The following is a 55,929-nucleotide window of genomic DNA, read 5'->3' as shown; positions in this document are numbered from 1 at the left end:
CGCCAATGGCGGCATCGAGCCGCACACGCCGGAAGCGCTCGGCGCCGAGGTCGCGGATGCCAGCGTCGCCATCCTCGATCCGGCGAGCGGGCAGATACGGGCGGTCGGCGCGCTCGACGGAGACCTCCTCTCGCTGTCGCTGCGCCACCTCGCCCGCTCGGATGACGGGCTGGTGGTGGTGGCGGCGCAGGACCTGCTCAACGATTCCATCGCCCGGCCGCTGGTCTATGCCGTGGAGGCGGACGGGCGGCTGCGCGCCTTCGACGCGCCGGACGAGGCGTGGCGCGGCTTCCGCACCTATATCGGCTCGGTGGCGGTCGACCGCTCCGGCCGCTATGTCGCCGCCGCCAGCCCGCGCGGCAACCGCGTCGCGGTGTGGACGCGCGAGGGACGCTTCCTCGGCGGTGTGCCGCTGGTCGATGGCTGTGGCCTCGCCCCCACCCAGGAAGGAGGGCGCTTTCTCGCCACCTCCGGCCTCGGCGACGTCGTGCTGATCGGCGTCGACGACGAGGGGGTGGGGGTGATCGCCCGCCGCTCCGGCGGGCCGCGCTTCGACAATCACGCGGTGCTGGTGGGGGCGTGAGGCCGACGCCTTCGGGGCCTTGTTGCGGGCCTGCCACCAAAGCGGGCCTTCCCTTTTGCCGGCGGCGGACCGATAAGACAGAGGCGCGATGTCAGATCGCGTTATTTTACGCGGATGCGCTGTAAATGAATTCGATCTTCGCCGGGCTTCCCACCACCGTCTTCGAGACCATGTCGCAGCTGGCGCGTCAGCACGACGCTGTCAATCTCGGCCAGGGTTTCCCCGACGATCCCGGCCCGCGCGACGTGCGCGAGAAGGCGGCGCAGGCGGTGCTCGACGGCTGGAACCAGTACCCGCCGATGATGGGGGTGCCGGAGCTGCGGCAGGCGGCAGCGGCGCATTACCGCCACTGGCAGGGGCTGGACCTCGATCCCGGCGAGATCATGGTGACCTCCGGTGCCACCGAGGCGATCGCCGGGGCGTTGCTGGCGCTGATCGAGCCGGGCGACGAGGTGGTGCTGTTCCAGCCGCTCTACGACGCCTATCTGCCGCTGGTCGAGCGTGCCGGCGGCGTGCCGCGCCTCGCCCGGCTGACCCCGCCGCACTGGCGGCTGACCGAGGAGGTGCTGGCAAGCGCCTTCACGCCGAAGACCCGCGTCGTACTGTTCAACAACCCGCACAACCCGACCGGCCGCGTCTTCGAGCGCGAGGAACTGGACCTGCTGGCCGAGTTCTGCCGGCGCTCCGACGCGGTGCTGGTCGCCGACGAGGTGTGGGAGCATGTGGTGTTCGACGGTCGCCGCCACGTCTCGGTGCTGTCGCTGCCCGGCCTGCGCGAGCGTAGCGTGAAGATCGCTTCGGCCGGCAAGATCTTCGGCATGACCGGCTGGAAGGTCGGCATGGTCTGCGCGGCGCCGGAACTGATGAAGAGCCTGTCCAAGGCGCACCAGTTCCTCACCTTCACCACCCCGCCGTCGCTGCAGCACGCCGTCGCCTATGGGCTCGGCAAGGACCCGGCCTGGTTCGAGGACACGCGCGCCGGGCTGCAGCGCTCGCGCGACCGGCTGGCGGACGGGCTCGCCGCGCTCGGCCTGACGCCGCTGCCGAGCGCCGGCACCTATTTCCTCAATGTCGACCTCACCGCCCTCGACCCGCGGCTCGACGACGAGGCGTTCTGCCGCGACATGGTGGAGCGCCATGGCGTCGCCGCCATCCCGGTCTCGGCCTTCTATGCGCGCGACGCGGTGCGGAGCGTCGTGCGCTTCTGCTTCGCCAAGACCGACGCCACGCTGGATGCGGCGCTCGGCCGGCTGGAGCGGCTCCGCCAGGCGGCGTGAGTGTGTGGCGCGAGTTCGTGACGCGTATGTGTGACGCGTGCTTGCCGGGCGTTTGGGCGCGGCGGGCAATGCTGCATACAGGCCGCTTAGTGGAACGGCATTTGCTCAATTTTTGATCTATTTGCCGGCCAACAGATTGGTCTGCGGCATTCGACGTATTGCGTTTCCCGAAAGTTGGTTTGGCACGGGCGTTGCAACCATCCCTTCCGGCACGCGGACGGGGGTCCTGCGTGCGAACTCCAGAAGGGAACGAATATGTCTAATCTGTTCTCCCATGCGCGCCGCGTGGCTGGCCGCGCCGTGGCCGGCGCTGCCGCCCTGGCGATTGCCGGCGTCGCCGTGCCCGCAGCTGCCCAGGAAACGATCAAGGTTGGCGTCCTCCACTCTCTGTCCGGCACCATGGCCATCTCGGAGACGACGCTGAAGGATACCGTGCTGTTCATGGTCGACCAGCAGAACGCCGCCGGCGGCGTTCTCGGCAAGAAGCTGGTCCCGGTCGTGGTCGACCCGGCCTCCAACTGGCCGCTCTTCGCCGAGAAGGCGCGTGAGCTGCTCGCCAAGGAGAAGGTCGCCGTGGTGTTCGGCTGCTGGACCTCGGTGTCGCGCAAGTCGGTGCTGCCGGTGTTCAAGGAGCTCAACGGCATCCTGTTCTACCCCGTCCAGTACGAGGGCGAGGAGAGCGAGCGCAATGTGTTCTACACCGGCGCCGCCCCGAACCAGCAGGCGATCCCCGCCGTCGACTACCTGATGGAAAACGAGGGTGTGAAGCGCTGGGTGCTCGCCGGCACCGACTACGTCTATCCGCGCACCACCAACAAGATCCTCGAGGCCTATCTGAAGTCCAAGGGCGTCGCCGCCGAGGACATCATGATCAACTACACGCCGTTCGGTCACTCCGACTGGCAGACCATCGTCGCCGACATCAAGAAGTTCGGCTCGGCGGGCAAGAAGACCGCCGTGGTTTCGACCATCAACGGCGACGCCAACGTGCCGTTCTACAAGGAACTCGGCAACCAGGGCATCAAGGCGACCGACATCCCGGTCGTGGCCTTCTCGGTGGGTGAGGAAGAGCTCGCCGGCATCGACACCAAGCCGCTGGTCGGCCATCTCGCCGCCTGGAACTACTTCCAGTCGGTCGACGTGCCGGAGAACGCCGACTTCATCAAGAAGTGGCGCGGCTACATCAAGAACGACAAGCGCGTGACCAACGACCCGATGGAAGCCACCGTCATCGGCTTCAACATGTGGGTCAAGGCGGTCGAGAAGGCCGGCACCACCGATCCGGACAAGGTCATCCCGGCGTTGATCGGCGTCTCCGTGCCGAACCTGACCGGCGGCTTCTCCACCATGATGCCGAACCACCACATCACCAAGCCGGTGCTGATCGGCGAAATCAAGGATGATGGCCAGTTCGACGTCGTCGAGAAGACCCCTGGCCTGATCGTCGCCGAAGAATGGTCGCCGTATCTCGAAGGTTCCAAGGACCTGATCGCCGATTGGCGCTCGCCGATGAACTGCGGCAACTTCAACGTCAAGACCGGCAAGTGCGGCGCGCAGTGAAGTGCGGCGCGCAGTGATGCGCGGCCGATGAGGGACGGTCCGGCCGGTCTGCGTCCGACGCGGACGGCCTGACCCACCTTTCCCGATCGACCCGGCGGCGGGCACGACCCGCCGCCGGGCGACCCGCCGCCGGACCGCTTCCGGCTCCATCCGCACTCGCACCGACGGATGACGATGATTTCCCGTGGCCTTCCCAGCCGTCTCGGCTGCGTGCTGCTCCTTGCCCTCGGCCTCCTCGCCGGCGCTTTCCTGTCGCCGGGGGCCGTCATGGCCCAAGGAGCGGCGCCCGACATCAGCGCCCCGCTGGCCCAGCTCACCACCGACAAATATGACGACACCGAATCTGCGCTCGGGGCGCTCGCCGTGAGCGGCAGCCCGGCGGCCGCCGGCATCGTCGCGGCGCTGGCCGATGGGCGGCTGAGTTACAGCCCGGCCACCAAGCAGGTGCTGATCAAGACCCCGCAGGGCGGCCTCGTTGATGCCGCCACCGGGCAGCCGGTCGCCGAGGCGCCGCCGGGCGTGAAGGCGGTGCGGGTGAACAACCGCATCCGCCGCGCCATCGAGGCGGCGAGCGGCACGCTGGCTCTCGTCAATCCCGACCCGGCCAAGCGACTGGAGGCCGCGAGCGCGGTGATGCGCGCCCGCGACGAGGCGGCGCTGCCGGCGCTCGACGCCGCGCTCGCCAAGGAGACCGACGCCAAGGTCAAGACCGCGCTCACCCTTGCCCGCGCCTCGATCGTGATCGGCAAGGCGGGCGTTCCCGAGGCCGAGCGCATCGCCGCCATCGAGACCGTCGGCGCCCAGGGTAACCAGGACGCGCTCGCCGTGCTGCGCAGCGTGCCGGCCGATGCCTCGCCGGCGGTGAAGGCGGCGGCGCAGGGCGCCATCGCCGGCATCGAGCGCAGCCTCGCCATCTGGTCGGTGGGCCAGAACATCTGGTACGGCGTCTCGCTCGGCTCGGTGCTGCTGCTCGCCGCCATCGGCCTCGCCATCACCTTCGGCGTGATGGGCGTCATCAACATGGCGCATGGCGAGATGGTGATGCTCGGCGCCTATGTGACCTTCGTGGTGCAGGAACTGATCCGCACCTACAATCCGGCGCTGTTCGACCTGTCGCTGCTGATCGCCATTCCCGTCGCCTTCCTGTTCACCGGGTTGATCGGCGTCCTGATCGAGCGCACGGTGATCCGCTTCCTCTATGGCCGCGCGCTGGAAACCCTGCTCGCCACCTGGGGCATCTCGCTGATCCTGCAGCAGGCGATCCGCACCGCCTTCGGCCCGACCAACCGCGAGGTCGGCGCGCCCAGCTGGATGTCCGGTGCCTTCGAGCTCGGCCAGCTTTCCATCACCTATGGCCGGCTGTGGATCATCGTCTTCGCCATGCTGGTCTTCGTGGCGCTGCTCGCCACGCTGCGGCTGACCCGCATCGGGCTGGAGATGCGGGCGGTGACGCAGAACCGCCGCATGGCCGCCTCCATGGGCATCCGCACTAACTGGGTCGACGCCATGACCTTCGGCCTCGGCTCCGGCATCGCCGGCATCGCCGGGGTGGCGCTCTCGCAGATCGACAACGTGTCGCCCAATCTCGGCCAGAGCTACATCATCGACTCATTCCTCGTCGTGGTGTTCGGCGGGGTGGGCAATCTGTGGGGCACGCTGGTCGGTGCCATGTCGCTCGGCATCGCCAACAAGATGCTGGAGCCCTATGCCGGCGCGGTGCTCGGCAAGATCGCGCTCTTGGTCATCGTCATCCTGTTCATCCAGAAGCGGCCGCGCGGCCTCTTCGCTCTCAAGGGGCGGGCGATCGAATCATGAGCAACGCCCTGACGCCGCAACCCGTGCTGCTCGGCAGGAGCGGCCTCGTCTTCCTAGCCGTGGTGCTGGGAGCCGCCGTGCTGGTGCCGGCGCTCAACCTCCTGACCTCGCCGGACTCCGCCCTGCACGTGCCGACCTATGTGGTCTCGCTGCTCGGCAAGTACCTGACCTATGCGCTGCTCGCGCTGTCGGTCGACCTGATCTGGGGCTATGTCGGCATCCTCTCGCTCGGCCATGGCGCCTTCTTCGCGCTCGGCGGCTATGCGATGGGCATGTACCTCATGCGCCAGATCGGCCCGCGCGGCGTCTATGGCGACCCGGTGCTGCCGGACTTCATGGTGTTCCTGAACTGGAAGGAACTGCCGTGGTTCTGGCACGGCTTCGACCTCTTCCCCTTCGCCGCGCTGATGGTGCTGCTGGCGCCGGGCATCCTCGCTCTGGTGTTCGGCTGGTTCGCCTTCCGCTCGCGCGTGACCGGCGTGTATCTGTCGATCATCACCCAGGCGATGACCTTCGCGCTGCTCCTGGCCTTCTTCCGCAACGACATGGGCTTCGGCGGCAATAACGGCCTCACCGACTTCAAGGACATTCTCGGCTTCAACATCCAGGCCGACGGCACCCGGCTCGTGCTGTTCGTGCTCTCCGCGCTGGCGCTGGCGCTGGGCTATGTGCTGTGCCGCTTCCTGGTGCGCTCGCATTTCGGCAAGGTGCTGATCGCCATCCGCGACGCCGAGACGCGGGTGCGTTTCACCGGCTACCGGGCGGAGAACTACAAGGTGGTGGCCTTCGTGGTCTCGGCCATGCTGGCCGGCATCGCCGGGGCGCTCTACGTGCCGCAGGTCGGCATCATCAATCCCGGCGAGTTCTCGCCCGCCAACTCCATCGAGATCATCGTCTGGGTGGCGGTGGGCGGACGCGGCACGCTGGTGGGCGCGGCGCTCGGCGCGGTGCTGGTGAACTACGCCAAGACCTATTTCACCTCCGGCCTGCTGGCGCCCTACTGGCTGTTCATGCTGGGCGGCCTGTTCGTCGCGGTGACGCTGTTCCTGCCCAAGGGCATCGTCGGCACCTTCTACGACTGGCGCCGCGCCCGCGCGCCGGCGCCGGAGGATCTGGCGCCGGACGATCTGGCGCCGCCCGACAAGTTGCCCGAACCCAAGCCGGCCGAGTGAGGGGACCGACATGAGCGCAGCCGACACGCTTGAACCCGACGTCCCCGTCGAGGCCATCGCCAAGAAGGACCTGACCGAGGCGCTGCTCTATCTCGACGGCGTCACCGTCACCTTCGACGGTTTCCGGGCGCTGAACTCGCTGTCCTTCACCGTCGATCCCGGCGAGATGCGCGCCGTGATCGGCCCGAACGGCGCCGGCAAGACGACGATGATGGACGTGATCACCGGAAAGACCCGCCCCGACAAGGGCGACGTCTTCTTCGCCGGCGGCACCACCGACCTCACCAAGCTCGACGAGACGCAGATCGCCACGCTCGGCATCGGCCGCAAGTTCCAGAAGCCGACCGTGTTCGAGATGCACACGGTGATCGACAATCTGCGCCTCGCGCTGAAGGGGCAGCGCGGCGCGCTCGCCAACATCTTCCGCCGCGAGACCGCCGCCGAGCGCGAGAAGATCGACGAGATCTTCGAGACCATCAAGCTGAGCGGGCATCGCGACCGCCTCGGCGGCGCGCTGTCGCACGGGCAGAAGCAGTGGCTGGAGATTGGCATGCTGCTGGCGCAGGATCCGAAGCTCCTGCTGGTCGACGAGCCGGTGGCCGGCATGACCGACGCCGAGACGGCGCAGACCGCCGAATTGCTGCGCGAGATCAACGCCAACGGCCATTCCGTGGTGGTGGTCGAGCACGACATGACCTTCGTGCGCGATCTCGGCGTGCGGGTGATGTGCCTGCACGAAGGATCGGTGCTTGCCGAGGGCACGCTCGACCAGGTCAGCGCCAATGAGCGCGTCATCGAAGTCTATCTGGGGCGTTGAGGCATGCTGGAAGTCCAGGACATCGACCTGTTCTACGGCGCCGCGCAGGCCTTGCGCGGGGTTTCGCTGAAGGCGGAGCCCGGCAAGGTGACTTGCGTGCTCGGCCGCAACGGCGTGGGCAAGACCAGCCTGATGCGCGCCATCGTCGGCCAGCAGCCGGTCGCGAGGGGAGGCATCCGCTTCGACGGCGACGACATCACCACGATGAAGCCGGCCGAGCGGGCGCGGCGCGGCATCGCCTTCGTGCCGCAGGGGCGGGAGATCTTCCCGCTGCTGACGGTGTCGGAAAATCTGCAGACCGGGTTCGCGCCCTTGAAGCGCGCGGACCGCTTCATTCCCGACGACGTGTTCTCGTTGTTCCCGGTGCTGGATTCGATGCTGCGCCGGCGCGGCGGCGACCTCTCCGGCGGCCAGCAGCAGCAGCTCGCCATCGGCCGCGCGCTGGTCATGCGGCCGAAGGTACTGGTGCTCGACGAGCCGACCGAGGGCATCCAGCCCTCGATCATCAAGGACATCGGTAATGCCATCCGCTACTTGCGGAGCAAGGGCGATATGGCCATCGTGCTGGTCGAACAGTATTTCGACTTCGCCAAGGAGCTCGCGGACCATTTCATTGTGATGGAGCGCGGGGCGGTGGTGATGTCGGGCGATGGCGCCGCCCTCGAGGATCCGGATGTACGCAACCGCATTGCCGTGTGAGCCAACCGCCGGGGAGGTCGTCCCCGGCGTGCTGCGCTCGCGCGGTCGCCTGCTGCTTCACGCGCGCTTCGCCGACGGGCGCACGATTCCCGACCACCTCGAAGAGGAAGGCCCGAGCCGCATCCGCTTCCCGGCGGCGGCACGGCGCGGTCGCTCGCTGGAAGGCATCATCCTCAACACCGGCGGCGGTGTCGCCGGCGGCGACCATTTCGCTGCGCGGATGGAGGCGGGCGAGGAAGCACGGCTCGTGCTCACCTCGCAGGCGGCGGAGAAGTGCTACCGCTCGGATGGCGGGCTGTCGCGGCTGTCGGTGGACCTCGCCGTGGCGCCCGGCGCCTCGCTCGACTGGCTGCCGCAGGCGACCATCCTGTTCGACGGGGCACGCGTTACCCGCACCATTCGCGCCGACGTCGCCGAGGGGGCGCGGCTGCTGCTGGTGGAATCGGTGGTGCTGGGGCGTACTGCGCGCGGTGAGCGCTTCACCTATGGCCAGCTGACCGATTCGTGGCGGGTGCGCCGCGGCGGCCGGCTGGTCTATGCCGACGGGCTCAGCCTTGAGGGCGCGGTGGGCGGCGTGCTCGACCGATCCGCCTGCGCGCAGGGCTGGGCGGCCTTCGCCACCGCGCTGCTGGTGGCGCCCGACGCGCTGGAGCGGCTCGACGCGCTGCGCGAGGCTTCCGAGGCGTTGCAGGAGGCGCGCGACGACGTCGAGATCGGCGTCAGCGCCTGGGACGGCATGGCCTCGGTGCGGCTGCTGGCGCGCGAGGGGCTGGGGCTGGACGCCGCCATTCGCCGCCTGCTCGCCCCCCTGGGTGTTTGCGACCCGCCGCGCATCTGGCATTTCTGATGCATTCCATTTTCGCCCAAAACTTTTTCGCCCGAACTTTCCCGGAGTAGACCGATGAACCTGAGCCCGCGCGAAAAGGACAAGCTGCTCGTCTCCATGGCGGCGATGGTGGCCCGCCGGCGTCTGGAGCGCGGCGTGAAGCTCAACCATCCCGAGGCGGTGGCGCTGATCACCGACGTGGTGGTGGAGGGCGCGCGCGACGGCAAGACGGTGGCCGAGCTGATGACGCTCGGCGCCACCGTGCTGACCGCCGAGCAGGTGATGCCGGGCGTCGCCGACATGATCCACGACGTGCAGGTCGAGGCGACCTTCCCGGACGGCACCAAGCTCGTCACCGTGCACGAGCCGATCCGCCGCCTGTTCGCCGGCCCGGTGCCGGGCGAGATCCTGTACGAGGAAGGGGAGATCGAGCTGCTCGCCGGCCGCGAGACGGTGACGCTGACGGTGGCCAATACCGGCGACCGGCCGATCCAGGTCGGCAGCCACTACCATTTCTTCGAGACCAACCCGGCGCTCGCCTTCGACCGCGAGCTGGCGCGCGGCAAGCGGCTCGCCATCCCCAGCGGCACCGCGGTGCGCTTCGAGCCCGGCCAGTCGCGCGAGGTCACGTTGGTCGAGCTTGCCGGCAAGAAGGAGGTCTACGGCTTCCGTCAGCAGGTGATGGGCCGTCTCTGATCGCGCCCCGCCTGTCTCGCCCGTCCCACGCTTCGATCGGATTCAGTCCATGGCCATCAAGATTTCCCGCGCCTTCTATTCCGAGCTGTTCGGCCCGACCACCGGCGACCGCATCCGCCTCGCCGATACCGCGCTGGTCATCGAGGTGGAGAAGGACTTCACCGTCTATGGCGAGGAGGTGAAGTTCGGCGGCGGCAAGACCATCCGCGACGGCATGGGCCAGGCGCAGACGACGCGCGCGCAGGGCTCGGTCGACACCGTCATCACCAATGCGGTGATCCTCGACCATTGGGGGATCGTGAAGGCGGATATCGGCCTGCGCGACGGCCGGATCCACGCCATCGGCAAGGCCGGCAATCCGGACATCCAGCCCGGCGTCGACATCGTCATCGGGCCGGGTACCGAGGTGATCGCCGGCGAGGGCAAGATCATCACCGCCGGCGGCTTCGACAGCCATATCCACTTCATCTGCCCGCAGCAGATCGAACACGCGCTGATGAGCGGCGTGACCACCATGCTGGGCGGCGGCACCGGCCCGGCGGCGGGCACCAACGCTACCACCTGCACCCCCGGCGCCTGGCACATCGAGATGATGCTGCGCGCCTTCGATTCATTCCCGGTCAATCTCGCTCTGTCGAGCAAGGGCAATGCCTCGCTGCCGGGCGCGCTGGTCGAGATGATCGAGGCCGGCGCCTGCGCCATGAAGCTGCACGAGGACTGGGGCACCACCCCGGCCGCGATCGACAACTGCCTCTCCGTCGCCGACGAGTACGACGTGCAGGTGATGATCCACACCGACACGCTGAACGAGAGCGGCTTCGTCGAGGATACCGTCGCCGCCTTCAAGGGCCGCACCATCCATGCCTTCCACACCGAAGGCGCCGGTGGCGGCCACGCGCCGGACATCATGACGGTGGTGGGGCTGCCCAATGTGCTGCCGTCCTCCACCAACCCGACGCGGCCGTTCACGATCAACACGCTCGACGAGCATCTCGACATGCTGATGGTGTGCCACCATCTCGATCCCGAGATCGCCGAGGACCTCGCCTTCGCCGAGAGCCGCATCCGCAAGGAGACCATCGCGGCCGAGGACATCCTGCACGATCTCGGCGCCATCTCGATGATGAGCTCGGACAGCCAGGCGATGGGTCGGCTCGGCGAGGTGATCACCCGCACCTGGCAGACCGCGCACAAGATGAAGCTGCAGCGCGGCCTGCTGCCCGGCGACTCGGAGCGCAACGACAATGCCCGCGCCAAGCGCTATGTGGCGAAGTACACCATCAACCCTTCCATCGCCCATGGCGTCTCCCGCCATATCGGCTCGGTGGAGCCGGGCAAGCTGGCCGATCTCGTCATCTGGTCGCCGGCCTTCTTCGGCACCAAGCCGGACATGGTGATCAAGGGCGGCGCCATCGTCGCGGCGCAGATGGGCGATCCCAACGCCTCGATCCCGACGCCGCAGCCGGTGCACTACCGCCAGATGTGGGGCGCCTATGGCAAGGCGCGCACCGCCACCTCGCTCACCTTCGTCTCCAAGGCGGCGGTGGAGCTGGGCATCGGCGCCCGGCTCGGGCTGGAGAAGAAGGTGGTTGGCATCGAGAACGTGCGCGGCGGCATCTCCAAGGCGTCGATGATCCATAACGACGCCACGCCGCATCTGGAGATCGACCCGGAGACCTATGAGGTGCGGGCGGACGGCGAATTGCTGACCTGCGCCCCCGCCACCGAACTGCCGATGGCGCAGCGCTACTTCCTGTTCTAAACCTCACGGGCTGGGCAGTCCTGAAGGAGACCACCATGATCCGCGCTCGCACGCTTGTTCCCGCCGGCAGCTGGGATGTGTCCACCGCCGCCGACAAGGTGGTGCTGCCGCATGACGGACGGCACCGCCGCCGCATCGCCATGCGCGGGGAGGGCGACGTGGTGTTCCTGCTCGACCTGCCGGAAGCCGTGCGGCTGAAGGACGGCGACGGCATCGCGCTGGAGGATGGCCGCCTGGTGGCGGTGGTCGCCGCCGAGGAGCCGGTGGCGGAGATCGTCGCCCGCGACCCGCACCATCTGGCGCGCCTCGCCTGGCATCTCGGCAACCGCCACGTGCCGGCGCAACTGCTCGCCGACCGCATCCGCATCGCCCGCGACGGCGTGCTTGAGGAGATGGCGCGCGGGCTCGGCGCCACCGTCGACATCGTCGAGGCTTCCTTCGAGCCGGAGGGCGGCGCCTACGAGGCCGCCGAGGCGCACGGGCACGGCCATGCCGGCCACGATCACGGGGATCATGATCACAGGGATCATGATCACGGGCACCACGACCATGATCACGCGCATCACGGGCACGAGCACCATGAGCATGGCGAGGCCTGCGGCTGCGGCCATGATCATGGCGACCATCATCACCAGCACGACGTGATCCATATCGGCAGCGCGCCGGCGGAGGCGCCGGTGCATCGCGGCCATGGCCACGAGCACCATGACCACCAGCACAAGCATGCTGATGGCGAGGCCTGCGGCTGCGGTCACGACCACCACGATCACGATCACGAGCATCACGGGCACGACCATCACCACGATCACTCCCACAAGGGCCATGGCCACGGACACGGCTGACGCGATCGCCGCGCCGGTCGAGGCCGCCGCCGCGCCCGACCTCATCGCGCTGTTCGTCTGGCTCTCGCCGGCCTATCCGGTCGGCGCCTTTGCCTATTCGCACGGTCTCGAATGGGCGGTGGAGGCCGGTGACATCCGCGACATGGTCGGGCTCCAGCGCTGGGTCGACGATCTCCTGCGCCATGGCGGGCCCTTCACCGACGCCGTGCTGCTCGCCCATGCCTGGCGGGCGGCAAGGGCGGGAGACAGCGCCGGTTTCGTCGAGGTAGCGGAACTCGCCTGCGCCTTCGCGCCGTCGCGCGAGCGGCAGATGGAGACGTTGAACCAGGGCGACGCCTTCCTCACCGCGACCCGCGCCGCCTGGCCGGCGCCCGGCCTTGACCTCCTGTCGACGGCGTGGAGGGGGCGGCTCGCCTATCCCGTCGCCGTCGGCGGCGCGGCGGCGGCGCACGGGCTGCCGCTTGCCGCCACGCTGACCGGGTTCCTGACGGCGGTGGCGGCCAATCTGGTTTCCGCCGCTGTGCGACTGGTGCCGCTCGGCCAGACCGACGGCAACCGCGCGCTGGCCGGCTGTGCGTCAACGATCCGCGCCATCGCCGCCGAGGCGCCGCATGTCGACCTCGACGCGCTCGGCGGGGCGGCGCTGCGCTCCGACATCGCCTCGATGCGCCACGAGACCCAATATACCCGCCTGTTCCGCAGCTAGGGCCGGCAGGCTCCGGCGGCGCGAGCCGGCTTCAGATCATCGACAGGGAGTGCAGTCATGAGCGAGGGGAGCGGCCCGTTGCGGGTCGGCATCGGCGGACCGGTCGGATCGGGCAAGACGGCGCTGATGGAGGCGCTGTGCCGCCTCTTCCGCGACCGCTACGATTTGTGCGCCATCACCAACGACATCTACACCAAGGAAGATGCCGAGATCCTCACCCGCGCCGGCGCGCTGCCGGCCGAGCGGATCATGGGGGTGGAGACCGGCGGCTGCCCGCACACCGCCATCCGCGAGGACGCCTCCGCCAATCTCGCCGCCATCGCCGAGATGCGCGGGAATTTCCCGCGGCTCGACCTGATTCTGATCGAGTCCGGCGGCGACAACCTCGCCGCCACCTTCTCGCCCGAGCTCGCCGACCTCACCATCTATGTGATCGACGTGTCCGCCGGCGAGAAGATCCCGCGCAAGGGCGGGCCGGGCATCACCCGCTCCGACCTCCTGGTGATCAACAAGATCGACCTCGCGCCGCATGTCGGCGCCTCGCTGGAGGTGATGGACCGCGATTCCAAGAAGATGCGCGGCCGCCGGCCCTATGTGTTCGCCAATGTGCGCGCCGGGCAGGGCGTCGAGGAGGTCGCGCGCTTCATCGAGGAGGCGGGCGGCCTCACGCCGGCCCGCCTCGCCGAGGCATCACTTTCCTAGGTTGGGCGTCACTTTCCTAGGTCGGGTGCCGCCAGTGGCGCCAGATGCCGCAGTCCCTGCTCGAGGTCGGCGATCAGGTCCGCCGGATCCTCGAGGCCGATATGCAGCCGCACCGTCGGCCCGCCGGGCGCCCAGCGCGTGGCGGTCCGGGAGGTCGAGCAGTCGAACGGGATGGCGAGGCTCTCGAAGCCGCCCCAGCTATAGCCGAGCCCGAACAGCGCCAGCGAATCCAGGAAGGCGTCGACGCTCGGCTTCGCCGCCGGCTTCAGCACCACGCTGAACAGGCCGGAGGCGCCGGTGAAGTCGCGCGCCCAGATGGCGTGGCCGGGCGCTTCCGGCAGCGCCGGATGCAGCACCTGCTTGACCTCCGGCCGCCCGGCGAGCCAGCGGGCCACGGTGAGCGCCGATTGCTGGTGCCGCGCGAGGCGCACCGACAGGGTGCGCAACCCGCGCGCGGCGAGGAAGGCATCCTCCGGCGCCACGGTGAGCCCGAGATCGCCATGGGTGGTGCGCAGCCGCTTGTAGTAGCGCTCGTTGGCCGAGATGGTGCCGAGATTGAGATCGGAATGGCCGCCGATATATTTGGTGCCGGCCTGGATCGAGAAGTCGACGCCGAAGGCGTGCGGCCGGAAATAGAGCGGCGTCGCCCAGGTGTTGTCGATGAGGGTGACGATGTCCGCCGTCGCCGCCGCGGCGACGATCGCCGGCACATCCTGCATCTCGAAGGATTGCGAGCCTGGCGATTCCATGAAGATGGCGCGGGTGTTCGGCCGGAACAGCGCGGCGATGCCGTCGCCGATCAGCGGATCGTAATAGGTGGTCTCGATGCCGAAGCGCCGCAGCACCTCGTTGCAGACCCGCCGCGTCGGCGCATAGGCGGTGTCGACCATCAGGAGGTGATCGCCGGCCTCCAGCACCGAGAGCAGGGCGGTGCTGACCGCCGACAGGCCGGACGGGGTGAGCACCACGCCGGCGCCGCCTTCGAACTCGGCAAGCGCCGTCTCCAGCGCCTCGAGGGAGGGATTGCCGCGCCGGCCATAGGAGTAGCGCCCGGTATGGTGCTCGAGATCGTGCACGGTCGGCGACAGCACGGTGGAGCCGCGCACCACCGGCACATTCACAAAGCCGTCAAATCTCTGTGGATCGCGACCGGCATTCACGAGGGTGGTATCGGACGCGTAGGCGGGCCGGTTTGTGCCCTTGGGCTGCTTAGACATGGACTGCACTGGTTCTCTTCGGACGGGGGCGTCATTGGGGGCGAGCGCCGCTCCCGCGTCAAGCGCTTGACCGCATCAGAATACATCGTTCTGATGACCTTACGGCCGCACGACACGTCATGCGCGCAGCGCTGCGTCTACGACGAACGGCGCACGCCCTTGCGGCAGGTTCACGTGTCGAGCGGCATGCGACTTGCTTCGCTCTCCGCCCGCATCCATCTGCGTCCGCAGATGCGTGCCCGATCAAAAACCGATGTACAGGGCTGCCATTATGAAACGCCTCCTCTCCACTTTCGCCCTTGCCGGCGCCTTCGGCCTTGCCGCGGTCGGTGGCAGCTTCGCCCAGGACAAAGCCGGCAAGCTCCAGCAGGTGAAGGCCAAGGGCTTCATCCAGTGCGGCGTCAGCCAGGGCCTGCCCGGATTCTCCAACCCGGACGACAAGGGCAACTGGGCCGGCCTCGACGTCGACTTCTGCCGCGCCATCGCGGCGGCGGTGTTCGGCGACGCCACCAAGGTGAAGTTCACGCCTCTCTCGGCCAAGGATCGCTTCACCGCCCTGCAGTCCGGCGACATCGACGTCCTGTCGCGCAACACCACCTGGACCATCTCGCGCGACACCTCGCTCGGCCTCAACTTCACCGGCGTGACCTATTACGACGGCCAGGGCTTCATGATCCGCAAGGACAAGAAGGTGAATTCGGCGCTCGAGCTGTCCGGCGCCTCGGTCTGTACCCAGACCGGCACCACCACCGAGCAGAACGTCGCGGACTTCTTCCGCGCCAACAACATGCAGTACGAGGTCATCGCCTTCGCCACGGCCGACGAGACCATCAAGGCCTATGATTCCGGCCGCTGCGACGTCTACACCACCGACCGCTCCGGCCTCGCCGCCGAACGCCTCAAACTGACGAACCCGGACGATCACATCGTCCTGCCGGAGATCATCTCCAAGGAGCCGCTCGGCCCGGTGGTCAGCCATGGCGACGACCAATGGTTCGACATCGTGAAGTGGGTGCTGTTCGCGCAGGTGAATGCCGAGGAACTGGGCATTTCCTCCAAGAACCTCGACGAGATGCTCAAGTCGACCAACCCCGAGGTCAAGCGCGTGGTCGGCACCGAGGGCAAGTTCGGCGAAGGCCTGGGTCTCGGCAACGACTGGGCGGTGCAGATCATCAAGCTGGTGGGCAACTATGGCGAGATGTACGATCGCAATGTCGGTCCCGACACCCCGCTGAAGCTGGCGCGCGGCACCAACGCCCTGTGGACCAAGGGTGGCCTGCAGTACGCCCCGCCGATCCGCTGATCGATCCCGCGTCCCCCGGTTCGCCGGGGGACGTTCCGCTGAAGCGCGCGGGACCACAACCCGGCTCTAGACCGGGCCCGCCGCGTCCATGACATGGGCCTCAACGAGGCGAGGGGAATTAATGGCGGATTGGGTCGAGCCGGCGGTCAAACAGGGCCGCACGTCGTTCATGAACGACCCGAAGGTACGAAGCATCGTCCTTCAGGTCGTGGCGCTGGTTCTGGTGATCGTCCTCGGATGGATGTTCATCGACAATGCGCGGGAAAATCTCGCGGCGCAGAAGATCGCTACCGGCTTCGGCTTCCTGGAAAACACCGCGGGCTTCGGCATCAGCCAGACCCTGATCAGCTATTCGGAGACGTCGACCTACGGCCGCGCCTTTGCCGTCGGCATATTGAACACGCTGCTGGTGGCGGTGATCGGCATCTTCTTCGCCACCATCATCGGCTTTCTGGTCGGTATCGGCCGGCTGTCCAAGAACTTCGTCATCCGGCTGATCTCCACCTGCTATGTGGAGCTGCTGCGCAACCTGCCGCCGCTGTTCCAGATCCTGTTCTGGTACCTTGCCGTGCTCAGCGCGATGCCGAATCCGCGCCAGAGCATCTCGATCTTCGGCGAGGCCTTCATCTCCAATCGCGGCATCGTGGTGCCTCGCCCGTTGTTCGGCGAGGGCACCGGCCTCGTGCTGTGGACCTTCGGCTTTGCCGTGCTGGCGACGGTGCTGATCGGCGGCTGGAGCCGCCAGCGCCGGGAAGAGACCGGCCGGCCATTTCCGATGCTGTGGGTCGGCCTCGGGCTGATCGTCGGGCTGCCGCTGATCGCCATGATCGTCACCGGCTTTCCCATCTCCTTCGAGAAGCCGGAGCTCAAGGGCTTCAACTTCGTCGGCGGCGTGCGGGTCATTCCGGAGTTCGTGGCGCTGACCGTCGGTCTCGCCACCTACACCGCCGCCTTCATCGCCGAGAACGTCCGTGCCGGCATCAAGTCGGTGAGCCACGGCCAGACCGAGGCGGCGAACTCGCTCGGGCTGCGCTCCGGCTACACCATGCGGCTGGTGGTGATCCCGCAGGCGATGCGGGTGATCATCCCGCCGCTGACCAGCCAGTATCTCAACCTGACCAAGAACTCCTCGCTGGCGGTGGCGGTCGGCTATCCCGACCTTGTCGCGGTGTTCGCCGGCACCACGCTGAACCAGACCGGCCAGGCGATCGAGATCATCGCCATCACCATGGGCGTCTATCTCGTCATCTCGATCATCACCTCGGTGATCATGAACGCCTACAACAAGCGCGTCGCGCTCGTGGAACGGTGAGGAGCGCGCCATGAGCCTGACCTTCGACGACGGCACCTTCATCCGCTCGGAGATGCAGACGCCGCTGCCGCCGCCCAGCCGCAATGTCGGTGTCATCGGCTGGATAAGGCAGAACCTGTTCTCCTCCATCACCAGCGGCGTGCTGACCTTGCTCGGCATCGCGCTGGTGGCGTGGATCCTGCCGCCGCTGGTCCGCTTCCTGCTGATCGATGCGGTGTGGACCGGCAACAATCGCGAGGCCTGCCTCGGTGCCGAGGTCGGCGCCTGCTGGCCCTTCATCAAGGCGAAGTTCGCCCAGCTGATCTACGGCTTCTATCCGGCCGGCCAGCGCTGGCGCGTCGACCTCGTCTTCCTCATCGGCGTGGTGCTGCTGGTGCCGCTGCTGGTGCTGTCCTGGCCGCACAAGCGGCTGAACTCCTTCCTGTTCTTCGTCGCCTATCCCATCCTCGCCTTCATCCTGCTGACCGGCGGCAACATCAGCGCCTCGAACTTTCTGTTCGGCCATTTCGGCCTCCTGCGGGCGGTGGCGGGCGACGCCGGCGTGGCCGGGCTGCAGCTCGGTTTCTGGCTGGACTTCGTGGTCACCTCGGCGCTGTGCGTCGCCGTGGCCTATGTCATCGGCCGCCTCGCCACCGGCAGCGGGCGCGGCGCGGCGACGATGACCGCCTATGTCCTCGCGGGGCTCGGCATCATCACCTTGCTGTGGGACGTCGATTTCGGCCTGGAGCGGGTGGAGACCCGGCAATGGGGCGGCCTGCTGGTGACGCTGGTGATCGCGGTGACCGGCATCGTCGCCTCGATGCCGCTCGGCATCGCGCTGGCGCTTGGCCGCCGCTCCAAGATGCCGATCGTGCGGTTGCTCTGCGTGATCTTCATCGAGTTCTGGCGCGGCGTGCCGCTGATCACCGTGCTGTTCTTCGCCACCTACATGCTGCCTTTGTTCCTGCCGGTCGGCGTGAACCCGGACGGGCTGCTGCGTGCTTTGGTCGGCGTCGCGCTGTTCACCGCCGCCTATATCGCCGAGGTGGTGCGCGGCGGCCTGCAGGCCATTTCGAAGGGCCAGTATGAGGGCGCGATGGCGATGGGCCTGACCTGGACCCAGATGATGCGGCTGATCATCCTGCCGCAGGCGTTGACCTTGGTCATTCCGGGTATCGTCAACAGCTTCATCAGCCTGTTCAAGGACACCACGCTGGTGCTGATCGTGTCGATCTTCGACTTCCTCGGTCAGCTGCGCGCCGCCTTCACCGACCCGAACTGGGCGACACCGGTGACGCTCTATACCGGCTTCGCCTTTGCCGGCATCGTCTACTTCCTGTTCTGCTTCGGCATGTCGCGCTACTCGCTGTTCGTAGAGCGCCGGCTGAACACCTCCCACAGACATTGAACCGATGGAGATCGCCATGTCCGAAGCCCATTCCATCGTCCCGAGTGACGAGCTCCACGCCGTGCATACCGCCCCGGGCCGGGAGGTCGCGGTGGAGCTCGTCGGCGTCCACAAATGGTACGGCGAGTTCCACGTGCTGAAGGACATCAACCTCAAGGTGAAGCGCGGCGAGCGCATCGTCATCTGCGGCCCGTCCGGCTCCGGCAAGTCGACGATGATCCGCTGCATCAACCGGCTGGAGGAGCATCAGCAGGGCTCCATCGTCGTCGACGGCGTCGAGCTCACCAACGACCTCAAGCGCATCGACGAGATCCGCCGCGAGGTCGGCATGTGCTTCCAGCACTTCAACCTGTTCCCGCACCTCACCATTCTGGAAAACTGCACGCTGGCGCCGATCTGGGTGCGCAAGATGCCCAAGAAAGATGCGGAAGAGCTGGCCATGCACTTCCTCAAGAAGGTGAAGATCCCCGAGCAGGCGGGCAAATATCCCGGCCAGCTCTCCGGCGGCCAGCAGCAGCGCGTGGCGATTGCCCGCGCGCTGTGCATGAAGCCGAAGATCATGCTGTTCGACGAGCCGACCTCGGCGCTCGACCCGGAAATGGTGAAGGAAGTGCTGGAGACCATGGTCAGCCTCGCCGAGGAAGGCATGACCATGCTGTGCGTGACCCACGAGATGGGCTTCGCCCGCCAGGTGGCCAACCGGGTAATCTTCATGGATGCCGGCCAGATCATCGAGGCGAACGAGCCGAACGCGTTCTTCTCCAACCCCCAGCACGAGCGCACCAAGCTGTTCCTCAGTCAGATCCTGCACTGACGTCGGGCGGCGCGCCGCCCAAGCGCCGCCGCGGGCGAAGCCGACGAGCGAACATGAAAACGGCCGGATCCTTGCGAGGTCCGGCCGTTTTTGCTTTGCCGCGATGGGTGAGGTTCAGGCCGGGCCGATGGCGATCAGCCGATCCGAGGAGCCCCACTCCGCCCAGGAGCCGTCATAGAGCGCCGCCGGCGGGGTGCCGAGGCTGTCGAGCGCCATCCACAATATGGCGGCGGTGACGCCGGAGCCGCAGCTGGTGATCACCGGCTGGGCGGGGTCGATGCCGGCGGCCGCGACGACGGCGCGCAGCTGGTCCGGATCGCGCAGCCGGCCATTGGCCACCACGTCGGAGGAGGGCAGGTTGCGGGCGCCGGGGATGTGCCCCGCCCGCACGCCGGGCCGCGGATCGGGAGCCTCGCCGCGGAAGCGCTCGCCGGGGCGGGCGTCGAGCAATTGCACGCTGCCGGCCGCGCTCGCCTGCGCGACGTCCTCGGCACCGGCGACGCGGCTGCGGTCGAGCCGGGCGGTGAAATGCGCCGGCGACAGCATCACCTCGCCGGCCTCCAGCGGCCGGCCCTCGTCGCGCCATTGCGGCAGGCCGCCCTCCAGCACGAACACATTGGCCGCGCCGAACACGAAGAAGGTCCACCAACCACGCGCCGCCGAGAACAGGCCGAGGCTGTCATAGACGACGATGGTCGTGCCATCGCCGATGCCGAGTGCGCCGACCGCCTCGCTGAAGGCCTCCTGCGAGGGCAGCATGTGCGGCAGGCCGCTGGAGCGATCGGCCACCGCGTCGATGTCGAAGAAGACAGCGCCGGGAATATGCGCGTCGACATATTCGGCGCGGGCGGAGCGGCCGGCGGTCGGCAGGTGCCAGGAGGCGTCGACGACGACGAGATTGGGCGAGCCGAGGCGTTCGGCCAGCCACTGGGTGGTGACGAAGCGGCTGTCGGACGGGGCGGCCGAGGCGGGGGTGACCGAGGCGGTGGTCATGGGTGCGATCCCTGTGTGGTCCTATGGTGCGCGCGGGCGGCGCTCAGGCGAAGGCGAGCCGGATGCGTCGGTTCTGCTGGCCCTTCTTCTCGATCTTGCTGACGACGACGGCGCCGATCTCCGAGAGCCGGCGCACATGGGTGCCGCCGCAGGGCTGCAGATCGATCACCCCGTTATCGATGCTGCCGATCCGCACCAGCCGCACCCGGCCGGAGCCGCGCGGCGGCTTGACCGAGAGGGTCTTTACGAGGCCGGGATTGGCGTCGAGTTCCTCGTCGGTGATCCAGCTCTCGGTGACGGCGGCGTCGGTGGCGATCAGCTCGTTGACACGGGCGGTGATGGCGTCCTTGTCGAGGCCGGCATCGGGAATGTCGAAATCGAGCCGGCTTTCCTGCTCGCCGATCGAGCCACCGGTCACCGGATAGGGCAGGGCGACCGACAGGAGGTGCAGCGCGGTGTGCATGCGCATGCGATTGTAGCGCGGCGCCCAGTCGAGGCGGGCAATGAGCGTATCGCCAGGTGCCGGACGGGTCGCCTCCGGCGCCAGCAGGTGCACGACATGCTGCTTGTCCGGCGACCAGACGGCACCGGTGATCGCTGTCGCGGCGCCATCCGCGCCGACGAACCAGCCGGTATCGCCGGGCTGGCCGCCGGCGGTGGCGTAGAACACCGTGCGGTCGAGCACCACGCCGCCTTCCGGCGTGACATCGATCACCGTCGCCGGCGTCTCGCTCCGATAGGCGTCGTCGCGGAACAGGAGTTCGGTCGCCATCACAGCAGCACGTTGGGAACGTCGATCGTGCGCTCGAGCCAGCCGGGAACCGGCAGGCCCTTCTCGCGCAGGAAATCGGGATTGAACAGCTTCGACTGGTAGCGGGTGCCGAAGTCGCACAGCAGCGTCACGATGGTGTGCCCCGGCCCCATCTCCTTCGCCAGCCGGATGGCGCCGGCGACATTGATGCCGGAGGAGCCGCCGAGGCACAGGCCCTCGAACTCCAGGAGGTCGAACACGATCTGCACCGCCTCGGCATCGGGGATCTGGTAGGCGACGTCGATCGGCGCGTCTTCCAGATTGGCGGTGATGCGGCCCTGGCCGATGCCCTCGGTGATCGAGGAACCTTCGGCCTTCAATTCGCCGGTGGTGTAGTAGCTGTAGAGCGCGGCGCCGAACGGGTCGGCGAGGGCGATCTTGACGTTGGGGTTGCGCGCCTTCAGCGCCATGGCGCAGCCGGCCAGCGTGCCGCCGGTGCCGACCGCGCTGACGAAGCCGTCGACCTTGCCGTCGGTCTGCGTCCAGATCTCCGGACCGGTGGTCTCGATATGTGCCTGCCGGTTGGCGACGTTGTCGAACTGGTTGGCCCAGACGGCGCCGTTGGGCTCGGTCTTGGCCAGCGCCTCGGCGAGGCGGCCGGAGACCTTCACGTAATTGTTCGGATTGGCGTAGCCGACGGCCGGTACCTCGACCAGCGTGGCGCCGGCGAGCCGCAGCATGTCCTTCTTTTCCTGGCTCTGCGTCTCGGGAATCACGATCACCGAGCGGAAGCCGAGCGCGTTGCCGACCAGAGCGAGGCCGATGCCGGTATTGCCGGCGGTGCCCTCGACGATCACGCCGCCAGGCTTGAGCTGGCCCTTGTTCACCGCGTCCTGGATGATGAACAGCGCCGCGCGGTCCTTCACCGACTGGCCGGGATTGAGGAACTCCGCCTTGCCGAGAATCGTGCAGCCGGTCTCCTCCGAGGCGCGCTTGAGTTTGATGAGCGGCGTGTTGCCGATCGCCTCGACGAGACCGTTGCGGATATCCATGGGGCTGATTTCATCTGTCGGTTCAAGGGGCCCAGAAAATAGTAGCGGGAAACCGGCTCGGCAACCTTTGTCGCCGTCATTCCTTGCCGCTTTGACGATAGGCGGCCAGCGCACGGTCGCGCGCGGCCCCATGCTCGACCAAAGGGCGGGGATAGGTGACGCCGAGCTCGACGCCGGCACGTCGAAGAGCCTCCGGCTTCGCCCGCCACGGCTGGTGGATGATGTCCGCCGGAAGGGCCGCCAGCTCCGGCACGAAATGGCGGACATAGGCACCGTCGGGATCGAATTTCTCGCCCTGCAGCACCGGGTTGAAGATGCGGAAATACGGCGCGGCGTCGGCGCCGGAGCCGGCCACCCACTGCCAGCTGGCCGGGTTGTTGGCCGGATCGGCGTCGACCAGCGTGTCCCAGAACCACGCCTCGCCCCGCCGCCAGTCGATGAGGCCGTGCTTGATGAGGAAGGAGGCGGCGACCATCCGCACCCGGTTGTGCATCCAGCCGGTCTGCCACAGCTGCCGCATGCCGGCGTCGACGATGGGATAGCCGGTGAGGCCGCGCCGCCAGGCGCGCTCGAAGCCGGCATCCTCGCGCCAGGCGAAGCCATCGAAGCGGTCGTTGTAATTCGCCGTCGCGAGGCCGGGAAAGTGGAACAGCAGGTGGTAGGAGAATTCCCGCCAATAGAGCTCGCTGCGGAATTTCTCGACGTCGCGACCTTGCGCCTCGCCCGCCTCGGCGGCGTGCGTGAGGGCGGCGAACGCCTGTACGGGCGAGAGATTGCCGAAGCGCAGGAAGGGGGACAGGCGCGAGGTGTGCTCGCCATCCGGCCGGTCGCGCCCGTCGGCATAGCCGTGTATGCCACCATCGAGGAAGGCTTGCAGCGCCGCGCGCGCACCGGCTTCGCCCGGCCGCCAGGTGGCGCGCAGGCCGCCGGCCCAGTCCGGTCCGCTCGGCTCCAGCTTCCAGTCGTCGAGATCGTCGCTTGGCAGGTCCGGGCCGGGCGGCAGCTTGCGGGGCGCCGCGACCAGCCCGCGCGCGCCGAGCGACGCGGCGGCGCGATAGAACGGCGTGAAGACGCGGTATGGCCCGCCCGAGCCGGTGCGCAGCGTCCACGGCTCATGCAGCAACGTGCCGGAATGGCTGGTGACGTCGATGCCGGTCTCAGTCAGCTCCGCCTTGAGGCGGCGGTCGAGCTCGATGGCGCCTGCCTCATAGCGCCGGTTCCAGTGCACGCGGGCGATGCCGGCCTTGGCCACCAGATCGCGGATCACTCTGTCGGCAGGCCCCCGGCGCAGCAGCAGGTGCCCGCCGATCCGCTCGACATCGGCGGCGAGCGCGGCGAGCGAGCGGCCGAGCCACCAGCGGGCAGCGGCGCCGAGCCGGCGCAGTCCTGGCGTCTCGTCATCGAGCACATAGAGCAGCACCAGCGGCCGGTCCTCCGCTCGCGCGGCGGCCAATGCCGGATTGTCGGCGAGGCGCAGATCGTCGCGGAACCAGACGAGGGTGGGGGCGGAGAGGGCGTGGGTCATGTGCCGATCCTTGGCACGGAGCAGGCGGGAGCTTCCAGGCGGTGGCCGGCCGGATGAAACGTGCGAAGGCGAAAAGCGGGCGGCGGGACGGCTTGCGGATTATTCATGTCGATCATACTGTAAATGAGAACCCGGCGGCGCGCCGCCAATTTCTGTGAGGCTATCATGTCGTCCCCCATCCCATCCGGCACCGCCCTCGTCACCGGCTCCTCGTCCGGCATCGGCAAGAGCTACGCGCAGCAGCTGGCTCGCCGCGGCCACGACCTCGTCCTCGTCGCCCGCGATGCGGCGCGGCTGGAGGCACTCGCCGCCGAGCTTCGCGCCGAGACCGGCCGCAAGGTCGATGTCCTGCCGGCCGATCTCGGCGTGGCCGGCGATGTCGAGCGCGTCGCGGCCCGGATCGAGGCCGATCCGACGATCACGCTGGTTGTCAACAATGCCGGCATCGGCACCGGCAGCGGCGTGACGGGCGGCGACCTCGCCGCCACCATGGCGATGGTGCAGCTGAACGTGACGGCGCTGACCCGGCTGTCCTTCGCCGCAGTGAACGCGTTCACCGCTCGGGGCAAGGGCACGCTGGTGAACGTCGCCTCGGTGGTGGCACTGGCGTCGGAGGTGTTCGCGGGCGCCTATGCCGCGACCAAGGCTTATGTGCTGTCGTTCACCCAGTCGCTGAACGGCGAACTGAAGGACGGGCCGGTACGGGTGCAGGCGGTGCTGCCCGGCTATACGCGCACCGAATTCTTCGACCGTGCCGGTATCGATCCCGCGCGACTGCCGGCCGACATGGTGATGCCGGTCGACGATCTCGTCGCGGCGGCGCTGAAGGGGCTCGAGCTCGGCGAGCTGGTGACCATTCCCTCGCTGCGCGACCTCGACAAATGGGTGGCGTTCGAGGCGGCCCGGCGGGCGTTGCAGCCCGAATTGTCGCTTGCCAGTCCGGCGGAACGCTACCGCGCGGCGTGATTGGCGGACAGCCGGTGATGGCCGCCCGGTCGTCGCCAGCTTCAGCCGTTGCCGCTCAGTAGTCCCACTGCGCGCCGATGCCCACTTCCGCCGATCCGCCGGCGGAAGTGGCGCCTTGCAGGCGGATGTTCTTGGTGACGTCGATGTCGACCGTCACCTTGCTGGAATTGGCGCTCGTGCCCTGCCGGACGCCGAGATAGATGTTGTCATTGAGGCGGCGGCCGACGCCGACCTGGCCGCCGGTGCCGGCGTCGTCGGTGCCGAGTTCGAGGCTGTCGACGCCGAGCGAGCGGCGCACGTCGTTGAGTACCCCGCCGCCGCCGGAGAACTGGGCGACGGTCTGGGCGATCTGCAGCGCCTGGCCGGAGGAGAGCTGTCCCACCGAGCGGCCGAACAGCAGGCGCGACAGCACCTCGTCGCGCGGCAGGGTCGGGGTGGAGGTGAAGTCGATCTCCGGCGCCGAGGCCGGGCCGGTGACGATGATGCGGGCGGTGACGTCGCTCGCGGTGCTCTCCGCCACGAAGTCGAGCTCGGGATCGGTGGTGCCGGTGAAGGTCACCTTGCCGCGGGTGAAGGACAGGCGGCGGCCGACGAAGTCGAAATTGCCGCGCCGCATCTCGAAGCCGCCCAGCGCCACCGGCGCCGTCGAGGTGCCGCGCAGCTGGATGTCGCCGCCGAGCTCGGATTCGATGCCCATGCCGCGCACGAACACGTTGTTGGGCGCGGAGATGGTGAGGTCGAGCGGGATGCCGCTATCGGCGGGGGGCGCCTCGCGCCTCGCCGGGCGGGCGGCGCCGGGCACCGCGCGCTTGCCGCCATTGACGTGGCGGACATTCAGGCTCTGCACCCCGCCGGGCAGCCGGTCGGGAATGTTGACGTCGAGCGCGCGCACCACCAGCCGGCCGGTGACGCGGGGATTGTTGAGGAAGGCGCCTTCCACCGCGATCCGCCCCTCGGTGACGAGGCGCATCAGCTCGCTATTGACCAGCTGGGCGTTGGTCATGTCGATCTCGATCCGCCCGGGGAAGCCGGCGGCGGGATCGAGGCCGATGTTACCGCGCCCGTTGAGCCCGCCGCCATTGGGCGTCCGGGCGGTGAACGAGGTCAGGGTGACGCTGCGCTGGGTGCCGGTGATCACCGCTTCGATGCGGTCGAGATTGATGCCGTTGACGCTGTCGATGTAGCGCCCGCCGGTGATGCGCACGGTGCCGCCGGCATTGGGGGCGGCGGCGGTGCCGGTCACCGTGGCGTCGATAGCCGCATTGCCGACCACCTGCGAGCCGGTGGTGGCGAGCATCGGGTTGAGGATGCCGAGATCCAGCCCGCCGCGAATGGCGAGATCCAGCGCGCCGGCGCCGAGCGGCACCGAGCCATTGATGGTAAGCGCCTGAAGGAACCGGGCTTTTATCTCCGAGCGCACGGTGGCGCGGCCGCCGGCGACATCACCGCGCGCGGTGATGTCGAACGGGCCGGCGCCGGCGCGGGCGACGTCCGGCGTCGACAGCCGGGAGATGGTCAGCTGGTAGTTGCCGGTCGGGGCCGAGGGGGTGCCGGTGATGCGGGCATTGCCGGCCAGCGTGCCGGAAAGGTTCAGCCCGGGCGCGGCCAGCTCGGCGAGCGAGAGCGGGATGGCCCGCAGATCCGCTGTCAGATCAAGGCGTTCGCCGGCGCTGCCGGACACGGTGGCGGTGCCGCCGCCGGCATTTAGCGCCAGCCGGTCGATGGTCACCGTGCCGCCGGCATAGGCGATGTTGGCCGGCCCGGTGGTGGCGATGGTGGTGCTGCCGCGCGTCGCCGACAGGCGGTCGAGCCGCAGCTTGGCGCCGTCGCCCGCGCGGCTCAGCCGGCCGGCGGCGCGCAGGGCGGTGTTCTGCACGTTGGCGTCGACGGTGAGGTCGGTGCCCTCTGTGCCGCCCTTGCCGCGTATCGTAGCGTTTTCAATGACTTGGCCGGAGACGTTCGCGCCGCGGACCTCCACCGTGCCATCGAGCGCGGGCACGCCGATCGGGTCGATCACCGTGGCGTCGATGCGGGCCATGGCGACCGACTGGCCGGCGGCGGCGACGCGTTCGGCATTGCCCTTCACCGCCACGCGCTGGCGGCCGTCGGCGATGTCGAGGGTGATGTCGGCATTGAGGCTGCCGGCGAGCTCGGTCAGCACCAGCGGCGAGATATCGGCGAGATTGGGAGCGGCCAGCGTCAGCTTGCCGGTGGCGAGGCTAGCGTCGGTAACGGTGACAGCGCCGGTGGCGCGGGCCGATCCGACAGCGATATCAAGGTTTTGTACCTCGAAGCGGTTGTCGCCGGCGGTGGCGAAGGCGCCGCTGCCGGTGGCCCGCTGGCCGGCGACGGTGCCGTTCAGCTGGAAGCTGGCGCTCGGGTTTCCGGTGATGTCGTTGCCGGTGAAATTGAGCGTAAGCCCCTGAATCGGCTTGCCCATCGCGGTGCCGGCCGGGATCGACACCTGCGCGGTGGCGGTCAGCTTGTCCAGCGAGCCGGAAAAGGCGCCTTTCGCTTCCACCGCGCCGGTGACACGCGGGTCGAGGCGGGCGAGATCGGCGAGGTTGATGCTGGCCCGCAGATCGGCGTCATCGGTGGAGAGATGGCCGTCCATGGTGAAGGCGAGGCCATCAGCACTCATGCGCAAGTTATTGATCGAAATGGTACTTTGGCCCGTGCGCTCCATGGCGCCGGACAGCGTCGTCACCTTGCCGAAGAAGCCGTCGACGGCGGGAATGCCGGTTGCGACGTTGCGTGAGCTGCCCTCCAGGGTGACGGCAAGGCGGGAGAGGCTGTCGCTCGCCTGGATGCCGATGTCGAACTGCGCCTCGCCGGCCAGCGGGCGTTCCACCAGCGGCATGAGGGTGGCGAGGTCGAGCCGCTCGACGCTCAGCGTGCCGTCGATCGCTCCCTGGTCGGCCGTGCCGGTGAAGCGGGCGGTGAGACCGGTGAGGTGGATGGTGAGGCCAGTGAGGCGCGAAAGTGCAGCCTGGCCGGCCGGCACCAGGCCGGTCGCCTGGAAGCGGGCGGTCGAGCCCATGGCGGCGGCCACCGACGGCTCGGTGGCGGTGAGACCCTGCGCCTCGCCCTCGGCGGTGAGCGCGAGGTTGCCCTCGGCGTCGGGACGGGTGGTGGCGTCGAGGGTCAGGGTGCCCGTGCCATAGCCGGCGCCCGACAGGCCGGCGGTCACCACATGGGCGTCGACCGTCGGGGCGGCGATGTTGCCCTTCACCGTGCCTTCGAGGGTGCCGGACTGCCAGGCGATCCCCGGCGCCAGCGCCGCGAAGCGGGCATTGTCGGGCACCCGCGCCTGGAAGGTGAGGTCGGCGAGGCTGCTGTCGAGATCGAAGCTGCCCTTCACCGCGGCGCCGAAGCCGGCGGCGCGGACGCTGGAGCTCTCGATGGCGAGGCGGTTGGCGGTGTCGAGCGTGGCGGCGGCGGCGAGCTCGGTGCGTCCCTCGAACAAAGGCGCGATGTCGGCGGGAAGCAGCCGGCCGATATCGGCGTCGATGGCGGCGGTGAAGCGGTGGCCCTCGGTCACAGCGCGGATGCCGGCGGCGCCGGACGCGTGCGCCACATTGCCGGCCTGAAGCGCGAGGTGGCCGTCCCACTGGTCGAGCGTGCCGCTGCCCTTGAGCGAGGCGGTGAGCTCCGGCAGGCCGTCCATGCCGGCGGCGCGGGCGATGAGGCCGCCGGCCGGCTCGTCGGCGGAGATGTCGAGGTCGAGCTGGTGGCTCTCCGGCGCATAGGCGGCGGTGCCGGCGATGCGGCCGGGGCTGTCGCGGCGGTCGATCGCGAAATTCAGCGACACGGCGCGGGTAGCCGCCGACAGGTCGGCGGAGGCGGTGAGCCCGAGCGTGGCGGCGTGGCCGAGCACCGGCGCGGCAAGGATGATCTCGTCAATGGCGAGCCGCTCGAGCCGCACCGGCAGCAGCGGGACGCCCGACGAGGAGGAGGGCGGCGGGGCCGGCTGTTCGGCCGGCGGCAGCGGGCGGCGCAGCACCTCGACCTTCGCCGCTTCCAGCGCGGTGATGTCGACGGAGCGGCCGAGCAGCGCCAGCGGGCTCCAGGAGAGCCGGGCGCCGGAAATGGTGGCGAACGGGCCTTCCTCGTCGGAGAGCACGATGCGGTCCACCCCCATGTCGGAGGGGATGAAGCCGTTGATGCCCTCGATGCTGACGCCGAGGCTGGGAGAAGAGGCGAGCGAGGAGGCGAGGCGGGCCAGCACGGCCTTGCCCGGCGGCGTCTGGATCGCGCCGAAAGCCACCAGCACCAGCAGCACCAGCCCGATCAGGGCGTAGATGAGGAAGCTGAAGAACCGCGCCACCATCAGAAACTCTGCCCCAGGCTGACATAGATGCCGTAACTGCCGTCGTCCGGCCCCGGATTGAGCGGGAAGGCGACGTCGAGCCGCAACGGCCCGATGGAGGTGTAGTAGCGAAGGCCGATGCCGGCCGAATACTTCATCTCATCGAAATCCGGCGCTTCGCTGGCGAAGGCCGAGCCCATGTCGAAGAACGGCACCACGCCGATGGTGTCGGTGACCTTGATGCGGGCCTCGAAGGACGCCTCGAAATAGGAACGGCCGCCGATGACGATGCCGTCGGCATTGCGCGGCGAGGCGGACTGGTAGTCATAGCCGCGCAGCGAGCCGCCGCCGCCGACATAGAAGCGCCGCTGCGGCGGCACGTCGGTGAGGTCGGCGCCGAAGATGCTACCGGCGGCGACGCGGCCGGCGAGGATGTAGCGCTTGGCCTCGTCGAGCGCGTAATAGGTCGAGAAGCGGGCATTGAGCATCGCCGGCACGCCGTCGGCGTCGCCCAGCTTGGCGAAGGGCTCGGCGATGCCGGTGAAGCGGATGCCCTTCGACGGGTCGAGCTTGTTGTCGGTGCTGTCGTAGTTGAACTCGACCGGGATGCCGGCGATGAAATAGTCGTTGACGCCGGTGGTGTCCCACACCCGCGACTGTTCGAGATCGGCGCTGACCTGCAGCGACATCTCGTCGTTGAAGCGGTGGCGGACGCCGGCGAGGAAGGTGCCGGCCTCGCGCACATAGGCGTTGGTGACCTCGCGCAGCACCGCCGCCGAGGTGATGAGATCGTCGCGCGCGGTGATGATGCCCGGCTTCACGAAGGTGGCGGACAGCTTGTAGCCGAACGGATCGGCATCCGGCACCGCCTCCGATTCCTGGCCGAACCACGAGACCTGCGCGTCGAGGCGCAGCGTCTCGCCGCCGCCGAACAGGTTGCGCGCGCCCCAATAGCCGTTGATCGCCGAGCCGTCGGTCGAGGAATAGCTGGCCGAGAAGCCGACATAGTTCGGCTTGCGGGGCGAGACCTCGATGGTGATCGGCAGCGAGCCGTCGGGTTCCAGGTGGTCGGCCTCGATCAGGCGCACGGTGGCGATGGCTTCGTATTCCAAGAGCCGCCGGCGCAGCCGGTTCAGCACGTCCGGCGAATAGGGCGTGCCGGGCGCGATATCGATGCGGTCCTCGATGAAGCGCGGGGTGAGGAAGTCGGCGCCCTTGACGGTGAAGCGGCCGAAAGTGGCCGGCGGGCCGGGCTCGACATAGAAGGTGACGTCGAGCTGGCGCACGGCATGGTCGGCGACCACGTCCTTGTCGACCACGCGGGCGAAGGGATGGCCGGCGTCGCGCCAGTGATTGGTCAGCGAGGCCTCGGCGCGCACCACGGTGGTGGCGAGCGCCGGCTCGCCGGGCTCGAAGCCGAGGCTGGCGAGGCTGGGTGCGTCGAGGAGCGGCCGGCGGGTCTTGGCGTCGAGGATGGCGATGCGGCCGAAATGGAACTGCGGGCCGGGATCGACGGTGACCACCACCGGCACCGGGCCGCGCTTGCGCGAGGTCTCGACGATGTCGAAGATGTTCGGCGCGTCCGGATCGTTGCCGGCGACGGTGATGCGGATCTTGCTGCCGTAATAGCCGAGCGAATAGAGCGCGGCATTGATCGCCGGCCCGTCGGAGAGGGCGCGGCGGATCAGCCCGGCGGACCCGGCCGGCGGGCGCGCCTTCAGCCGCTCCAGATTGGAGGCATCGTTGACGGCGTTGCGGATGTCGCGCTCGGTCGTCTTGACGTCGATGGTGAGATTATAGGGCGTGGCGTCGATGGTCGGCGGCTCGCGGGCGGCGACGCGCGAGGGATCGAACAGGTCGAGGATCGGCCCGAGCAGGCCCGATTGCGGCGCCTCGTTGGTCGGCTGGGTCGCGGGCTGCTGAGAGGCCGCCGGTTGTGAGGCGGCCGGCTGGGAGGACTGCGCCAGCGCCGGCGCGGCGACCAACAGGGCCTGAGGCGCAACGGAGGCGACCAGCAACACGGCCAGCCGAAAACGCCTCACTCCCGCTGTTCCATGCTCCTGCAACGCCACCCTCGCTACCCGTCGTGCTGTCCCCGCAGATCCCTGCGAGGACCACCGTGCGGCCCGTGCGGGGGCCTAGCTCCATTTCCCGGCAAGCTAAAGGAATAGCGTGAACAGAAGCTTGCCGCGGTCGCGCACATTTCTGATTGCCGGCTGGAGCGGCCTACGTCAACCGCCGGCGGGCATTTTCACGGTATCGGGCGGGAGGTTGCGGTACGACGATGGGTCATGCGCCGATGATGCGGTGGATCTCGGCGGCCAGCGCCGCGACCTCCAGCGCGCCCTTGGAGCCGGGCGCGGTCTCCTGGATGGTGAGACCCTCGCCCATGGAGGCGGCGAAGGCGACGCGGTTGCCGAGCCGGGTCTGCGCCGCCGGATGGCCGAGCGCCAGGAGGGCCTCGCCGATCTCCTGCGTCAGTGCGACGCGGGGCAGCGCGCGGTTGATGACCAGCAGCGAGGGCGTGCCCTCCTTGGCGATCATCTCCAGCGTCGCCTGCGTCGCCCACAGATCGACCGGGGTCGGCTGCACCGGCACGGCGACCAGGCTGGCGGCCTCGATGGCCGGGCGGGATTCGATGTCGGATTTCGGCGGCGTGTCGATGACGACGTAATCATAGTCGCGGGCGAGGCTGCGGGCCTCGCGACGCGCGCCCCAGCCGGAGGCGGTGCGGAAATCGAGGCCGGTGCCGTCCTCGCCCAGCGTCGCCTCGCGCGCCTCGAACCATTCGCCGAGGCTGCCCTGCGGGTCGCAGTCGAGCAGGGCGACGCGCACGCTGTCGAGCGCCAGAGCTACCGCCAGATGCGCGGCGAGGGTGGTCTTGCCCGAGCCGCCCTTCTGCTGGGCGATGGTGATGATCCGGCCGGCCATGGCGCGCCTTCCCCCCGGTGGCGACGGATTCGCAAAGGCCAAAGTCGCATTGGGGCCGGCGGGCGGCAACCCTGAATTCGCCGCAGTGCGGTATGGTTGGGGCGATGCCTTCGCCGCCGTGTCGGCACCAACGCAAATCCCCGGGCGAGGCCCGGGGATCAGGGGATCGGCAGGGGATGCCGGAATGCGGTTCGCGGAGGTGCCGGCGGCTCGGCCGGCACTGGCTTCGCGAGCTTATCTCAGGTCTGTTTTCAGGCCTGGGCGCCGGACCCGAGCACCACCACCTTGGTGCCAACCGGCACGCGGCTGTAGAGGTCGATGGCGTCCTGGTTGATCATGCGGATGCAGCCGGAGGAGACGTTGGTGCCGATGGTGTTCGGCTCCAGCGTGCCGTGGATGCGGTACAGCGTGTCCTTGTTGTCCTGCCACAGATACATCGCGCGGGCGCCGAGCGGGTTCGACAGGCCGCCGGGCACGCCGACGCCGCTCTGCAGCTTGGTGAGCTGCGGCTTGATGTCGGGGCGGCGGGCGATCATTTCCTGCGGCGGATACCAGTCCGGCCATTCCTGCTTGGAATTGATGGTGGCGGTGCCCGACCAGCCGAAGCCCTGCTTGCCGACGCCGACGCCGTAGCGGATCGCCGTGCCGCCGGGCTGCACCAGATAGAGGAAATGCTGCTTCGGATCGACGATGATGGTGCCGGGCGGCTGCTTGCCGTCATAGGGGACCTGTCGGCGCAGATAGGTCGGGTTCATGTTCGAGGTGTCGAAGGCGGCGACCTGGAACTTGTCCTGCACCGGGCCGTAATTGGCAGGCGCGAAGGCCAGCGGCGTCGAGGCCGGCTGGGTCGGCATCAGGCTCAGCTCCGGCAGGCTCGTCTGGGTGCTCTTGCACCCGGCGAGGGCCAGGGAAAGGCCGGCCATGGAAAGGCCGGAGAGTAGAACGCGACGATCGATGGCCGGCATGGTCCGCTTGTCTCCCGCACAAAGCGCCTGGATGGCCGACGCTTCGTTCCCCGTAGAATCCCGAATCGCAGCGGCCTATCCAAGACACGTTGCGAGATTCATATTAACGAATCGTTTGCTATAAATATTCACGACTTCAGGTGGACGTGACCGGCTGGCGCCGGCGTTCAGGCACTCGTGAACGACTGGCCGCCAGGTCGCGGCAGCGTATGGATTTCCTCGACGGCGGCATAGTCGAAATAGCCGCAGCGGGCGAGGGAATTGAGCTTCTCGATGCGCAGGACGCCGCCCTCGACGAAGGCCTCGTCGATGTGGATGCCGACGATCTCGCCGAACACCAGCCAGTGGCCGGTCGGGGCGCCTGAACGCCCGGCCAGCTCGCGCACCTCCACCAGCGCGCATTCGAGCGCGCAGGGGGCGGCGGCGACGCGCGGCGGCTTGACGAGGCGCGAGGGCGCGGTCTCCAGCCCGGCGAGGTCGAACTCGCTCTCCTCGCGCGGCAGTGCCGCCGAGGTGAGGTTCACCTGCGCGAGCAACTCGCGGCTGGCGAGGTTGCAGACGAACTCGCCGGTGTCGAGGATGTTGCGCACCGTGTCCTTCACCCCGGTGGAGGAGAACATCACGATGTCCGGGCTCTCGCTCACCAGGTTGAAGAAGGAGTAGGGGGCGAGATTGGCGACGCCCGCCGGCGACAGGCTGGAGATCCAGCCGATCGGGCGCGGGGCGACGATGGCCTTCAGCGGGTTGTGCGGCAGCAGGGTACGGTCGCGGTCGTCCGGCGCGTAGAACATCGCGGGCCCTCAGAAGCGGGTGACGATGTCGGCGAGCGCTGGGCGCGGGCGGTCTTCCTGCGGGCGCGCCAGCGTGCCGATATGCACGAAGCCGACGATGCGCTCGTCCGCCGACAGGCCGAAGGCGGCGCGCACGCGGGCGTCATAGGCGTACCATTCGGTGAGCCAGGTCGCGACATAGCCGAGCGCGTTGGCGGCCAGCACCAGCAGCGTGCAGGCGGCGGCGCCGGACATCAGCTGCTCCCATTCCGGGATCTTCACATGCGGGGCGGCCTTCGACACCACGGCCACCACCAGCGGCGCGCGGGAGAGGCGGCTGCGCTCGATGTTCACCCGGTCGGCGTCGGCCTCGGGAACGTCCTTCTGAAACACCTCGGCGATCACCGCGCCGGCCCGGTCGCGCGCCTCGCCCTCGAACACGACGAAACGCCACGGTGCCAGCTTGCCGTGATCGGGCACCCGCGAGGCGATGGTGAGCATCTCGTCGAGCTCGGCCACGTTCGGGCCGGGGGCGGCGATGTCGAAGATCTTCGGGCTCTTGCGCAGCTTGAGCAGCCGCAGGGCGTCGGTCGTGGTGTCGGGCATCATTGGCATTCCCCTGTCGCCCCTGCGCCTAGCACGTAGCGGGAGGCGGGGCCAAGCGCGACGCAGCGTCAGGGCTTTTCAGTTTACCGCGAGCGCGGGAGCGCCCCCCGCGCGCCCATGCCGACGGTACGCAGCGGACTTGAATTTGCCTACGTTCGCGGGCACCAAGATGCCATGTCCGCGTTCACCTCCTGCTTCGCTCGCCACCCCCGTTCCGCCCGGCGCCGCGCCGCCTCGCGCCGTGTCGCGGCGTTGATGGCGCTGTGCCTCGCCTCGCCCTCCGCCTTCGCGGCGATGGCCGGCAGCGACGGGGCCGTCGGCGGCGGCGATGCGTCGATCTCCTCTTCCGGCTCGCTGGCGCAGGCCATGCCCTTCGTCGGCACGCAGGCGCCGAGCGTCGGCGCGCCGCGCCGCCTCGCGCCGCAGGCCCCGGCTCCGGCGGCCAAGGCGGCCGCCCCCGCCGGCAACGCCGCGACGGCCGGGTCCGCCGATCCGCATACCATTCTGCCGCAGCCGCCGGCCGGCAAGGCGGCGATCGGCATGAGCGCGCGTTTCGGCTCCAGCCTGCCGCAGATCCCGCGCGGGCTGGTGTGGCGGGTGTTCGACGACCGGCCGGAGGCGTCCGGCGCCTATCCGCTGGTCGCCGAGGCGGCCGATCCGGCGCCGGTGTTCTTCCTCTCGCCGGGCGGCTATGTGGTGCACGTCTCCTACGGCCTCGCCAGCGTCGCCCGCCGCATCGTGGTCGGCGAGGATTCCCGACGCGAGCAGATCACCATTCCCGCCGGCGGCATCAAGCTGCAGAGCGATGTCGGCGACAAGCTGATCCCGGCCTCCAAGGTCAGCTACGACATTTTCGAGGGCAGCTTCCTGCAGGGGCGTGCTGCCAGCCGGCCGTTCTATCGCGGGGCGGAGCCCGGCAGCCTCGTGGTGCTGCCGGCCGGCGATTATTACGTCGTCTCCACCTATGGCGAGGGCAATGCGGTGCTGCAGGCCGACATCGTGGTGCAGCCCGGCAAGGTGACCGACGCCACGCTGCATCATCGCGCCGCCGAGATCACGCTGCGGCTGGTGGCCCAGGCCGGCGGGGCGCCGCTCTCGGGCACCCAGTGGTCGGTGCTGACGCCGGGCGGCGACTCGATCAAGGATGCGTCGGTCCCGACGCCGAACTTCGTGCTGGCGGAAGGCGAGTACACCGCGCTGGTGCGCTATGACGGCAAGACCTTCACCAAGACCTTCAACGTCGAATCCGGCGCCGATACGCGGGTGGACGTGCTGGTCGGCGAGCAGGCAGCGGCGCCCGAGGGTTCGGGCGATTGACGGCTCCGGCTCCCAAGGGGCTCGGGGCCTGAGCGGGCTCGGAGTCTAAGCGGGCTCGGGGCCTGAGGCGGCCGGCGGCCGGGGTTTTCGGCGGCGGAAGGCCGGGCCGTACGACCGCGTCCGTCGCCCGACAGGGTTAATGTCCGCCTGACTTTCTTGGTCAACGAATTCTTAATGCCGACGTGCTTCCATCTTCCTTCGGCAGGCGGAAGGAGGCGGGCATGATCGTGCATCGGTATCTCCTCTGGGCGAAGACGGTGTCGGACGCTGAGCGCGCTCGCGGCCTCGGCATGCTCGCCGCCGCCTATGCGAACGGTGAACTGGGCGGGGTGGAGCCGCTCGGCTTCGAGGCGGCGCTGCCGGTGCTGGCGCAGGATCCCTATCCGCCGGCGCGGCTGGCGCTCGCCGAGGCGCTGTGCCGCCACACCCGGCTTCCCCCCGATCTCGTCTTGCGGCTCGCCGAGCTCGACGGCGAGCCGGGACAAAGGGTGCTCGCCCGCTCGCCGGTGCTCAACGATTGCGAGCTGATCGAATTCATCGAGACCGCCGACGAGGCCCGCTTCGCCGCCATCGCCACGCGGCAGACCCTCTCCGCCCCGGTTGCCGCCGCGCTCGCCGAGGTGGCCGGCGAGGAGGCCTGCCTCGCGCTGCTCACCAATCCCGGCATCGACCTGCCCGGCTTCTCGCTCGGCCGCATCGTCGCCCGCCACGGCCAGGCGCCGGCGCTGCGCGAGCAACTGCTCGCCCGCCGCGACCTGCCGGCGGGCGTGCATCAGGCATTGATCCGCGCGGTGGCCAATGCGCTGTCGGTGTTCGTGGTGGAGCGCGGCCGGCGCGGTGCCGGCGAGACGGGGGACGAGGCGGGCGCAGACGCGGACCAGCGGCCGGGCGTCGCCCAGATCGGCCGCGCGGCGCCGGACATGCGGGCATTGGCCGGCCAGTTGCGGGAGCGGGGCGAACTGACACCGGCCGCGGCGCTGAAGGCGCTGCTCGCCGGACGCATCCGGCTGTTCCTCGAAATGGCGGCGCTGCTGTCCGGCCTGCCGATCGACCGGGTGGCGGCGCTGTCCGCCGACCGTTCGGGCGACGCCTTCCGCATCCTCTATGAGCGCATCGACCTGCCTTACGGCGCGTTCACGGCGTTTCGCAGCACGCTGCACCTCCTGCAGAAGGAGGCCTATCTCGACGAGGAGGACATCGACGCAGGCCTGCCGCGTCGCATCCTCGAGGAGGCGCTGTACCAATATGCCCGGCTCGGCGACAGCGCCGCCCGCAATCCGGTGGTGGCGCTGCTGGAGCGGTGGAGCCGCGAGGAACCGGCGGACGAGTTCGGGGCGACGCTGGCGGCCTAGAGCGCTTTCGAGCGAAGTGAAGTCCGGTTCGCGTGAAGAAAACGCGCCCGAACAAGACCCTAGAATACGTCCGGTGAACCGGAGTTCACCGGACGTACTCCAGCCGGCCTCAGACCTCGAACTGCTCGCGCAGGATGCGTTCCTCGATCGAGTGATCGCGGTCGACCAGCATGGTCAGCGTCGAGGCGACGTCGAGCTTGGCGCGCACCGCCACCACGTTCAGCACCTGATAGTGGTCGGCGGTGGCGTTGACCGGGCGCTTGTCGGCTTCCAGCACGGCGATGTCGATGCGGGCGCGGTCCGGCACCAGCGCGCCGCGCCAGCGCCGCGGGCGGAAGGCGGAGATCGGGGTCAGCGCCAGGAGTGGCGTGCCGATCGGCAGGATCGGCCCCTGGGCGGACAGGTTGTAGGCGGTGGAGCCGGCCGGGGTGGCGACCAGCACGCCGTCGCAGACCAGCTCCTCCATCCGCACCGTGCCGTCGATGGAGATGCGCAGCTTCGAGGCCTGGTAGGACTGGCGGATCAGCGACACCTCGTTGATCGCCGGGGCGCGGTGGGTGCGGCCGTTGACGTCGATGGCCTCCATCAGCAGCGGATGGATGACCACGCGCTGGGCGGCGGCGATGCGCTCCGGCAGGTTCTCCAGCTTGAAGCCGTTCATCAGGAAGCCGACGGAACCGCGGTTCATGCCGTAGATCGGGATGCCGGTGTCGCGGAAGCGGTGCAGCGTCTGCAGCATGAAGCCGTCGCCGCCGAGGGCGACCACGATGTCGGAGGCCTCGGGATCGACATGGCCGTAGAGCGCCGTCAACTCGGCGCGCGCACGCACCGCATCCGCCGCGTCGCTCGCGACAAAGGCGATTCGGCCATAAGCTGCCGCGTCGGGAGCGTCCGCTGCGGAAGAAGGGGCTGGGCGGGCGGCTTCGTTCATTCGGGACGCCCCGATACGCAGGAATGACAGGATGGAGCCGCTGATCGGCACGGTGATGGTCTATACGACATGGCCCGGTCTCGTCGAGGCCGAGGCGGCCGGGCGGGCCATCGTGGCCGACGGGTTGGCCGCCGCGGTGAACATCCTGCCGCGCATCGTCTCGATCTATCGCTGGCACGGCGAGATCGAGCGGGCCGAGGAGGTGGTGATGGTGCTCAAGACCCGTGCCGGCCTCGCCGAGGCGGTGACGCAGGCGGTGCGCGCCCGCCATCCCTATGAGACGCCGGGCGTGCTGGTGCTGAAGGTGGTCGGCGGCGACCAGGACTATCTCGACTGGATCGAGATGGAGACCGACGGCTAGAGTACGTCCGGGAACTCCGGTTCACCGGATGTACTCTAGGATCTTGTTCGGGCGCGTTTTCTTCACGCGAACCGGGCTCCACTTCGCTCGAAAACGCTCTAGGGCGCGCCGGGTGCTTCAGTCGTCGAGCGTCATCAGCTGGGTTTCGTAGGTGATCTCGGTATCCAGCTCGCCGATGTAGCGGCCGATCAGGCCGTTGAGGCCGGAGAGGTCGAAGGCGCGCAGCGGGATGATGCTGAGATCGGTGCCGAGCGTCGGCGCGTCGTCGTCGGTGGTCGCCACCAGTAGGAAGGCGGCGACCGGCTCATAATCCTCACGCGGCCGGGCGCCGGGCGGGGCATCGAAGAACCAGCCGGTGGCCGGCATCATCTGGCGAATCTCAACGATCCGATCCGGCATCGCACTCTCCCTGCCTTGCCCGCGACAGGATAGGCGGAGCCGGCGCGTCGCGACAATGCCGGGCGGGCTCGCGCAGAGGGAGATGCCGAGTGGGGAGATGCCGGGTAGCGAGATGCCGGGCGTGGAAATGCTGGCGAAGGGCGGCGGCGGAGCGCGCGCCGGCGTTCAGCCCTCGGCCGACGGCTCGCGCAGATAGGGCTCGACGGGGCCCTTGAGCTTCACCGTCATCGGGTTGCCGGCGCGGTCCTTGGCCTTGCCGACGGAGACCCGCACCCAGCCCTCGCTGACGCAGTATTCCTCGACATTGGTCTTCTCGACGCCCTTGAAGCGGATGCCGATGCCGCGCGACAGCAGCTCCTCGTTATAGAACGGGCTCGACGGGTCGCTGGAGAGGCGGTCGGGCAGGGCGGTCGGTTCGGCGGTCGGTTCGGTCATCGGCGTCCTCGGCACGGCGAAGGAAGGGGAGCCGACACATAGACAAGCCGGGCGCGGATGCCAATGGCGCCGGCATCGCCTCCGGCGGGACGCCACTGCCCTCGGTGAGGGAAAGGCCGGCGGGGCGCCGGATGCGACGCCCCGCCTTGTCGGTTCAGAGCACCGGGTTCCACACTGCCGGCACCAGCCGGTAGCCGGTATCGGTCTTCTCGGCGAAGCCGACGGCCGGGAACATGAAGTGATAGCCGGCGACCTGCATGCGCTCGGCGGCCAGCATGTCCCAGATGCGCTTGCGGGTGGCGATCGCCTTGGCCGGATCCATGTCGTACGTGACTTCCCATTCGGGATTCTGCGCGAACAGGGTCGGGTTGTTGGTGGTGTCGGACTGCACGAACAGCTTGCCATTGCCGGAGGCGACGACGAAGGCGGTGTGACCCGGCGTGTGGCCGATCGCCTCCACCGAGGTGATGCCCGGCACGATCTCCTTGTCCCAGCCATAGGGCTTCACCCGGCTGTCGATATCCTTGAACACCTTGGCGACATTGGCGAAGGCCGGCTTGCGGCCCTCCGGCGCGCGGCTGGCCTCACCCTCGTCGGTCCAGAACTTCCACTCGGCCTCGGGGACCAGGATCTCCGCATTCGGGAAGGCGAGGGCGCCATCGGCGGCGCGCAGGCCGTTGATATGGTCGCCGTGGAAATGCGAGATGATCACGGTGGAGATGTCGGACGGCTTCACCCCCGCCCAGGCGAGGTTGGCAAACAGCTTGCCGACCGGGGCGTTGCCGGACTGCGGGCCGTTGCCGGTGTCGATCAGCGCCAGCTTGCCGCCAGTGTTGATGAGCAGCGGGTTGAACTGGTTCATCAGCTGGTCCTTCGGCAGGAAGGCCTTCTCCAGCACGGAATTGATCTGCTCGCGCGAGGCGTTGCGCACGAAGCCGTCCTGCAGCGGGGCGACGCGGGCGCCGTCGCTGACCGCGGTGACCTCGATGTCGCCGACCTTGTAGCGGTAGATGCTCGGCACCTGCTGGCCGGTCGGCGTCTGCGCCTCGGCGGGAGTGGCAGCGAGGCCGGTCATGGCGAGCCCTCCAAGGGCGGTGGCGGCGGGAAGCGTGGCGGAGGCGAGCAGGGCGTCGCGGCGGGAGAGGGGCGGCATGGCGGGCTCCTTCGGGCTGTGCGATGGCCGGCGTGGCCGGGGCGAACCGGGCGGCGACGCGGGGCGCCGAAGCTAGGGCTTCGCTCCGCGAGCGTCACGGCGACGGGTATCACGTTCGGGTGAGGGGCTCAGAAGTGGTACTTATAGCCGAGCTCGATGGCGTCGTAGGAGACGTCGCCATTCTTCCAGTCGCGCTCCAGCTTGACCGACACCGAATGAGCGTCGCTGAGGCGGAAGTCGAACTGGGTGGACAGCTCGGGCGTCTCATAGGCGTAGGCGGTGTCGAAGGCGTTGCGGTAGCGCGCGGCGATCACCGTCCAGGTGACGACCGAGGACAGCTTCACGTTCAGCGAGCCGGTGAAGCTGTAATAGGGAAAGTCGGTGGCGTTGCTCGGCATGTGGCTGCCCAGCGCGGCGACGCCGGCCACCGACCAGATCTCGTTCAGCGAGTGGGTGTAGCCGACCGTGCCCTCGACGTTCCACGCATAGGCGCTGGTGTGGGCGGTGTCGTAATATTTCGCCGAGCCGCCAAGGCTGACATTGTTGTCGAAGGTGTGGGTGTAGCTGAGCTGGGTGTCGGTCGACTTGGTGGCGGACAGATCGCCAGGCGCCCGTTCGCTCGCCACCGAGAGGCCGATGACATTGCTGCCGGCCGCCGCCGGCCGGGCGGCGAGCGCCGGGGCCATGGCGAGACCGGCGACGAGCAGGATGACGTCAGCGCGCCTTCTTGCGGCTGGAGAGAAGAACATAGGTCGTTGCCGCCACAAGTGTCAGAGCCACGAAGATCACGCCCACCACATTGATCACCGGTGACAGGCCGAAACGCAACCGTGAGGCGATCTCCGTCACCAGAGTCCATTCGCCGCCGATGGCAAACACCGTGGTGTTGTAGTTCTCGAAGGACTGCAGGAAGGCGACGACGGCGGCGGTGAAGGCGGTCGGCGCCAGGAAGGGCAGGGTGATTCGGCGGAACACCAGCATGTGGCTGGCGCCGAGGTCGAGCGCCGCCTCCTCCAGCGTGCGGTCCTGCCGTTGCAGCCGGGCGAGGAACAAGAGCATGGCGTAGGAGGCGATGAAGCTCGACTGCGCCATCACCGCCACGAACAGCCCGCCGGGCACCCCGAATTCGCGCCAGAAGATCAGGCTGGAAATGCCGAGGATGATGCCCGGCGTCAGCACCGGTGACACCAGCACCGAATAGAGCACGGTGCCGGAGCGCTGGCCGAGCCGGGTGAGGATGAGCGCGCCGGCGAGCCCCGCCGGGATCGACACCGCGATGACGCCGAGCGCCACCGCCACCGAGTTGATCAGGCCCTGGATGAGGCGCCCGTCATGGGCGAGCGCCACGAACCATTGCAGGGTGAAGCCGCGCCACTGGGTGACGGACGGGTAATCGTAGGAATTGAACGCCGCCGCCGACATCACCGCCAGCGGCAGGAACAGGTAGAGGCAGAACAGGCCGATATAGATGTTGAGGATGAGCCGGGCGCCGGCGCTGTCATTGGCGGTGCTCATTTCGCGATATCCCGGAGGCCGACGCCGAACAGGCGCATCATGATCAGGATGAAGGCGGTGCACACCACCAGCAGCGACACGGCATAGGCCGAGCCCATGTTCCAGTTGTTGCTCTCGAAGAACTGCCGGTAGACCAGCTGCGAGAACCAGTCGCCGCCTTGCCCGCGCGTCATGATCGCCGGTACCGAATAGGAGCCGGCCGACAGCATGAAGGTCATGATGCAGCCCACCGCGATGCCCGGCTTGGCATGCGGGATGATCACCCGGCGGTGGATGCGGAAGGAGGAGGCGCCGAGGTCGCGTGCGGCCTCGATCTGGTTGCGGTCCAGCGTCTCCAGCGTGTTCACCATCGGGAACACCATGAAGAGCACATAGGTGTAGATCATCGCCAGGAAGACTGCGGAGGGGTTCTCGAGGAACGGAATCCAGCCGCGATTGTCGAGATCGACCAGGCCGAGCCAGCCGAGGATGCCGTTGATGACGCCGCGATAGTCGAGGATCATCAGCCAGGCATAGACGCGCAGCAATTCGTTGATGGCGTAGGGCACGATCAGCGCCACGGTGAGCACGATCGCCTTGCGCGGCCCGCTCGCCAGCGCCACCGCATAGGCCATCGGGTAGCACACCACGAGGGCGAGGGCGGTGACCATCAGCGCGTAGATGATGGTGCGGATGAATATGTAGAAATGCAGCCCGCTCATGCGCGTGAAATTGGCGAGGCCGTAGGTCTTGGGCGGGTTGGTTTCCTGCGCCTCAAGCGCGGTGGCCTCGGCCTGCTTCTGCGCGATCTGCGCCTCGAAGCCGGCTTTCTTGGCGGCGTCGCTCTCGCCGGAAGCGTCAAGCTGCAGCGTCGCCATGTCGTTATACAGGCGGTCGATCTGCAGGGTGATTTCGCCCTTGGAGTCCTTCCACCACAGCGACTGCTCGATCATGGCGCCGAGCGGCACCAGGATGAGGGCGAGGATCCACAGCGTGGCGATGGCGATGAGCAGCGCTCCGAGGCCGCGTCCATAGGCGCGGAACAGGCTAGCCATTGGCGAGCGCTCCCTCAGCATAGACCAGCGCGTCGTCGCGCCCGAAACCCAGCACCAGATCGTTGGGCAGGTCGCGCATCGCCGGGCCGTTGGCGAGGGTGACGGTCAGGGTCTGGCCGTCGGCGACGCATTCGAGATTGACCGACGGGCCTTCGAGATGGCGGGCCTTCAGCGTCACCGGGATGCGGTTGTCGCGGTCGGCGCCGAGCGTCACCCGCTCCGGCCGCACCATCACCAGCACCGGGGCGCCGATGGCGGGGGTGCCGACCTCGCGGCCCTCGATGGGGCCGAACGGCGTGTCGACGCTGGCGGCGCCGTTGGAGATCCGCCGCAGCGTGCCGCGGATCACGTTCTGCTCGCCGACGAAGGTAGCGACGAAGGGCGTCGCCGGCTCGGCATAGAGCGTGTCCGGCGCGGCGACCTGCTCCAGCCGGCCGCGGCTCATCACCGCCACGCGGTCGGACATGGCGAGCGCCTCGCCCTGGTCGTGGGTGATGTAGATGAAGGTGATGCCGACCCGCTTCTGGATGGCGCGCAGTTCGGCGCGCATGTGCTGGCGCAACTTGAGGTCGAGCGCCGAGAGCGGCTCGTCGAGCAGCAGCACCGAGGGCTCCACCGCAAGGGCGCGGGCGATGGCGACGCGCTGGCGCTGGCCGCCGGAGAGGTCGGACGGCTTCTTGTCGCCATAGCCGGTGAGCGCCACCAGCGAGAGAAGTTCCTCGGCGCGCTTCAGCCGCTCGGCCTTCGACACGCCGCGCGCTTCCAGCCCGAAGGCGACGTTCTCGGCGACGCTCATCAGCGGGAACAGAGCGAGGTTCTGGAAGATGAGCGCGGTGGGACGCTCGTTCGGCCCCTTGCCGGCCATGTCCTCGCCGCCGATCAGCACCCGGCCGATGGTCGGCTCGATGAAGCCGGAAACGGTGCGCAGGATGGTGGTCTTGCCGCAGCCGGACGGGCCGAGGATGGAGAAGAACTCGCCGGCCTCGATGGTGAGGTTCAGCGGCTGCACGGCGACGGCGTCGCCGAAGCGGATGGAGACCTGATCGAGACGTACGTCCTTGCCGCGCATGGGGCGTTCCGCAAAGGAGGGAGGGGAGCGGCGGCCGGAGCGGAGCCCGCCGTACATCTTCCGGTGCGGTGACGTTACGAGATTGCCCGGAAGCCGAAAAGACGGTCCCCGGGACCAGCCCGGGGACGCAAGGCGGCAAGGCGAAGACGGCCCTGTCGCCGCGTTCCGGCGCGGAGAGGGCTCGCGCGCCGGGAACGCTCAGTCAGGCCGCAGCCGCTCAGGCGTTGGTCAGCTTCTCGACATACTCGCCGCGCAGCTTGGCGTAGAAGTCGGTCTGCATCGGCCACCAGAACAGGTTGTCGATGGTGCCGGCCGGATAGGCCGCCTGGAAGGCCGCGCGGGCTTCCTCGGAGAGGAAGGCGTCGGCGCCCTTGGCGCAGCTGTTGTAGCCGGTGGTGTTGGAGAACTTGGCGCCGATCTCCGGCTGGTAGAGGAAGTTCGCCAGCGCATAGGCCTGATCGACATTGGCGGCGCCGGCGGGGATGGCCAGCGTGTCGGTCCAGGCGAGGCCGCCTTCCTTCGGCATGCCGTAGCTCCACTTCTTGTCGGTCTTCTGGTGGAGCAGGATGCCGGTGGTGTCCCAGGTCTGGCCGATGGTGCAGCCGGCATCGGTGAAGGCGGCGGTCGCCTCGGTGGCGTTGTTCCAGAACGCACCGACATTGCCGCGATGCGCGACGATGAACTTCAGCACGCCGTCGAAGACGCGGCGGGCATCGGCTTCCGACTTGTACATGTCGAGGCCGCGATTCGACGGCAGGGTGCCGTTGGCGTCGAGATACAGGGCGACGCCGTTGAACACCGACTTCTGGCGGATGGCGGTCTGCTTGGGGTGATCGGCGAGCCACATGTCGCCATAGGAGATCTGGCCCGACTTCTTGTCGAACTTGGTCGAATCCCAGGTCACGCCCTCGGTGCCCCAGTCGAACGGCACCAGGAAGCGCTTGCCGCGATGGGCGGCGCCGAGGGTGAGCGAGTTGCGGTAGATCGAGGGGATCACCTGATCGACCTTGAACTTCGCCTCGTCGATCGGCTGAAGCAGGTTGTCCTTGTAGTAGTTCGGGCCGGTGTCGACCGAGGGGAACAACAGGTCGAAGCCCTTGCCGCCGGCGGCGCGCAGCTTGTTCTCGGCCTCTTCGTTCGAGCCATAGGTCGACAGGTTCACCTTGATGCCGGTGGCGTTGGTGAAGTCGGCCAGAACGGTGTTTTTGTCGAAATAGTCACCCCAGGCGTACACGTCGACCGCGCCGGAGGTGGCGAGCGCGTCATGGGCGCGCAGCACAACCGGGGCGGCGAGGACGAAGGCGCTGGCCTTCATGAGGTCACGGCGGGAAAAGCGGGTCATCTGGTCCTCCCAATGCCCAGCGGGCAAGTGGCGCTCGCTCTAGTGCCGGGCGATGAACGAACGATGACATGCGCGGTGGACAGCGGAAAGCGAACGTCGCATCGAAACTGTCGATATGTCGCATTCGTTCAAGGTAACTGCACGGCTGTGCAGGGGGCGGCCGCCGGCCGCGAGGGGTGCGACAATCTGTCATGCGTCGTGGCGCTGGCGGGAGCGGGGCGACGCATTAGATTGCGCTCACCCGATGATCCGGGCCCCTCTGACGCGAGCCTTGCCGGCGTTCGCGTGATGTCGGATCGATTTCCGACGTCATGCCGGTGTGAAAGGCTGTGTCATCCCTATGATAATTTTACCGTCGCAAGCTGCATCCGATTACGGTTGCCGCGCGTTGATGCGCGCCATCGCTGCGTTGGCTGGGGAGGAGTGACCGATGGATTATCTGATGCAACTGGCCGCCGATCCGGCGGCCTGGGCGGCGCTCGTGACGCTGATCGCCATGGAAGTGGTGCTCGGCATCGACAATCTGCTGTTCATCTCCATCCTCACCAACAAGCTGCCCGAGGATATCCGTCCCCGCGCGCGGCGCATCGGCATCGGCCTCGCGCTGATCATGCGGCTCGGCCTGCTCAGCACGGTGGCGTTCATCGTGCAGCTGACCACGCCGATCTTCACGATCGTCGATCATGCCTTCTCGTGGCGCGACCTGATCCTCATAGGCGGCGGCCTGTTCCTGGTGTGGAAGGCGACCAAGGAAATCCACCACAGCATGGAGCCGCATGACGAAGAGGCGCCCGGCGCCGGCAAGCTGGTGGACATCACCTTCACCGCCGCCATCGTGCAGATCCTGATCCTCGACCTGGTGTTCTCGATCGACAGCATCATCACCGCGGTGGGCATGACCGACCACATCCCGATCATGGTGATCGCGGTCATCGTGGCGGTGCTGACCATGCTGTTCGCCGCCGGTCCGCTGGCGAACTTCATCAATCGCAACCCGACCATCGTGATGCTGGCGCTGGGCTTCCTGCTGCTCATCGGCACCACGCTGATCGCCGAAGGCTTCGGGGCGCATGTGCCGAAGGGCTACATCTACACCGCCATGGCGTTCTCGGCGGCGGTCGAGGGACTCAACATGCTCCAGCGCAAGCGCCGGCCGCACTGAGGCCAGCCGAAGCGCAGGTGAGACGACTGACGGCGGGCTTCGGCCCGCCGTTTTCGTTTGCGGTCCGCGCGGGGCCGGCGGCGGCTCTCGCCTGCCAGCCATTCATGACTGCCTTGCGCGGAACGGCGTGCGAAACCGGAGAGGCGCGAGCGAGGGCGATGCTATGGTGGCCGCAGGGGCGTCCCGCCTCCATGCATGCCCTCCACGCCCCGCACCCCGCCGCTTCCCAAGGAGTGTGCCGATGACCGACGACCACGCGGCCCCGATGCCGGACGACGCGGCGTTGCCCGCCGACAGCAAGCTGACCCGCAGCAAGCGCGGCTGGGCGCAGAGCGGCAAGTTCCTGACCGGCCGCGTCTCCCGGCCGGAGACCGAGCGGCTGCCGCCCGGCCAGCATCTGGTGCGCGACTGGCCGGTGCTCGACCTCGGCCTGCAGCCGGACATCCCGCTCGACCATTGGCGGCTCGACGTGACCGGCGCGGTGGAGCACCCGGTATCGTGGAGCTGGCGCGACTTCCTCGCCCAGAAGCAGAGCCGCGAGGTGACCGACATCCACTGCGTCACCACCTGGTCGCGCTACGACAATAATTGGGAGGGGCTGCTCACCCGCGACCTGCTCGACCTGGTGATGCCGAAGGAGGAGGCGGGCTTCGTGCTGCTGCACTCCTATGACGGCTACACCACCAACCTCGCGCTGGAGGATTTCGCGGCGCCCGACGCCATGCTGGTGCACAGCTGGGAGGGCAAGCCGCTCACCCGCGAGCATGGCGGGCCGCTGCGGCTGATGGTGCCGCATCTCTATTTCTGGAAGAGCGCCAAGTGGCTGCAGAAGATCGAGTTCCGCCCTGCCGACCGGCGCGGCTTCTGGGAGGAGAACGGCTATCACAACCACGCCGACCCGTGGAAGGAAGAGCGCTATTCCGCCGACGAGTGAGCCGGCCGAGACGTGACCCGTTCGCGACGCCGGGCGCGCCGACGCTTCAGCGCGGCCGGCGGGCCTTCGGACGCAGGAAGGCCGGGGGCGCCGGCCGCTGCGGCGCCGGCTCGGCGCCATCGCCGGGCTGACGGGCCGGGCGGACCGCCGGCGGCCGGGCCAGCACCAGCCGGGCGACGCGCGCCTCCTTTACCGGTGCGGCGGGGGCGGCCGGCCGCGACGCCGGGATGAACTCGGCGCCGGGCGGCAAGTCGAGGGAGATGGCACGGGGATGGGCGTGCGCGGGACCGCGCTCGCCGACGAGTTCGCGGTGCAGCTTCGCCAGGCTGGCAGCGAGGGCGGTAGCGTCCCAATCCGGCATCCGGTCCGGTGACGGGTCGGACACCCGCCCCCGGGCGTCGTCGTCGAACTCCCAGACGGTGTCGGCGGTCGCCATCACGAAGGGATCGTCGACGGGCGCCGGCAGCGGCGCGGCACGAGGCCGCGGTGCCGCGAGGGTGGCGGTGCGCGGCCGGGCGGGAGCCGGGCGGGTACGCGCCACGGCGGCGGCGGACGACAGCCTCCAGCGGCCGGCTTCCCACTCGTTCAACGCCCACATCAGCGCGGCGCCGAGCCCGGCACCAGCGCAGACATCGATCAGGCGGACACCGGGAACCACCACGAGATACGCCACGCACAAGGCCGCCACGCCGAGATAGCACGCGAGAGCCTGCCATTTGGATTGCATGTCGAACGTCCCGCGAGTCTCTCCAAGGGCCATCGCCCAGAGTTTCTACGAAATCATAGCTGATTCGACGGCGATCTCAGCGGGTTAGGTCGCTGGCGGCCCGATCCGGGCGGCCAGTGTGGCCGCTAGGCATCGACCGGGCCGCCGCCGCGGGACGGTACGGTATCCTGCGGTGCCCGGGGGGCGCGCCGGCATGGGTCTGCGTGACTGCGGGGAGAGGACGGAGATCAAGGCCTGCCATCCGTGGACAGCCGCCGCCGCGACGGAGGCCTCAAGAGGAACTGGTGCCGGCTGAGGGGATCGAACCCCCGACCTTCGGTTTACAAAACCGCTGCACTACCGCTGTGCTAAGCCGGCCAAAAAGCGAAATTCCAACGTGTATCAGGTACTTAACGTCATTCTGGCACACTGCAAATCGATTGTCGTGTGCCGTCTTTTGTACCTACCGTCCGGAAGCCACCGTAAGGGCTTCTTGGCTGATCGCCGCCTGCCGGTCAAGCCGCTCGGCGCGCGCCGCGATCCGCCGCCGAGCGGGTGGAGGGCGGCGGCGCCGCCGCAGGCCGATGCCATCGGCACGATGCGGCAATGCAACCAATTTCACGCATTGAAAGTGTCGTAGGGTTCTGCGAGTCATTTCACCCTGAGGATTCCGGTCGTGGCGATCGGAACGGGGCAGGGCAGGGTCGTCGAACGGCGCGCCGCCTCAATCGGGGGGATATCCATGAAGCGACACATCTTCGGGCTGGCGATGCTGACGCTCGCCGCCTCGGCGGGCGGGGCGTCGGCCCAGACCATGAGCTTCGCCGATGCCGGCGCGCTCATCGCCGCGCAGTGCGGCGCCTCCATCGAGCGCTTCTGCGCCCGCGAGGACGTCGGCACCGGCAAGGTCGCCTCCTGTCTGCAGCAGAACCAGAAGGACGTGCCGCAGCAGTGCTTCGCCGCCCTCCAGCAGGCCGAGGCCGGCACCACGGCGCGCCTCGCCGCCCAGCAGGCCACCTTCGGGCTCTGCCAGGACGACGCTCGCCAGTTCTGCAAGGGCGTGAAGCCCGGCGACGCCAACCTGCTCGACTGCCTGCTCGCGTCCTACAAGGTCGTGAAGGGCGCGTGCCGGCAGGGGCTGACCAACGCCGGCTGGGCGAACTGATTCCGACGGCAAGGTTCAAGGGAAACACACCATCATGACCGCTTTCACCCGCCGCGCCGTCGGCCTCGCCCTCGCCGCCGGCCTCGTGCTCGGCACCTCGTTCGGTTTCGTCGACCGCGCGAGCGCGCAGTCTCCGATGAGCAGCGCCGAAATCACCAAGCAGCTGTCCGAGGTGACGCAGTTCGATCCGAGCCTCACCGCGCAGGTGCTGCAGGGCATGGCGCAGCGCGCCGTCGCCGCCAACCAGCCGCTGCCGCTCGACCAGTCGGAGATCGCCAAGCGTCTCGCCAAGCTGGCGCAGATCGACGTGCAGATCCAGTTCGCGCTCAACTCGGCGGTCATCCGCCCGCAATCCTATGCGGCGCTTGGCTCCATCGCCGATGCGATGCACCATCCGATCCTGTGGAACTATCGCTTCCTCGTCGTCGGCAACACCGACACCACCGGCAACCGAGCCGCAAACCTGGCGCTGAGCCAGAAGCGCGCCGAAGCCATCAAGGAAGCGCTGGTCAATCTCGGCAAGGTCGATCCGGCCCGCCTCGACGCCGTCGGCCTCGGCCAGGAAGCGCTGGAGCTGCCCAACAAGCCGACCGACCCGATCAACCGCCGCGTCGAGATCTTCACCATCGGCACCGTGACGGCGATGCCGAAGCCGCTGCAGTGACGCTGTCGTAACATGGCCGTGCCGGCCCGCCGCGCTTCCTCGCGGCTGGGCGGACGGACAGATCAGGCCGCCGGGTGGATATGCCTGGCGGCCTTTTTCGTGAGGCACCGGAGCCTCGCCGGCGCGCCGCCGGCGAAAACCGTTCACCTCGGCGCCAACATGTTCTAGTGAGGCGTGCCCGTCCCGTAGCGGGCGTCCGAGACACACAAGCGAGCATGAGACAATGAGCATCAAGAGAATCGAGCCGGGCACCCGCATGAGCCAGGCCGTGGTCCATGGATCGGTCGCCTATCTCGCCGGGCAGGTCGCGCTGGGCCCCAGCGTCACCGAGCAGACCAAGAGCGTGCTCACCCAGATCGACACGCTGCTCGCCGCTGCCGGCACCGACAAGTCCAAGCTTTTGACCGCCACCATCTATCTCGCGGACATCTCGACCTTCGCCGAAATGAATGCGGCGTGGGACGCCTGGGTCGCCCCCGGCGGCGCGCCGGCCCGCGCCACCGTCGAGGCGGCGCTCGCCACCCCCGACTACAAGGTCGAGATCGTGGTGACGGCGGCGCTCTGAGCCGTCGCTCTCGCCCGACGAAATGAAACGGCCCCGCCGGGATATCGGCGGGGCCGTTTTCATGTCGGGGGAACGAGGCGGCCCCCGTTGCGGGTCGGGGGCCGGGAGGTGCTGTCGATCGGGCGGATGCCGCCCGCCGACAGGAAGACGCTTCAGGTTCGAATGGCTGAAGCCGGTTTGGGCGATGGACGTTGCCCGTCCGTGGAGGGCTGCCGGGGGGCGCCGACCGGAGCAATGTACCGGCCGTGGAACCCCGGCAGGCGCGGCGCCCGGAGAGCCGGGCGCCGCCCTCGCTCAGTGCCAGTTCTCGATGTCGCGATCCTTGGTCTCCGGCGCGAAGAGCAGGCCGATGACCACCGTCGCCAGCGCCACCACGATCGGGTACCAGAGGCCGTAATAGATGTCGCCGGTGGCCGCCACCATGGCGAAGGCCGTGGTGGGCAGGAAGCCGCCGAACCAGCCATTGCCGATGTGGTAGGGCAGCGACATCGCGGTGTAGCGGATGCGGGTGGGGAACAGTTCCACCAGCCAGGCGGCGATCGGGCCGTACACCATGGTGACGAACAGCACGAGGATGGTGAGCAGCGCCACCACCATCGGCGTGTTGATCTGCGCCGGGTCTGCCTTGGCCGGATAGCCGGCGGTGCGGATGGCGGTCGTCATCTCGGCGTTGAAGGCGTCCGACTGGGTCTTGAACGCCGCCGCGTCGAGGCCGACGCCGTTGAAGGAGGAGAGCACCTTGTCGCCGACATGGATGCTGGCGATGGTGCCGGCCGGGGCCGCCTCGTTGGAGTAGTTCACCGAGTTGCGCGCCAGGAACGACTTGGCGATGTCGCAGGACGACACGAACTTGGAGGTGCCGACCGGGTTGAACTGGAACGAGCACTCGTTGGGATCGGCGACGACGCGCACCGGCGAGGTGGCCTGCGCGGTCTCCAGCGCCGGGTTGGCGTAGTGGGTGATGGCGGCGAAGAGCGGGAAATAGGTCAGCGCCGCGATGAGGCAGCCGCCGAGGATGATCGGCTTGCGGCCGATCTTGTCCGACAGCCAGCCGAACACGACGAAGAACGGCGTGCCGATCAGCAGCGAGATGGCGATGAGGATGTTGGCGGTAGCGCCGTCGACCTTCAGCGTCTGGGTGAGGAAGAACAGCGCGTAGAACTGGCCGGTGTACCAGACCACCGCCTGGCCGGCGGTGCCGCCGAGCAGCGCGATCAGGCCGACCTTGGCGTTCTCCCACTTGCCGAAGGCCTCGGTGAGCGGCGCCTTCGAGGTCTTGCCCTCTTCCTTCATCTTCTTGAAGGCGGGGGATTCATTCAGCGTCAGGCGGATCCACACGGAGACGCCGAGCAGGATGATCGACACCAGGAAGGGAATGCGCCACGCCCAGGAGGCGAATTCCGCCTCGCCGAACCAGGTGCGGGTGCCGAGGATGACCAGCAGCGACAGGAACAGGCCGAGCGTCGCGGTGGTCTGGATCCACGAGGTGTAGAAGCCGCGCCGGCCGTGCGGGGCGTGCTCGGCCACATAGGTCGCCGCGCCGCCATATTCGCCGCCGAGCGCCAGGCCCTGGAACAGGCGGAGGATGATGAGGATGACCGGCGCCGCCATGCCCCAGGAGGCATAGGACGGCAGGATGCCGACGACGAAGGTCGACATGCCCATCAGGAGGATGGTGATGAGGAAGGTGTATTTGCGGCCGACGAGGTCGCCGAGCCGGCCGAACACCAGCGCGCCGAAGGGGCGCACGGCAAAGCCGGCGGCGAAGGCCATCAGCGCGAAGATGAAGGCGGCGGTCGGATTGACGCCGGAGAAGAATTGCGCGGCGATGATCGCCGACAGCGAGCCGTACAGATAGAAATCATACCACTCGAAGACAGTGCCGAGCGACGAGGCGAAGATGACCTTCTTCTCCTCGCGCGTCATCGGTGCCGTCGATACGACGGGACCGGCGGTGGTGACGCTCATGGTCTTTCCCTTCCCCAATGTAGGACGTTATCCGCATACGTCACGCCGACGCCTCGCGAACGAGGGCGCGTGCCATGCTGCGTGGCGCGCCACATGCGCGCCGGATAAGTGCTGTCGAGATTTGGGGTTCTGCGGGAACGCCCATCGCTCGGACCGATTTCCTCCCGGGGCAGTCCGCCATCTGACGTGGCAGTACGATACCTCGGCTCCTTTGCGTGCCGAATTACTAGAATCCAGCCTGCATCTCGGAAAAGATTGACGAATTCATCCGGTCTTGACGATTGGCAATTGGTCGTAACGCTGGCGAGCGTTTGCGGAAGACGAAGATCATCTTGCACCGCACGCGGAAAAGGCGGGTGGACGGGGCGACTTCCCCAGCGGAGGCAGCATTCGCCGCGTTTCGCGCCTATGTGCACTGCGAAGGCGGGCGCGTCCTTGTCCCGCCCGGGGCGCGGCGGGGGCGGCAATCGCGGTGCGGGCGCGCCTTCGGCAGGGGGGCATGGCGGCGCGCGACAGGCATGGGGAGGCCGTGGTGACGCCAGGGGCGGGTCAAACGGTCGCGCCTGTATCGGTATCGCAGCGATGGTCGAGGGAGGCGGCGGGGGGGCGCGATCCGGAAGGGCGGAGCGCCTCGATTGGCCAAGGTGCCGCGGCGAAGGGCGGCGAACGGAAGGCGGCGGAATTCGAGCGGTGGAGCCAGAGCGGTGGTCTGTCCTCGGCTCCGGCCGTGACCGCCGGGAGCCGGTGGAGCGTTGGTCAGAGGGCGATCTGGTCGCCGCCGCGATCGGGCTTGTCGATGGACGGCAGCAGCGGCTTGCCCTGGTGATCCGATCCGAAGCCGCCGACCTGAACCTGGTTGGTATGGATCCCGTAGGTTCTGAACGCGTGGCCGAAGAAATTGTCCACATCGTATTTCACGGCTTGGGCATCCATCGTCTCGATGATCTTCCGGATGGTGGCGGCATCGCGGAAGACGCAGCAATGCGCGCCATTGCATATGTAGTTCTTGCGGATGTCAGGGATGTAGGTGGTCCCTTTCCGAAAGGTTTGCGTGTCCCATTTCGGCTTGCCGAACTCGGCATCGCCGACGGCGTATTTCCTCCGGTAACGGGGGCTGAACAGAATGATTTCCCAGTCGTCCGGCAGATTGTCGGGAAGGGCGAGCTTCTCGCCGAAGAACTTCCTGTTGATGGTGACGTCGTCCTCCAGGACGACAAGGCTGCCGTCCTTCAGTCGCTCCAGCCCGCGCATGAGGGCCTTGCGGTGCGATTTCCAGATGCTCAGCACGCTCAGCGACCGTCCCGTCTCACCCTCTGCCTCCTCCATCGAGAGCAGGCAGACGGCGGCGATACGCTCGGTGGGCCAAGGGCAAGGCCTGAGGATCTTCTGCATATTCTCAAGACGGTCAGGTCGAGAATCGAGATTGATGAATAGTAATTGATCTATGTGAGTGTGATTGTCTGTCATCGTCTCGATCTGAATTCGCCATTTATTTGGCAGTAAAATTCATAATTTTATTCTTTGTGTTCAGATTTTCCGGCAATAAAAATATAAAATACTATGAAATATCATATGCATTTGCTGTCTATCCGGTGTTCGTGCCGGGTCCGGGCATGGTTCATCGCTGCCCGGCAGGCATATGCGGGGTCGATCCTGCTGCTCCGGTATACTCCAACATGACTCTCTTAGGTTGTCCATATCAACAAATACAACCTTAGATATAATCACAGCCGCAACCGTCCTTCCCGAGCCGCGAGGGGGCGGTTGAATGGCCGAAACGGGGGAGGGCATTGCCGTTCGAGCGGAGCCGCGGACGGCGCCGGCGCATGGGTTTCAGGCGGCCTTCGTCAGGCCACCTTCATGCAATGCGGAATTTTTCGGGAGGGTGGATTCCGGGATCGATTTCCCGCCGCCGGCGGGAGGGGCCGCGTCCGACCGACGCGACCGTTCGGGGGCCGTGCGTTTGCGGCCGGGCCCGTCCTACTTTCCGGCGGGCCGGGAGACGCCGCGCCGCGCCATGTACAGCGCCAGCGCCGCGGCGTTCGAGACGTTGAGGCTGACGATGGCGCCGGGCAGATCGATTCGCGCCAGCACGTCGCAGGTCTGGCGGGTGAGCTGCCGCAGCCCCTTGCCCTCCGCGCCCAGCACCAGCGCCAACGGCGCGCGAAGCGGGGTGTCGGCGAGGTCGTCCGCGCCCTCGCTGTCGAGGCCGACGACCAGCACGCCGCGCTGCTTGAGGTCGTCGAGCGCGCGGGCGAGATTGGGCACGAAGCAGAACGGCACGTGCTCCAGCCCGCCCGAGGCGCTCTTCGCCAGCACGCCGGTCGCCGCCGGGCTGTGGCGGGCGGTGGTGACGATGGCCCCGACCTTCATCGCGGCCGCCGAGCGTACGATGGCGCCGACATTGTGCGGGTCGGTGATCTGGTCGAGCACCAGCAGGAGGTCGGATTCCGCCACTTCCGCCAGGCTGGGCGAGGGCAGGGGATCGGCCTCGACGAACAGGCCCTGATGCACGGCGTCCGCTTCCAGCAACCGGTCGATCTCGCCGGGGCGGACCAGCTTCGGCTCCAGCTTCAGCGGCACCTTCTCGTCAGTCAGCCGCCGCATCGCGTTCTCGGTGACGAGCAGGCGGCGGATGCGCCGGCGCGGATTGCGCAGCGCCTCGGAGACGCTGTGCCAGCCATACAGGATGGCGACATCGTCCGGCCAGTCGCCGAAGGGGCGGCCGGCCGGGCGCTCGCCGCGCGCCGAGGGGCCCCGGGCGCCGCGGGTGTGGAAAGGCTGGCCTTTGAAGGGTGGGCGGTTCCGTTCGCTCATGCTTCGGTTCATGTCACGGCGCGCAGCGCATTGCAATTTCATCCACATGCGAGACGGTGTGAACACTTCCCGGCGGGGTTGACAGGGGGCGACCACCTCACCATAAAGCGCGCCGCACGGACCGGCACGGCAGCGTACCGGTTCGATGGTCGATAGACCGGGGTCGAAAGACCGGAGACCACGCCCATCGGGCGTTCCGGCCACGACCGACGTGCAAGGGGGAGTGTCCCGAGCGGCAAAGGGGGCGGACTGTAAATCCGCTGGCTATGCCTTCGTAGGTTCGAGTCCTACCTCCCCCACCACGTCGCCCGTAGCCAGCACGTACGGATGCGAGCGCGGGTGTAGCTCAATGGTAGAGCAACAGCCTTCCAAGCTGATGACGAGGGTTCGATTCCCTTCACCCGCTCCAATCCTTCCGCCGCTCCGCTTCATTCATCAACCTGTCATCGGTGGCGGCTAACGCCGCACCTCTCACGTCCGGCGTGGCGAGGGACGGTGCGGCCGACGGGTGCTCTGTTGAAAGCGAGCCTTGCGAAAGGCCCGGAAACCGCCTATCCCACGCCCCGATTTTTGCGACCGTGACTGTCGCCGAGGGAAGCAAGCAATGGCCAAAGAGAAGTTCAACCGTTCGAAGCCTCACTGCAACATTGGGACGATCGGCCATGTTGACCATGGCAAGACG

The 55,929-nt window shown here is 68.2% G+C and carries 52 protein-coding genes and 3 tRNA genes (1 of these 55 only partly in view); 29 read left to right on the top strand and 26 right to left on the bottom strand.

The features are described 5' to 3' along the window. The 13 genes from LGR54_RS24425 to ureG all read left to right on the top strand — a co-directional run. Positions 1-583 carry the 3' portion of a DUF1513 domain-containing protein gene (locus LGR54_RS24425; protein ID WP_230364563.1) on the top strand. It extends 530 nt beyond the left edge of the window, so only the last 583 of its 1,113 coding nucleotides appear in the window; the start codon falls outside the window, past its left edge; the stop codon is at positions 581-583. A 125-nt stretch (positions 584-708) separates the two neighbouring features. After that, on the top strand, positions 709-1,860 hold the full coding sequence (locus LGR54_RS24420; RefSeq protein WP_230364562.1) for an aminotransferase: 1,152 nt from the start codon (positions 709-711) through the stop codon (positions 1,858-1,860). Between the two features lie 255 nt (positions 1,861-2,115). After that, a complete protein-coding gene (gene urtA / locus LGR54_RS24415) occupies positions 2,116-3,420 on the top strand; it encodes an urea ABC transporter substrate-binding protein (RefSeq protein ID WP_230364561.1) in 1,305 nt (434 codons plus the stop codon). 174 nt (positions 3,421-3,594) lie between these two features. Further along, positions 3,595-5,235: an urea ABC transporter permease subunit UrtB gene (urtB, locus tag LGR54_RS24410; RefSeq protein ID WP_370638276.1), complete on the top strand. Its 1,641-nt coding sequence runs from the start codon at positions 3,595-3,597 to the stop codon at positions 5,233-5,235. After that, the gene (gene urtC / locus LGR54_RS24405) at positions 5,232-6,407 is read left to right on the top strand and encodes an urea ABC transporter permease subunit UrtC (RefSeq protein ID WP_230364560.1); all 1,176 of its coding nucleotides are present in this window, start codon (positions 5,232-5,234) and stop codon (positions 6,405-6,407) included. The genes urtB and urtC overlap by 4 nt, the downstream gene beginning before the upstream one ends. A 10-nt stretch (positions 6,408-6,417) precedes the next feature. Next, on the top strand, positions 6,418-7,224 hold the full coding sequence (urtD, locus tag LGR54_RS24400; protein WP_230364559.1) for an urea ABC transporter ATP-binding protein UrtD: 807 nt from the start codon (positions 6,418-6,420) through the stop codon (positions 7,222-7,224). Between the two features lie 3 nt (positions 7,225-7,227). Beyond that, complete coding sequence (gene urtE, locus LGR54_RS24395) at positions 7,228-7,923, top strand: urea ABC transporter ATP-binding subunit UrtE (RefSeq protein WP_230364558.1); 696 nt, start codon at positions 7,228-7,230, stop codon at positions 7,921-7,923. A gap of 28 nt (positions 7,924-7,951) precedes the next feature. After that, complete coding sequence (locus LGR54_RS24390; RefSeq protein ID WP_230364557.1) at positions 7,952-8,770, top strand: urease accessory protein UreD; 819 nt, start codon at positions 7,952-7,954, stop codon at positions 8,768-8,770. 54 nt (positions 8,771-8,824) lie between these two features. Then, positions 8,825-9,445 (top strand): urease subunit gamma, encoded by a 621-nt coding sequence (locus tag LGR54_RS24385; protein WP_230364556.1) that lies wholly within the window; start codon positions 8,825-8,827, stop codon positions 9,443-9,445. A 49-nt stretch (positions 9,446-9,494) separates the two neighbouring features. Beyond that, on the top strand, positions 9,495-11,207 hold the full coding sequence (gene ureC, locus LGR54_RS24380) for an urease subunit alpha (protein WP_230364555.1): 1,713 nt from the start codon (positions 9,495-9,497) through the stop codon (positions 11,205-11,207). Between the two features lie 35 nt (positions 11,208-11,242). After that, positions 11,243-12,049, top strand: a complete 807-nt coding sequence (locus tag LGR54_RS24375; RefSeq protein ID WP_230364554.1) for an urease accessory protein UreE — start codon at positions 11,243-11,245, stop codon at positions 12,047-12,049. Further along, positions 12,030-12,755, top strand: coding sequence for an urease accessory protein UreF (locus LGR54_RS24370; RefSeq protein ID WP_230364553.1), 726 nt, complete (start codon positions 12,030-12,032; stop codon positions 12,753-12,755). Before LGR54_RS24375 ends, LGR54_RS24370 begins: the two co-directional genes overlap by 20 nt. Positions 12,756-12,812: 57 nt before the next feature. Continuing rightward, the gene (ureG, locus tag LGR54_RS24365) at positions 12,813-13,457 is read left to right on the top strand and encodes an urease accessory protein UreG (protein ID WP_230364552.1); all 645 of its coding nucleotides are present in this window, start codon (positions 12,813-12,815) and stop codon (positions 13,455-13,457) included. 8 nt (positions 13,458-13,465) lie between these two features. Here ureG and metC read toward each other — a convergent pair whose 3' ends face one another. Then, entirely contained in the window at positions 13,466-14,674 is a 1,209-nt protein-coding gene (gene metC, locus LGR54_RS24360; RefSeq protein WP_230364591.1) for a cystathionine beta-lyase, read from the bottom strand. 271 nt (positions 14,675-14,945) lie between these two features. Between metC and LGR54_RS24355 the strand changes: the two genes are divergently transcribed. The 4 genes from LGR54_RS24355 (at position 14,946) to LGR54_RS24340 (ending at position 19,490) form a co-directional block, all read left to right on the top strand. Next, positions 14,946-15,977, top strand: coding sequence for an amino acid ABC transporter substrate-binding protein (locus LGR54_RS24355; protein ID WP_230364551.1), 1,032 nt, complete (start codon positions 14,946-14,948; stop codon positions 15,975-15,977). Positions 15,978-16,098: 121 nt separating this feature from the next. Next, positions 16,099-17,289, top strand: coding sequence for an amino acid ABC transporter permease (locus tag LGR54_RS24350; RefSeq protein ID WP_230364550.1), 1,191 nt, complete (start codon positions 16,099-16,101; stop codon positions 17,287-17,289). Positions 17,290-17,299: 10 nt separating this feature from the next. Next, complete coding sequence (locus LGR54_RS24345; protein ID WP_230364549.1) at positions 17,300-18,676, top strand: amino acid ABC transporter permease; 1,377 nt, start codon at positions 17,300-17,302, stop codon at positions 18,674-18,676. A gap of 16 nt (positions 18,677-18,692) precedes the next feature. Beyond that, complete coding sequence (locus LGR54_RS24340) at positions 18,693-19,490, top strand: amino acid ABC transporter ATP-binding protein (RefSeq protein WP_230364548.1); 798 nt, start codon at positions 18,693-18,695, stop codon at positions 19,488-19,490. 114 nt (positions 19,491-19,604) lie between these two features. Here the strand turns inward: LGR54_RS24340 and sseA are convergent, their stop codons facing one another. The 4 genes from sseA to LGR54_RS24320 all read right to left on the bottom strand — a co-directional run bounded on the left by sseA (position 19,605) and on the right by LGR54_RS24320 (position 23,811). Beyond that, positions 19,605-20,483 (bottom strand): 3-mercaptopyruvate sulfurtransferase, encoded by an 879-nt coding sequence (sseA, locus tag LGR54_RS24335; protein WP_230364547.1) that lies wholly within the window; start codon positions 20,481-20,483, stop codon positions 19,605-19,607. A 43-nt stretch (positions 20,484-20,526) separates the two neighbouring features. Further along, positions 20,527-21,255: an alanyl-tRNA editing protein gene (locus tag LGR54_RS24330; RefSeq protein WP_230364546.1), complete on the bottom strand. Its 729-nt coding sequence runs from the start codon at positions 21,253-21,255 to the stop codon at positions 20,527-20,529. After that, a complete protein-coding gene (locus tag LGR54_RS24325; RefSeq protein ID WP_230364545.1) occupies positions 21,255-22,286 on the bottom strand; it encodes a cysteine synthase A in 1,032 nt (343 codons plus the stop codon). Before LGR54_RS24325 ends, LGR54_RS24330 begins: the two co-directional genes overlap by 1 nt. Positions 22,287-22,362: 76 nt before the next feature. Continuing rightward, positions 22,363-23,811 carry a deoxyribodipyrimidine photo-lyase gene (locus LGR54_RS24320; protein WP_230364544.1) on the bottom strand — a complete coding sequence of 483 codons (1,449 nt, stop codon included), beginning with the start codon at positions 23,809-23,811 and terminating at the stop codon, positions 22,363-22,365. A 165-nt stretch (positions 23,812-23,976) separates the two neighbouring features. On the opposite strand from LGR54_RS24320, the gene LGR54_RS24315 reads away from it, so the two are divergent. After that, positions 23,977-24,777 carry an SDR family oxidoreductase gene (locus LGR54_RS24315; protein ID WP_230364543.1) on the top strand — a complete coding sequence of 267 codons (801 nt, stop codon included), beginning with the start codon at positions 23,977-23,979 and terminating at the stop codon, positions 24,775-24,777. Between the two features lie 55 nt (positions 24,778-24,832). On the opposite strand, the gene LGR54_RS24310 is transcribed toward LGR54_RS24315, so the two are convergent. The 6 genes from LGR54_RS24310 to LGR54_RS24285 form a co-directional block, all read right to left on the bottom strand. Next, positions 24,833-29,107: a translocation/assembly module TamB domain-containing protein gene (locus tag LGR54_RS24310; RefSeq protein WP_230364542.1), complete on the bottom strand. Its 4,275-nt coding sequence runs from the start codon at positions 29,105-29,107 to the stop codon at positions 24,833-24,835. Then, complete coding sequence (locus LGR54_RS24305; RefSeq protein WP_230364541.1) at positions 29,107-31,128, bottom strand: autotransporter assembly complex family protein; 2,022 nt, start codon at positions 31,126-31,128, stop codon at positions 29,107-29,109. The genes LGR54_RS24310 and LGR54_RS24305 overlap by 1 nt, the downstream gene beginning before the upstream one ends. Before the next feature lie 247 nt (positions 31,129-31,375). After that, positions 31,376-32,017 (bottom strand): ParA family partition ATPase, encoded by a 642-nt coding sequence (gene parA / locus LGR54_RS24300; protein ID WP_230364540.1) that lies wholly within the window; start codon positions 32,015-32,017, stop codon positions 31,376-31,378. 251 nt (positions 32,018-32,268) lie between these two features. Next, entirely contained in the window at positions 32,269-32,982 is a 714-nt protein-coding gene (locus LGR54_RS24295) for a L,D-transpeptidase (protein WP_230364539.1), read from the bottom strand. 167 nt (positions 32,983-33,149) lie between these two features. Further along, a complete protein-coding gene (locus LGR54_RS24290) occupies positions 33,150-33,773 on the bottom strand; it encodes a flavin reductase family protein (protein WP_230364538.1) in 624 nt (207 codons plus the stop codon). 9 nt (positions 33,774-33,782) lie between these two features. Then, the gene (locus LGR54_RS24285; protein ID WP_370638273.1) at positions 33,783-34,361 is read right to left on the bottom strand and encodes a nitroreductase; all 579 of its coding nucleotides are present in this window, start codon (positions 34,359-34,361) and stop codon (positions 33,783-33,785) included. Between the two features lie 171 nt (positions 34,362-34,532). On the opposite strand from LGR54_RS24285, the gene LGR54_RS24280 reads away from it, so the two are divergent. Beyond that, entirely contained in the window at positions 34,533-35,675 is a 1,143-nt protein-coding gene (locus LGR54_RS24280) for a hypothetical protein (protein WP_230364536.1), read from the top strand. A gap of 221 nt (positions 35,676-35,896) precedes the next feature. Beyond that, on the top strand, positions 35,897-37,027 hold the full coding sequence (locus LGR54_RS24275; protein WP_230364535.1) for a DUF2336 domain-containing protein: 1,131 nt from the start codon (positions 35,897-35,899) through the stop codon (positions 37,025-37,027). Between the two features lie 109 nt (positions 37,028-37,136). Here the strand turns inward: LGR54_RS24275 and LGR54_RS24270 are convergent, their stop codons facing one another. Continuing rightward, a complete protein-coding gene (locus tag LGR54_RS24270) occupies positions 37,137-37,958 on the bottom strand; it encodes an NAD kinase (protein ID WP_230364534.1) in 822 nt (273 codons plus the stop codon). 31 nt (positions 37,959-37,989) lie between these two features. Between LGR54_RS24270 and cutA the strand changes: the two genes are divergently transcribed. Next, entirely contained in the window at positions 37,990-38,319 is a 330-nt protein-coding gene (gene cutA, locus LGR54_RS24265) for a divalent-cation tolerance protein CutA (RefSeq protein ID WP_230364533.1), read from the top strand. A gap of 117 nt (positions 38,320-38,436) precedes the next feature. Here cutA and LGR54_RS24260 read toward each other — a convergent pair whose 3' ends face one another. The 8 genes from LGR54_RS24260 to LGR54_RS24225 form a co-directional block, all read right to left on the bottom strand. Further along, complete coding sequence (locus LGR54_RS24260; RefSeq protein ID WP_230364532.1) at positions 38,437-38,718, bottom strand: hypothetical protein; 282 nt, start codon at positions 38,716-38,718, stop codon at positions 38,437-38,439. Positions 38,719-38,883: 165 nt separating this feature from the next. Then, on the bottom strand, positions 38,884-39,153 hold the full coding sequence (locus LGR54_RS24255) for a DUF3297 family protein (RefSeq protein WP_230364531.1): 270 nt from the start codon (positions 39,151-39,153) through the stop codon (positions 38,884-38,886). Between the two features lie 154 nt (positions 39,154-39,307). Next, on the bottom strand, positions 39,308-40,306 hold the full coding sequence (locus tag LGR54_RS24250; RefSeq protein ID WP_230364530.1) for an MBL fold metallo-hydrolase: 999 nt from the start codon (positions 40,304-40,306) through the stop codon (positions 39,308-39,310). A 128-nt stretch (positions 40,307-40,434) separates the two neighbouring features. Beyond that, positions 40,435-41,055 (bottom strand): hypothetical protein, encoded by a 621-nt coding sequence (locus LGR54_RS24245; protein ID WP_230364529.1) that lies wholly within the window; start codon positions 41,053-41,055, stop codon positions 40,435-40,437. Further along, a complete protein-coding gene (locus LGR54_RS24240; RefSeq protein WP_214010256.1) occupies positions 41,021-41,821 on the bottom strand; it encodes an ABC transporter permease in 801 nt (266 codons plus the stop codon). The genes LGR54_RS24245 and LGR54_RS24240 overlap by 35 nt, the downstream gene beginning before the upstream one ends. Further along, positions 41,818-42,855 (bottom strand): ABC transporter permease, encoded by a 1,038-nt coding sequence (locus LGR54_RS24235; protein ID WP_230364528.1) that lies wholly within the window; start codon positions 42,853-42,855, stop codon positions 41,818-41,820. Before LGR54_RS24235 ends, LGR54_RS24240 begins: the two co-directional genes overlap by 4 nt. Then, positions 42,848-43,924: an ABC transporter ATP-binding protein gene (locus tag LGR54_RS24230; protein WP_230364527.1), complete on the bottom strand. Its 1,077-nt coding sequence runs from the start codon at positions 43,922-43,924 to the stop codon at positions 42,848-42,850. Before LGR54_RS24230 ends, LGR54_RS24235 begins: the two co-directional genes overlap by 8 nt. Before the next feature lie 217 nt (positions 43,925-44,141). Further along, complete coding sequence (locus LGR54_RS24225; RefSeq protein WP_230364526.1) at positions 44,142-45,266, bottom strand: extracellular solute-binding protein; 1,125 nt, start codon at positions 45,264-45,266, stop codon at positions 44,142-44,144. A gap of 430 nt (positions 45,267-45,696) precedes the next feature. On the opposite strand from LGR54_RS24225, the gene LGR54_RS24220 reads away from it, so the two are divergent. Together LGR54_RS24220 and LGR54_RS24215 are read left to right on the top strand one after the other, a co-directional pair. Continuing rightward, the gene (locus LGR54_RS24220; RefSeq protein WP_230364525.1) at positions 45,697-46,428 is read left to right on the top strand and encodes a TerC family protein; all 732 of its coding nucleotides are present in this window, start codon (positions 45,697-45,699) and stop codon (positions 46,426-46,428) included. Positions 46,429-46,693: 265 nt separating this feature from the next. Then, a complete protein-coding gene (locus LGR54_RS24215; RefSeq protein WP_230364590.1) occupies positions 46,694-47,362 on the top strand; it encodes a sulfite oxidase-like oxidoreductase in 669 nt (222 codons plus the stop codon). A 46-nt stretch (positions 47,363-47,408) separates the two neighbouring features. Here LGR54_RS24215 and LGR54_RS24210 read toward each other — a convergent pair whose 3' ends face one another. Together LGR54_RS24210 and LGR54_RS24205 are read right to left on the bottom strand one after the other, a co-directional pair. Then, complete coding sequence (locus LGR54_RS24210; protein WP_230364524.1) at positions 47,409-48,089, bottom strand: hypothetical protein; 681 nt, start codon at positions 48,087-48,089, stop codon at positions 47,409-47,411. Between the two features lie 282 nt (positions 48,090-48,371). Further along, positions 48,372-48,446, bottom strand: a tRNA-Thr gene (locus tag LGR54_RS24205). 19 nt (positions 48,447-48,465) lie between these two features. On the opposite strand from LGR54_RS24205, the gene LGR54_RS24200 reads away from it, so the two are divergent. From LGR54_RS24200 to LGR54_RS24185, 4 genes are all read left to right on the top strand, one after another. Beyond that, positions 48,466-48,708, top strand: coding sequence for a hypothetical protein (locus LGR54_RS24200; RefSeq protein WP_230364523.1), 243 nt, complete (start codon positions 48,466-48,468; stop codon positions 48,706-48,708). A gap of 102 nt (positions 48,709-48,810) precedes the next feature. Next, complete coding sequence (locus LGR54_RS24195) at positions 48,811-49,233, top strand: cysteine rich repeat-containing protein (protein WP_230364522.1); 423 nt, start codon at positions 48,811-48,813, stop codon at positions 49,231-49,233. Positions 49,234-49,267: 34 nt separating this feature from the next. Then, positions 49,268-49,897: an OmpA family protein gene (locus LGR54_RS24190; protein WP_230364521.1), complete on the top strand. Its 630-nt coding sequence runs from the start codon at positions 49,268-49,270 to the stop codon at positions 49,895-49,897. A gap of 223 nt (positions 49,898-50,120) precedes the next feature. Further along, positions 50,121-50,462 carry a RidA family protein gene (locus LGR54_RS24185; RefSeq protein ID WP_230364520.1) on the top strand — a complete coding sequence of 114 codons (342 nt, stop codon included), beginning with the start codon at positions 50,121-50,123 and terminating at the stop codon, positions 50,460-50,462. Positions 50,463-50,756: 294 nt separating this feature from the next. On the opposite strand, the gene LGR54_RS24180 is transcribed toward LGR54_RS24185, so the two are convergent. The 3 genes from LGR54_RS24180 to rlmB all read right to left on the bottom strand — a co-directional run bounded on the left by LGR54_RS24180 (position 50,757) and on the right by rlmB (position 55,247). Continuing rightward, a complete protein-coding gene (locus LGR54_RS24180) occupies positions 50,757-52,430 on the bottom strand; it encodes an MFS transporter (protein WP_230364519.1) in 1,674 nt (557 codons plus the stop codon). A gap of 756 nt (positions 52,431-53,186) precedes the next feature. Further along, entirely contained in the window at positions 53,187-53,822 is a 636-nt protein-coding gene (locus LGR54_RS24175; RefSeq protein ID WP_230364518.1) for a hypothetical protein, read from the bottom strand. Between the two features lie 588 nt (positions 53,823-54,410). Next, positions 54,411-55,247 (bottom strand): 23S rRNA (guanosine(2251)-2'-O)-methyltransferase RlmB, encoded by an 837-nt coding sequence (rlmB, locus tag LGR54_RS24170; RefSeq protein WP_230364517.1) that lies wholly within the window; start codon positions 55,245-55,247, stop codon positions 54,411-54,413. A 217-nt stretch (positions 55,248-55,464) separates the two neighbouring features. Here rlmB and LGR54_RS24165 point away from each other — a divergent pair. Then, positions 55,465-55,549: transfer RNA gene (locus tag LGR54_RS24165), tRNA-Tyr, on the top strand. Between the two features lie 33 nt (positions 55,550-55,582). Continuing rightward, a tRNA-Gly gene (locus LGR54_RS24160) sits at positions 55,583-55,656 on the top strand. Here LGR54_RS24160 and LGR54_RS24155 read toward each other — a convergent pair. Further along, the coding region (locus LGR54_RS24155) for a hypothetical protein (RefSeq protein ID WP_230364596.1) at positions 55,645-55,929 on the bottom strand (285 nt) is incomplete at its 5' end. The two genes, LGR54_RS24160 and LGR54_RS24155, sit on opposite strands and share 12 nt — an antisense overlap.

The sequence above is a fragment of the Ancylobacter sp. Lp-2 genome, from assembly GCF_020523795.1.
Taxonomy (GTDB): Bacteria; Pseudomonadota; Alphaproteobacteria; order Rhizobiales; family Xanthobacteraceae; genus Ancylobacter.
The sequence above is the reverse complement of the archived record's forward strand: the minus strand, read 5'-3'. Positions and strand labels throughout refer to the sequence as shown.

Excerpts from the sequence above, each read along its gene's own strand:
- LGR54_RS24420 (WP_230364562.1), top strand. The coding sequence starts at position 709 with ATGAATTCGATCTTCGCCGGGCTTCCCACCACCGTCTTCGAGACCATG.
- urtA (WP_230364561.1), top strand. The coding sequence starts at position 2,116 with ATGTCTAATCTGTTCTCCCATGCGCGCCGCGTGGCTGGCCGCGCCGTG.
- urtB (WP_370638276.1), top strand. The coding sequence starts at position 3,595 with ATGATTTCCCGTGGCCTTCCCAGCCGTCTCGGCTGCGTGCTGCTCCTT.
- urtC (WP_230364560.1), top strand. The coding sequence starts at position 5,232 with ATGAGCAACGCCCTGACGCCGCAACCCGTGCTGCTCGGCAGGAGCGGC.
- urtD (WP_230364559.1), top strand. The coding sequence starts at position 6,418 with ATGAGCGCAGCCGACACGCTTGAACCCGACGTCCCCGTCGAGGCCATC.
- urtE (WP_230364558.1), top strand. The coding sequence starts at position 7,228 with ATGCTGGAAGTCCAGGACATCGACCTGTTCTACGGCGCCGCGCAGGCC.
- LGR54_RS24385 (WP_230364556.1), top strand. The coding sequence starts at position 8,825 with ATGAACCTGAGCCCGCGCGAAAAGGACAAGCTGCTCGTCTCCATGGCG.
- ureC (WP_230364555.1), top strand. The coding sequence starts at position 9,495 with ATGGCCATCAAGATTTCCCGCGCCTTCTATTCCGAGCTGTTCGGCCCG.
- LGR54_RS24375 (WP_230364554.1), top strand. The coding sequence starts at position 11,243 with ATGATCCGCGCTCGCACGCTTGTTCCCGCCGGCAGCTGGGATGTGTCC.
- LGR54_RS24370 (WP_230364553.1), top strand. The coding sequence starts at position 12,030 with ATGGCCACGGACACGGCTGACGCGATCGCCGCGCCGGTCGAGGCCGCC.
- ureG (WP_230364552.1), top strand. The coding sequence starts at position 12,813 with ATGAGCGAGGGGAGCGGCCCGTTGCGGGTCGGCATCGGCGGACCGGTC.
- metC (WP_230364591.1), bottom strand. The coding sequence starts at position 14,674 with ATGTCTAAGCAGCCCAAGGGCACAAACCGGCCCGCCTACGCGTCCGAT.
- LGR54_RS24355 (WP_230364551.1), top strand. The coding sequence starts at position 14,946 with ATGAAACGCCTCCTCTCCACTTTCGCCCTTGCCGGCGCCTTCGGCCTT.
- LGR54_RS24350 (WP_230364550.1), top strand. The coding sequence starts at position 16,099 with ATGGCGGATTGGGTCGAGCCGGCGGTCAAACAGGGCCGCACGTCGTTC.
- LGR54_RS24345 (WP_230364549.1), top strand. The coding sequence starts at position 17,300 with ATGAGCCTGACCTTCGACGACGGCACCTTCATCCGCTCGGAGATGCAG.
- LGR54_RS24340 (WP_230364548.1), top strand. The coding sequence starts at position 18,693 with ATGTCCGAAGCCCATTCCATCGTCCCGAGTGACGAGCTCCACGCCGTG.
- sseA (WP_230364547.1), bottom strand. The coding sequence starts at position 20,483 with ATGACCACCGCCTCGGTCACCCCCGCCTCGGCCGCCCCGTCCGACAGC.
- LGR54_RS24330 (WP_230364546.1), bottom strand. The coding sequence starts at position 21,255 with ATGGCGACCGAACTCCTGTTCCGCGACGACGCCTATCGGAGCGAGACG.
- LGR54_RS24325 (WP_230364545.1), bottom strand. The coding sequence starts at position 22,286 with ATGGATATCCGCAACGGTCTCGTCGAGGCGATCGGCAACACGCCGCTC.
- LGR54_RS24320 (WP_230364544.1), bottom strand. The coding sequence starts at position 23,811 with ATGACCCACGCCCTCTCCGCCCCCACCCTCGTCTGGTTCCGCGACGAT.
- LGR54_RS24315 (WP_230364543.1), top strand. The coding sequence starts at position 23,977 with ATGTCGTCCCCCATCCCATCCGGCACCGCCCTCGTCACCGGCTCCTCG.
- LGR54_RS24310 (WP_230364542.1), bottom strand. The coding sequence starts at position 29,107 with ATGGTGGCGCGGTTCTTCAGCTTCCTCATCTACGCCCTGATCGGGCTG.
- parA (WP_230364540.1), bottom strand. The coding sequence starts at position 32,017 with ATGGCCGGCCGGATCATCACCATCGCCCAGCAGAAGGGCGGCTCGGGC.
- LGR54_RS24295 (WP_230364539.1), bottom strand. The coding sequence starts at position 32,982 with ATGCCGGCCATCGATCGTCGCGTTCTACTCTCCGGCCTTTCCATGGCC.
- LGR54_RS24290 (WP_230364538.1), bottom strand. The coding sequence starts at position 33,773 with ATGTTCTACGCGCCGGACGACCGCGACCGTACCCTGCTGCCGCACAAC.
- LGR54_RS24285 (WP_370638273.1), bottom strand. The coding sequence starts at position 34,361 with ATGATGCCCGACACCACGACCGACGCCCTGCGGCTGCTCAAGCTGCGC.
- LGR54_RS24280 (WP_230364536.1), top strand. The coding sequence starts at position 34,533 with ATGTCCGCGTTCACCTCCTGCTTCGCTCGCCACCCCCGTTCCGCCCGG.
- LGR54_RS24275 (WP_230364535.1), top strand. The coding sequence starts at position 35,897 with ATGATCGTGCATCGGTATCTCCTCTGGGCGAAGACGGTGTCGGACGCT.
- LGR54_RS24270 (WP_230364534.1), bottom strand. The coding sequence starts at position 37,958 with ATGAACGAAGCCGCCCGCCCAGCCCCTTCTTCCGCAGCGGACGCTCCC.
- cutA (WP_230364533.1), top strand. The coding sequence starts at position 37,990 with ATGGAGCCGCTGATCGGCACGGTGATGGTCTATACGACATGGCCCGGT.
- LGR54_RS24260 (WP_230364532.1), bottom strand. The coding sequence starts at position 38,718 with ATGCCGGATCGGATCGTTGAGATTCGCCAGATGATGCCGGCCACCGGC.
- LGR54_RS24255 (WP_230364531.1), bottom strand. The coding sequence starts at position 39,153 with ATGACCGAACCGACCGCCGAACCGACCGCCCTGCCCGACCGCCTCTCC.
- LGR54_RS24250 (WP_230364530.1), bottom strand. The coding sequence starts at position 40,306 with ATGCCGCCCCTCTCCCGCCGCGACGCCCTGCTCGCCTCCGCCACGCTT.
- LGR54_RS24245 (WP_230364529.1), bottom strand. The coding sequence starts at position 41,055 with ATGTTCTTCTCTCCAGCCGCAAGAAGGCGCGCTGACGTCATCCTGCTC.
- LGR54_RS24240 (WP_214010256.1), bottom strand. The coding sequence starts at position 41,821 with ATGAGCACCGCCAATGACAGCGCCGGCGCCCGGCTCATCCTCAACATC.
- LGR54_RS24235 (WP_230364528.1), bottom strand. The coding sequence starts at position 42,855 with ATGGCTAGCCTGTTCCGCGCCTATGGACGCGGCCTCGGAGCGCTGCTC.
- LGR54_RS24230 (WP_230364527.1), bottom strand. The coding sequence starts at position 43,924 with ATGCGCGGCAAGGACGTACGTCTCGATCAGGTCTCCATCCGCTTCGGC.
- LGR54_RS24225 (WP_230364526.1), bottom strand. The coding sequence starts at position 45,266 with ATGACCCGCTTTTCCCGCCGTGACCTCATGAAGGCCAGCGCCTTCGTC.
- LGR54_RS24220 (WP_230364525.1), top strand. The coding sequence starts at position 45,697 with ATGGATTATCTGATGCAACTGGCCGCCGATCCGGCGGCCTGGGCGGCG.
- LGR54_RS24215 (WP_230364590.1), top strand. The coding sequence starts at position 46,694 with ATGCCGGACGACGCGGCGTTGCCCGCCGACAGCAAGCTGACCCGCAGC.
- LGR54_RS24210 (WP_230364524.1), bottom strand. The coding sequence starts at position 48,089 with ATGCAATCCAAATGGCAGGCTCTCGCGTGCTATCTCGGCGTGGCGGCC.
- LGR54_RS24195 (WP_230364522.1), top strand. The coding sequence starts at position 48,811 with ATGAAGCGACACATCTTCGGGCTGGCGATGCTGACGCTCGCCGCCTCG.
- LGR54_RS24190 (WP_230364521.1), top strand. The coding sequence starts at position 49,268 with ATGACCGCTTTCACCCGCCGCGCCGTCGGCCTCGCCCTCGCCGCCGGC.
- LGR54_RS24185 (WP_230364520.1), top strand. The coding sequence starts at position 50,121 with ATGAGCATCAAGAGAATCGAGCCGGGCACCCGCATGAGCCAGGCCGTG.
- LGR54_RS24180 (WP_230364519.1), bottom strand. The coding sequence starts at position 52,430 with ATGAGCGTCACCACCGCCGGTCCCGTCGTATCGACGGCACCGATGACG.
- LGR54_RS24175 (WP_230364518.1), bottom strand. The coding sequence starts at position 53,822 with ATGCAGAAGATCCTCAGGCCTTGCCCTTGGCCCACCGAGCGTATCGCC.
- rlmB (WP_230364517.1), bottom strand. The coding sequence starts at position 55,247 with ATGAGCGAACGGAACCGCCCACCCTTCAAAGGCCAGCCTTTCCACACC.